Genomic DNA, 55330 nt, shown 5'->3' on the forward strand with positions numbered 1-55330 from the left:
TTGCGCGAGGCCGACCACGATCCGGCACCGCCGCCCGGCGCGGACGTCGATTCGGCGCTCGACCTGCGGGCCGCGCTGGACCGGCTGCCCGCACGCCAGCGGGCGACGGTCGTCCTTCGCTACTTCTGCGACCAATCCGTCGCCGACTCCGCCCGAGCCCTCGGGTGTTCCGAAGGCACCGTCAAGAGCCAGACCGCGAAGGCCGTCGACACGCTGCGCGAGCTGCTGCGCGAGCCGATTTGGGAGGGACGGGCATGACCGACACCGAGCTGTCCACGATGCTGAAGGACCTGGCCGACGCGCCCGCGCCGCCGCCCCGGATCGACGTCGACCGCGCGCGCCGGCTCGGCGGACGTCGTCGTCGCGCGCGGACCACGGCCCTCGTCCTGGGGTGCGCCGCCGTCGTGGCGGCCGGGGGCGTGACGGCGGCCGCCGTGTTCCGGCCCACGCCACCACCCGCGCCGGCGGCAGTCCTGCCCAAGCCCGCGCCCGTCGCCCCGGCGCCCACTGACGACCCGTTGGCGGCGAAGGCGAGCTTCGGCTGGCTGCCGGAGCCGATCAAGGGCATCGAGTACGGCGTCGGCGCCCACGGCGACTACGCGTTGGCCATCGGGCGTGGCGAGCTGGCGCCGATGATCTGGCTCGCGGTGTACGACCAGGAGCCCGCGCTGGACCGCAGGCACGACATGGGCGGGCGGGCGGTGCGCGTCCCGGTCCGGGTCGGCGACCGCGACGGCTACTGGGTCACGGCCGACGCCGGGGATCCGCTCAACCAGGGCAACAGCTACCTGCGCTGGCCGACCGCGGACGGCCGCTGGGCCGAGCTGAACGCCTACTACCTGGCGCTGCCCGATCTGCAGCAGGTCCTGCTGCGCGTCGCCGGGGAAGTGACGTTCGCGAACCGGCCGGTGCCGCTGCCGCTGCACGTCACCAGCCTGCCGGAGACGTTCCGCGTCGCCGACATCGCCTTGTGGCGCCGTCCCGACACCGACGGCGTCCCGTGGCGGGCGGTGCTGCAGTACTCGTCGAACGGCGCGCTCGCGACGATCACGGTCTCCCCGCCCGGCGGCCGGGCCGACGGTCTCGGCAAGCCGGTCTGCAAGACGAAGAACGGGCTCAAGGCGTGCGTCGCGATCGACCACCCGGCGGCCGCGGGCATCGAGAGCCAGGCCCTGCTCGACCGCGTCACGCTGCTCGGCCCGGACGAGTCGAAGTGGACCACGCACGTCATCGGATGAGGGGATGATCAGCCCTTCGGCACCGCCGGGTAGGGGACGAAGGTGCTGGTGTTCTCGTCCACGGTGAGCTGCTTGCCGATCGTCGGGAACGCGCGCTGCGAGCAGGCCGGCCGTTCGCAGACTTTGCAGCCCATCCCGATGGGCGTCGCCGCGGCCGGCTCGTCGAGGTCGAGACCCGTCGAATAGACGAGCCGGCCCGCGTGGCGCAGTTCGCAGCCCACCCCGACCGTGAACGTCTTCCCGGGGCTGCCGTACCCGCCGATGTTACGCGACACCGTCCGCGCGATCCAGAAGTAGCTCTTCCCGTCCGGGAGGGTCGCGATCTGGGTGAGGATCTTCCCCGGCTGGGTGAACGCCTCGTAGATGTTCCACAAGGGACAGGCGCCGCCCACCCGGGAGAAGTGGAAGCCCGCCGCGGACTGCCGCTTCGACATGTTCCCGGCGCGGTCGACCCGCACGAACGAGAACGGCACCCCGCGCTGCTTCGGACGTTGCAAAGTGGACAGCCGGTGGCACACGGTCTCGAAGCCGACGCCGTAGTGGTCGCACAGCCGCTCGATGTCGTAGCGGAACCGTTCGGCCGCGGCCAGGAACGGTCCATAGGGGAGGATCAGCGCCCCCGCGAAGTAGTTCGCCAGGCCGACGCGCGCCAGTGAGCGCGCGGCCGGTCCGGAAAACGCCCACGAGTCGGCCAGCTCGGTGATCAGGTCGTCGTACTCGAGCAGCGCGATCTGCGAAGCCATGCGAAACGCCTGCTGCCCGACCCGCAGGCTGGGCGCCAGCCGCAGCACCCGCGTCACCGGCTCGTAGCGGTGCTGCTCACCGGCGGATTCGTCGATCCCGTTGTTGGTCACTTCGACGCCGTAGCGCTGCCAAAGCCGTTCCTTCAGGGCGCCGAGCACCTGGCCGCGCTGCAGCGGGATGTCGGCCGCCATCTTCTCGGCGCGCTCGTCCAGCTCGGCGACGTAGTTCTCGCGCTCGTAGAAGAAGTCGCGGACCTCCTCGTGCGGCAGCGGCGCCGCCGCGCTGCCGTGCAGGCCCAGGCCGTTTTCCGTGGTGAGCGCGGCGGTGCTCTCGACGGCGTTGCGGTAGCTGCGGTGCAGCTTGACCAGCGCCTGGGCGATCGCCGGCAGGTTCGACGCCAGCTCGTTGAGCTCGCTGGTCGTGACGTCGACGCCGAGGACCTCGTCGAGCAGGGCTTCCTTGACGTCGGCGACCAGCCGGGACGTGTCGTTGTTCGCGAAGAACTCGGTGTCCACCCCGAACGCCTGCGTGATCCGCAGCAGCACCGGGACCGTCAGCGGACGCGAGTTGTGCTCGATCTGGTTGAGGTAGCTGGGTGAGATCTCCAGCACACGAGCGAGGTCGGCCTGGCTCATCGCCCGGCTTTCCCGCAGATGGCGCAACCTCGCTCCGGCGAAAGTCTTCTCCATTCGAGCCCATCTCTCCGGAAGGTTTCCGGTCCTGAACGGTTACGTGAACGGTCAAGAACGCGGATTTTCGGTGTGGTTGCGAAACGGCTATTCGCAACCTTTGCAAAGAGCGTACGTACCCTTCGCACAAATTGGCAACTTGGACAACTGGACCGGATTTTCCCAGCCGTGCGAGGGTCGGATCAGGCAAGGCGAGCAATCGCAAACTTCGCAACACCGGGAGATCCGATGACGGAACAGGCCAAGCAGGCGGCCGCGGAGCTGGCGGCGCAGTGGGCGAACGACTCCCGCTGGGCGGGCGTGCAGCGCTCCTACTCGGCTGAGGACGTCGTCAAGCTGCGCGGCAGCGTCGTCGAAGAGCACACCCTGGCCCGCCGCGGCGCCGAGAAGCTGTGGGACCTGCTGCACACCGAGGACTACGTCCACGCGCTCGGCGCCCTGACCGGCAACCAGGCCGTCCAGCAGGTCCGCGCGGGTCTGCAGGCCATCTACCTGTCGGGCTGGCAGGTCGCGGCCGACGCCAACCTGTCCGGCCAGACCTACCCGGACCAGAGCCTCTACCCGGCCAACTCCGTGCCGGCCGTGGTCCGCCGCATCAACAACGCGCTGGGCCGCGCCGACCAGATCAACTGGGCCGAGGGCAACACCGACATCGACTGGTACGCCCCGATCGTCGCCGACGCCGAGGCCGGCTTCGGTGGCCCGCTCAACGCGTTCGAGCTGATGAAGGGCATGATCGCGGCCGGCGCCGCGGGTGTGCACTGGGAAGACCAGCTCGCGTCGGAGAAGAAGTGTGGTCACCTCGGCGGCAAGGTCCTCATCCCGACCAAGCAGCACGAGCGCACGCTGAACGCCGCCCGCCTCGCCGCGGACGTGCTGAACGTGCCGTCGCTGATCGTCGCCCGCACCGACGCGCAGGCCGCGACGCTGCTGACCAGCGACGTCGACGAGCGTGACCAGCAGTTCCTCACCGGCGGCCGCACCGCCGAGGGCTTCTACGAGGTCACCAACGGCATCCAGCCGTGCATCGAGCGCGGCCTGGCCTACGCCCAGTACGCCGACCTGCTCTGGATGGAGACCTCGGAGCCGGACCTCGAGGTGGCGCGCAAGTACGCCGAGGCGATCAAGGCGAAGTTCCCGGACCAGATGCTGGCCTACAACTGCTCGCCGTCGTTCAACTGGAAGAAGCACCTGGACGACGCGACGATCGCGAAGTTCCAGCGCGAGCTCGGCCACATGGGCTACAAGTTCCAGTTCATCACGCTGGCCGGCTTCCACGCGCTCAACTACTCGATGTTCGACCTGGCGCACGGTTACGCCCGCGAGGGCATGACCGCCTACGTCGACCTGCAGGAGCGCGAGTTCGCTTCGGAGAGCCGCGGCTACACCGCGACCAAGCACCAGCGCGAGGTCGGCACCGGCTACTTCGACAACGTCGCGACGGCGCTGAACCCGGAGAGCTCGACCACCGCGCTCAAGGGCTCCACCGAAGAAGCCCAGTTCCACTGATCCCGGCCGCGGCCTGACGGCGACCCCCCTCCGTCGTCAGGCCGCGTCCCTCCCCTTCTTTCCTTCCCTGCACAGCTCTGCTCGCGGAGGCACCCCATGGTTGATCGGCTGAACTACCGCATCGAGGTCACCGGCGAGGTCGACGGCCGGTTCGCGGAGATCCTGACCCCGGCGGCACTCGACTTCCTGGCCAAGCTGGACAACACGTTCGCCGGCCGCCGTCGCGAGCTGCTCGACGCCCGCCGCGTGCGGCGCGAAGAACTGCAGTCCGGCGAGAAGCCGCTCGGCTTCCTGCCGGAGACGCGCCGGGTGCGCGAGGACCACTCGTGGCAGGTCGCCCCGACCGCGCCGGGCCTGGAGGACCGCCGCGTCGAGATCACCGGCCCGACCGACCGCAAGATGACGGTCAACGCGCTGAACTCCGGCGCGAAGGTCTGGCTGGCGGACTTCGAGGACGCGACGTCGCCGACGTGGCACAACGTCGTCGACGGCCAGGTCAACCTCTTCGACGCCATCCGCCGCAACATCGACTTCACCACCGAAGCCGGCAAGCAGTACACGATCGGCGACGAACCCGCGACGATCGTCGCGCGCCCCCGCGGCTGGCACCTGGTGGAGAAGCACATCCGCATCGACGGCCGTCCGGTCTCGGCGAGCCTGGTCGATTTCGGGCTGTTCTTCTTCCACAACGCCCGCCAGCTGGTCGCGCGCGGCGTCGGCCCGTACTTCTACCTGCCGAAGCTGGAGAACCACCTCGAAGCGCGGCTGTGGAACGACGTCTTCCTGCTGGCGCAGCGCGAGCTCGGCATCCCGCGCGGCACGATCCGGGCGACGGTGCTGATCGAGACGATCACCGCCGCGTTCGAGATGGACGAGATCCTCTACGAGCTGCGTGAGCACGCGGCCGGGCTGAACGCCGGCCGCTGGGACTACATCTTCAGCATGATCAAGAACTTCGCCGCGCACGGCGCCGACTTCGTGCTGCCGGACCGCGCGCAGGTCACGATGACCGTGCCGTTCATGCGCGCCTACACCGAGCTGCTGGTGAGCACCTGCCACAAGCGCGGCGCGCACGCCATCGGCGGCATGGCCGCGTTCATCCCGAGCAAGGACCCGGAGGTCAACGCGACCGCGGCCGAGAAGGTCCGCGCCGACAAGGAACGCGAGGCCGGCGACGGTTTCGACGGCTCCTGGGTCGCGCACCCGGGCCTGGTCCCGATCTGCCGCGAGGTCTTCGACGACGTGCTCGGCGGCTGGCCCAACCAGCTCGGCAAGCTGCGCGACGACGTCCACGTCACCGCCGAGGACCTGCTCGACGTGGCCAGCGCCGGCGGCGAGGTCACCGAAGCGGGCGTGCGCGCGAACATCAACGTCGCGCTGCGCTACGTCGACGCGTGGCTGCGCGGCACGGGCGCGGCGGCGATCCACAACCTGATGGAGGACGCGGCCACGGCGGAGATCGCGCGCTGCCAGGTCTGGCAGTGGATCCGCAACGGCACGAAGCTCGAGGACGGCACGGCGCTGACCCGCGAGCTGGCCGTCGAGTTCCTGGACGACGAACTCGCGTCGGTGCGCGCCGAGCTCGGGACCGGCAACCGCCTCGACGACGCGTACGAGATCTTCACGGAAACCGCGCTGGGCGAGAAGCTGCCGAGCTTCCTCACGACGGGTGCCTACGCGCGGTACCTCACAGACGCCCGGTAGCAGGGGCCCCGCCCGCCCCTACCTGACGAGGGGCGGGCGGATTCCACACCGTTTGGGATGGTGTGGGTCCGGACCGGTCCGGCGACGGTGGCTCCCCGTCGCCGGACCGGTTCGATTTCAGCCCACCGCGTACGCCCGGATCACCGTCTGCCGCACGGTGTTCCCGGCGTTGTCGGCCGCGCTCGCCCGCAGGGAGACGAACCCGCCCGCCGGGTTCCGCACGGCGACCGTCCAGTGGTCCCCGGTCCGGAGCACCGGCGCGGGCTGCCAGCTGCGTCCGTCATCCGTGGACGTCTCGACGGTCAGCTTCGTCCCGCTACCACCGCCTTGCCGCTCCACGAACGCCGGAAACGTGAAGACGCGGTTCGCCGGCGCGCTGTTGCGCAGGTCGACCGCCGGCGCGAACCGAGCCGTCAGCAGGGGCAGCGCCTGGCCGTCCGCGGCCGCCGAGGAGCGGAATCCCCACTCCGCGGAGACGTCCGTCCACAGTGGCCACCAGTCGGTGTGCCGGTGCGCCTCGGCGGTGAGCCGGTACGCGCCGTCGGCGTCCGGCACCGGGATCGTCGCGAGCGTCGGTTCCCCGGTCGGCTCCACGGGAATCGCGACGCCGTCCCTCGTCAGGGCCACCGAACCCGTGTCCCCGGCACCGGATTCGGGCCGGCGCGAGCGGCCGGCGGCATCGCCGAACAGCGGCAGCCACAGGTCGAAGACGCCGTCCTTGCGCCACGCCCACGGCCGCGGCTGCTCACCCGAGTGCGTCACGGTCAGCCCGCGCAGCGACGGCCCGGCCACCGCTTTGTTCCAGCTGAGCTGGTACTTCTTGCCCGCGGCGAGGTCGAGCTGCTCGGTCAGTTCGCCGCGGTAGCCTGCCGTCCACACCGAGTCCCACTTGCCGGGGGAGTAGTACTCGAGGCGTTCCTGTTGCGCGGCAACGGGTTCGGTGTAGCCGTACCCGACCAGCCGGCCGAAGAACTCGTGCCCGGCAACGTACCGGACCTGGCCGGGTGCGTTGTCGTGGTAGGCGGTGCGCACCTCGGCGAGGTCGCGGGTCTTCGGCCGCTGCACGCGCGGAGTCGTCACCTGCTTTTCGACGCCGTCCGCGAGTTCGTAGCGGAATCGCGGCGACGGACGGCTGACCACGGTGGCCGACCCCCGGCCCGTCTTCGCCAGCTCCGTGAACCGCTGCCCGGTGACGCTCAGCCCACTCCACACCACCGGCAGGTGCAGCGTGGGCAGCTCGCCGCCGAGGACCGTGGTCCCGGCCGGGCCGCCGTCGAGCGCGACGACGCCGAGTTTCGCGCCGGCGTTCTCGACGTTCACCAGCCGCTGGTACGCCTCGTCGATCCGGATGCCGAGCGGCAGCCGGACGACCACGAGCTTGCCGCGCGCGTCGATCCCGGCCAGGTCCTCGGGCGTGCCCCCGCCACCGAACACGACCGGGAGCGTGCTGGTTCCGGCCGGCGCGGCCGACTCCAGCCACATGCCCCGGACGGCGAACGGCTGCCCGTCGTCCGCGGTCAGCTCCAGGTCCGGCTCGGTGGCGCGGCGTTCCTGGCTGAAGGCAAAGGTCGCCGAGGACGTACCCGGGACCGTCGCGGCGAACGCCTCCTGGAAGCGCGGGTCGAGGTCGAAACCGTCGGCGAAGACGCACGAGCAGCTCGTGATCCGGCTCAGCCGCTCGACGCTCTGCATGCCACCGTGCGCCGCCGGGTTGTCCGGCTCCAGCGACACCGGCTTGCCGTCCCGCGCGTCCAAGGTCTGCGTGACGGCGTGGTCCAGGACCAGCTCGGGGTGACTGAGGAAGCTGTACGACGGTTCCTGCCCCGGCCGCGGCGTCTCGATGACGCCGTTGACGACGTAACGGCCGCGCGGCAGCCGGAAAGTGCCCGGTTCGCCCTGGGTGAGCGCGCCGGTGTCCAGGTCGAAGATCGACACCGGCGGGTAGCCCGTCGGCGCCCACGGCTTGCCGTCGCGGTCGACGAGGCCGACGGTCAGGTCGTAGGTCTCGTCTTCCTGCCGCATCGACAGCGCGGTCCGCGTGGTGACGCCGTCGCCGCTCGCGGTCAGGATGCCGGAGCGGGTGCCCGGGTGGCCGTCCTGCGCGGTGAAGGTCAGCTCGACGGGCGTGCTGCCCTCGGCGGGAACGGTGACGCTCGGCGGAAAGCTCACTCCCTCGACCGCTGCCCCGAGCGTCAGCGTGACCGGCGTGGCGCCGGAGTTGTACCAGGTGACGGTGGCTTTTTTGGTCGTCCCGTGGTTCGGCCACGGCAGGTACGCCGACGCGCTGCCGGTGGCGGTGACCGCCGAGGTCGTCGCGTGGGCGACGTCGACGCGGCCGGTGCCGACCGCGGCCGGTCCGGCGTCGACCTGCGTCGCGGTGCTGGTGAGAGCCGCTTTGAGGCGGTCCGCGGTCCAGTCCGGGTGCTGCTGGGCGAGGATCGCGGCGGAGCCCGCAACGTGCGGCGTCGCCATCGACGTCCCGCTCAGCGCCTGGTAGCCGCCACCGGGCCAGGCCGCGGTGATCGACTCGCCGGGTGCCGCGACGTCCGGCTTCGCGGCGCCGTCGCCGATCCGCGGGCCCCGGCTGGAGAACGGGCTGAGGACGTCCTTTTTGGACACACTGGCCACGGCGAGTGCCGCGTCCGCCGCGGCCGGGCTCGACACGGATTCGTCCGCGCCGAAGTTGCCCGCGGCGACGACGAAGAGCGTGCCGTACTGCCGGGACAGGGTGTTCACGGCTTCGGAGACCGGGTCGGTCCCGTCGGACGGACCGCCGCCGAGGCTCATGTTCACGACGCGGGCGTGCGCGTCGGCCGCCGCCCACTGCATGCCGGTCAGGACCATGTCCAGCGTGCCTTCGCCGGTGTCGTCGAGGACCTTGCCGACGGCGAGCGACGCGTCGGGTGCGACGCCCTTGTACTTGCCGGCGGAAGCGGCGCCGGAGCCCGCGATCGTCGAAGCGACGTGGGTGCCGTGCCCGTCGCCGTCCTCGACGGTGCCCTTGCCGGTGAAGTCCTTGCTCAGCGAAACGTGGCCGGCCAGATCCGGGTGGGCGGTGGCGATCCCGGTGTCGAGCACCGCGACGGGCACGCCGCGGCCGGTCAGGCCCGCCTGCCACGCCGTGGGCGCGCCGATCTGCGGCACGCTCTGGTCGAGGCTCGCGCGCACCTTCGCGTTCAGCCACACCTTCGCGCCGCCCGCCGCGAGCGTGGCGGGTTCGGTGGTGAGCCGGTTCCAGAACGCCGTCGCGCCGGACTTCGGCTCGTCGAGCGCGGTGTAGCCGAGAGCGGCGGCCTTGGCGGCGACGCCGGTCCGCGCGGCGAGCGCCGGCCCGGCCTGGCGGACCAGCAGGGGCACGTGTGGGGTGTGCGCGTCGTCGTAGCCCTGGCGCAGCAGGCCGGTGACGTTGAACAGCTGCTCGTCGAGCCGTCCGGCGCGGACCAGTTCGGCGGCGTCGCCGGGCAGGACGTACCGGTCGCCGTGGCGGACGTACTGCCGGAACGGCACCGGCCGGTCGCGGCGGGCCGGCAGCACGCGGACGTCCGCGCCTCCGGCCAACACCTGGTCGCCGGTGACCAGCGTGATCTTCGTCGGTGTGCCGGGTGGGCCGCCGGTCGGGGCGGCTGCAGCGCCGGGTGCGGTCAGGCCGCCCGCGGCCAGAGCCACCGCGACGAGCGCGGTGATCGATTTCCTCATGGGATGGTTCCTCACTGTCGGGGTCCCTCGGCTCGTGGAACGGCCCCGGCGCGCCCGCGGGTTGCCCGGATTTCGATCTCGGAGCAACCCCGGAGGTCGTGCACCCCGTTCGACAGGGTGTGGGGGCGACGAGGAGGAATCGGTGAAACGGTCCGAAGAAGCGGGGTACCGCGACTACGTGACGGCGCGGATGGAGGTCATGCGCCGCACGGCCTTTCTGCTGTGCCGGGACTGGCACCTCGCCGACGACCTGGTGTCGATCAGCATCGGCAAGCTGTACCGGCACTGGACGCGGGCCCGGCACGTCGAGCATCTCGACGCGTACGTGCGCCGCATCCTGGTGCGGACGTGGCTGGACGAGAAGGCCAGGTCGTGGCGGCGCGAGGAACCGGCGGACACGCTGCCGGAGCCGGCGGTGCTGCCGACCGACGACGTCGTCGAGCGGCTCGGCCTGCTGGAACTGCTCGACGCGCTGCCGCCGCGGCGCCGGGCCGCGGTGGTGCTGCGGTACTACTGCGACCTGTCCGTCGAGGAGACCGCCGAGGTCCTCGACTGTTCACCCGGAACCGTGAAGAGCCAGACCGCGCGCGGGCTCGACTCGCTGCGCGCGCTCGTCGCCGCGAGCCAGAGCTGAAGGAGGCGTTGTGAGCAAGGACCAGTTCGACGCGGCGATCGGCGTCGTGCCACCGTCCACAGTGGACGTCGAGGCGGTGCTGGACCGCGAACGCCGCCGGGCGCGGGTGCGCCGCGTGGAGAACCCGTGGACCGCCGCGGGCGCGGGGGTGACGGCGATCGCGGCCGGGGTGGCGGTGGCGTTCGTGCCCGGGGAGCCCGCGCCGGTACTCGCGCCGCCGGCGGCGAGCACGGCGCCGACGGACGATCCCTGCGCCGTCCGGCCCGGCCCGCCGCAGACCGGCGCACCGATCCCGGAGACGTCGGCGGCCGCGTCGAGCCGGCTCACGGCGGTGCTGACCGCCGCCGTCGAACAGCGGCTGGCCGCCGGCTCGACGCTCGGTCCCCACGAACACGGCGTCTACCCGAAGGGGGTCGCGCACGGTCCGCTGGAGTTCTTCCACGTGTTTTCGGCGCCGGTTCCCTTCGAAGGGGCGTGCAGCGGCGGCGAGGACTACTTCATGTCGTCGGCCACGACGGCGAAGGGGGAGCTCAAGGGCAACGTCATGGCGATCGTCACCCGGATCGGCGGCGTCGCGACGCCCAGCACCGAGTGCATGCCCCCGCCCGAGCGTGCGGAGGGGTCGTGCCAGCGCCGGACCGGGCCGCACGGCGAAACGATCCTCGAGTCCACGGTGCTCCAGCCCGGCGGCCCGACGATGTACCGATCGGACGTCACCAAACCCGACGGCACCGGCATCATCCTCGATGCGGAGAACGTGGCCGGGGACGCGAAGCGGGGTGGCGATCCCGACATGCCGTCGCCGCCGCTGAGCCTCGCGCAGTTGACGGAGATCGCGCTCGACCCGGGGCTGACGCTCTACCCCTGAGCCGTCAGCAGCACCTTCGCGGCTTCGCGGGCCGTGCTCGCCTCGCCCGGGTCACCGGTGATCGCGGCGAGCACGGTCGCGCCTTCGACCAGCGAGAACAGCTGGTCGGCGAGCTTCTGGTCCGGAACGAGACCACGCAGGTACGTGCGGACTTCGTCCTTGTGCAGCCGGATCGCGGCGGCGATGCCCGGCGCCGGTTCGCCGAACTCGCCGAAGGAGTTGATGAACGCGCAGCCGCGGAACCCGGGTTCGGCGAACCAGTTCGCCAGCCAGCCGAAGACGGCCAGCGGGTCGTCGCCTCGGGCGTGGACGAATTCGCGCAACGACCTCCGCCAGCGCTCGTCGCGGCGCCGGAGATAGGCCTCGACCAGGTCGTTCTTCGCCGGGAAGGACTGGTAGAGCCGTTTGAGCGAGACGCCCGAGCGCGCGCGGACGGCGTCCATCCCGACCGCCTGGACGCCGTGGGCGTAGAAGAGCTCCTCGGCGGCTTCCAGGAGCCGGTCGGTCGCCTCCGTGGGAGTCATGTCACCTGCCTCTGGTGCGGAGAATGAGCGTTCTCTAGTCTAGCGGGGAGACTGGAGAACGCGCGTTCTCCGTATGGCTAAGGAGCTCACATGACCCCGCGCCCGCCGTTCCCGCCGTTCGACGAGGACACCGCCCGCCAGAAGGTCCAGGCCGCCGAGGACGCGTGGAACACGCGCGACCCGGAGCGGGTCTCGCTGGCCTACACCGAGGATTCCGTGTGGCGCAATCGCGACCGGCACGTCGTGGGGCGAGCGGAGATCGTCAGGTTCCTGACGGCGAAGTGGGAGCGCGAGCTGGAGTACGCGCTGCGCAAGGAGCTGTGGGGCTTCCGCGGCAACCGCATCGGCGTCCGGTTCCAGTACGAGTCCCGCACCGCCGACGGCCAGTGGTTCCGCAGCTACGGCAACGAGCTGTGGGAGTTCAGCGACGAAGGCCTGATGCGCCGCCGGGAGGCGAGCATCAACGACGTGCCGATCGAGTCCTCGGACCGTCGGATCTTCGGCGCGCGCCCGGAGTCCGAGCACGGCCTCCTGCTGCAGGTCTTCTGAGTCCGCTTCACGCGTAATCGTCCCTGGCCGGGCGTCGTCGTGGGCATGCTCGGGCACATGACGGCACCGGCGTTCGGCGGCGAAGTGAGCGAGTTCTACCAGCGGTTCCGCCGCGGCTACCCGCCCGCGGTGAGGGAGGCGCTGACGGCGGCGTTCACGCTGACGCGCGACGACGTCGTGCTCGACCTCGGCTGCGGCACCGGCCAGCTCACCCGGGTCCTGGCGCCCCGGGTGGGCGCGCTGCTGGGCATGGACCCGGAACCGGCGATGCTCGACCAGGCCCGCCGGGCGGGTTCGCCGCCGAACGTGAGCTGGCTCCTGGGCGCGGACTCCGACGTCGGCGCGCTGAGACCGGCTCTCGGCCCGGGCCGGCTGGGCGCGGTGACGGTCGCGCAGGCGTTGCACTGGATGGACCACGCGACGCTGTTCGCGGCGGCGCGCCCGCTGCTGCGCGAAGGTGGCGGTGTCGCGGTGGTGACCAACGGCGAGCCGCTGTGGCTGCAGGACGCGGCGTGGTCGACGGCGCTGCGCGAGGTGGTCTCGTCGTATCTGGGGACACCGCTGCACCGGACGTGCGGCACGGACGAGACGAGCCAGTCGCGCTACGCGGACGCCCTCTCGGCGGCGGGGTACGCGGTCGATTCCCAGGTCGTCGCGTACTACGCGCCGCTGAGCGTCGAGGAGATCGTCGGTGGCGTGTTTTCGGCCATGAGCCCGGCGCAGCTGCCGGCGGCCGAGGCGCGGCCGGCGTTCACCGAGCGCGTCCGGTCGGCGTTGTCGCCGCACGGACCGCTGCGGGAGCAGGTCCGGGTGCGCCTCCTGACCGGGACCCGCTGACCGGTCACGCAAGGCGAATGGGTACCGGCCCCTAGTGTTCCGCTGATTGTTTACCCGGGGGCCGGCGCGGATGCTCGCTGCGAGGCGCGAGCCTGCGCCGATCCTCCGAGGAGCACCCATGACCAGCAGGTTGAGATCTGTCGTCGCCGCCGTCTTCGTCGTGTTGTCGTTCTCGTTCGGCGCCACGGTGACGTTGCCCGCGCCGACGTCGGCGCACACCGACTGCTTCCGGCCCTGCCGCTTCTGAGCGGGCCGCTACCTACAGTTCGGCTCGCACGTCGGCGACCTCAGGCGCTCCGAAGGCCGGCCGCGGCGTCGCGCATTCGACGTCTTGTCGGCATCGCGACCACTACCTACAGTTCCGGCAGCCCGGCCGCGACCGGCTCGAACGCGTTGCCGGTGGCGATCTTCGGCCGCGGCAGCTCGACCGGCTCGCCCGGCTTGGTCCGCTTGTAGACCGCGGCGGTCGCCTCGGCGATCCGGCCCCAGTCGAAGTCCGCGGCCAACCGCGACTGCGCGGCCTTCGCCCGCTTCGCCGCTGCCGGCGCGTCGTCGAGCACCGCCGTCACCGCGTTGGCCAGTTCCGCGACATCGCCGGGGCTGAACGCGAGCCCGGTCTCGCCGTGCACCACGACCTCGCCGAGCCCGCCGGCCGTCGACGCCACCAGCGGCGCCTTCGCGGCCGCGGCCTCCAGCGCGACGATCCCGAACGGCTCGTACCGGCTGGGCAGCACCACGGCGTCGGCCGCGGCCAGCGCCGCCCGCAGGTCACGGTCCGACAAGTGCCCGACGAAGTCGACCGCGCGCCGCACCCGCAGCTTCCGCGACTGCTCGACCAGCTCGTCGAAGTGTCGTCCTTTTCCGGCGACGACCACCCGCGTGCCAGGGTGGCGGCGCCGGATGCGGGGGAGCGCGGCCAGCAGGTCCTGGACGCCCTTCTCCCACTCGAGCCGTCCGAAATACAGCAACAGCGGCGCCCCGGCCGGACTGTAGACCTCGCGAGCGCGGGCGATCTCCTTCGCCGGCACCTGCCAGCCGCGTTCCTCGATGCCGTTGTGGATCACCGTGACATCGTCGGCCTCGACCTCGAAGAGGTGCGCGACCTCGCGGCGCATGGCCTGCGAGCAGGTGATGAGCGCGTCGGCGCGGTTCGCCAGCCACCACTCCACCGAGTGAACCTGCTGGTTCAGCGGGTGCGACAGCCAGCCGGAGTGCCGCCCGGCCTCGGTCGCGTGGATCGTGCCGACCAGCGGCACCCGCGCGGCCTCGGCGATCGCGATGGCCGGATGCGCGACCAGCCAGTCGTGCGCGTGCACGACGTCCGGCTGCCAGCTCCGCAGCAGATCCTGCGCCGCGCGGATCATGGCGTGCCCCATTGCCAGCGTCCAGGCGACGAGGTCGCGTTCGAACGTCACGTGCATCGGGTCCTCGGCGACCCGGATGATCCGCACACCCTCGACGACGCGGTCGGTCCGCGGGTGCGTCCCGGCGTCGGTGCCCGCGGCGTGCCGGCAGAGGACGACGACCTCGTGCCCCTGGCCGGCCAGGTGGCAGGCGAGTGCGTGCACGTGCCGCGCCAGGCCACCGATGGCCACTGGCGGGTACTCCCAGGACAGCATCAGCACACGCATGCGCAGAGGTTACTCGCGAGTCGGAAGGGCTTGGCGGCGCCCGTGCCAGCCGACCGGCCAGATCCGTCGCCGAATGTGGTCCGACTCACTGGCGAGCCCGGCGATCTCTGCCACCATCGGCCGGGATGACATCACCAGAGGACACCGCCTGGCGCCGGCTCGACCCGCCACTGTCCACCCCGTGGACCGGAGAGGTCGGCCCGGACAACGCCCTGCCCGAGTACCCACGACCCCAGCTGACCCGGCCCCGCTGGCTGAACCTCAACGGCGTCTGGGAGTACGCGGGCTGGCCGTCGTCGCCGGACGAACCGCGGCCGTCCGGGTACGCCGAGCGGATCCTGGTCCCGTTCCCGCCGGAGTCGGCGTTGTCCGGAATCGGCCGGCGCGACGAGGTCCTCTGGTACCGGCGCCTGGTCGAGATCCCGCCCGACTGGCACGGCCAGCGGGTCCTGCTGCACTTCGGCGCGGTCGACCAGACGGCGAAGGTCTGGGTCAACAACCAGCTCGTCGCGACGCACGAAGGCGGCTACACGGCGTTCAGCGCGGACATCACCGATGTCCTGCGCGCGTCGGGGCCGCAGGAGCTGACCGTGCGGGCCGAGGACCGCACCGACATCGAGCCCTTCCCGGTCGGCAAGCAGCGCAACGCGCCGGGCGGCATCTGCTACACGGCGTCGTCCGGAATCTGGCAGACGGTGTGGCTCGAGCCGGTGCCCGAGACCCGCGTCGAACGCCTGGACCTGACTCCAGACCTCACCGGCGTGACGGTGTTCCCGCAGGTCACCGGAGGTGCCGAAGTCGTGGTCGTCGTTTCGACCACGGACGGCGAAGTAGCGCGCGGCTCAGGCTCGGCGGGGACGTCGGTCCGTGTGGACGTTCCCGAACCACGCCTCTGGACACCCGACGACCCACACCTCTACTCGGTGCGCGTCCGCCTGCTCGACAAGCATGGCGCGGTTCTGGACGAAGTCGGCAGCTACGCCGGTCTCCGGACGATCAGCCTGCTCCCGGATTCCGAAGGCCGTCCGCGGATCGCGCTCAACGACCGGCCCACGTTCCTTCACGGCCCGCTCGACCAGGGCTACTGGCCGGACGGCATCTCGACCGCGCCCACCGACGACGCCCTGCGCTTTGACCTCGAGAAGACGAAGGAGCTGGGCTTCAACCTCGTCCGCAAACACGTCAAGGTCGAGCCGGCGCGCTGGTACTTCTGGGCCGACACGCTGGGCCTGGTCGTCTGGCAGGACATGCCGTCGCTGACGGTGTCGTTCGACGGCCCGCCCGGCATCGCCCCGGACCCGGTCCCGCGGGCGCGCGAGCGGTTCGAAGCGGAATTGATCACAATGATCACACAGCTGCGGGCCGTCCCCTCGATCGTCGGCTGGGTGCCGTTCAACGAGGGCTGGGGCGAGTTCGACACGGCCCGTGTCGCGGAACTGGTCAAAGCCCTCGACCCGACCCGGCTGGTGATCGCGAACAGCGGCGTCAACTGCTGCTTCTCCCGCCCGGACACGGGCGCGGGCGACATCTACGACGACCACACGTACGTGGGCCCGGGCACGCCGACGGTCACCGATGGCCGGGCGATCGTCGACGGCGAGTACGGCGGCCTCGGTCTGGTGCTGGACGACCACCGCTGGCCGGGCCCGCCGAACGCGTACGAAATGACGTCCACGCGGGAGCGGCTGACCGAGCGCTACGCGGAGGTGAGCGCCGCGCTGGAGCGAGTGGTCGTCGAGCGGGGCCTGTCCGGCGCGATCTACACCCAGACGACGGATGTCGAGAACGAGGTCAACGGCCTGCTGACGTACGACCGCCGAGTGGTCAAGGCCGACCCGGGGGTGGTCGCGAAGTGCGTCCGAGCGGTGATCGACGCCGGCTCGGCCTGAGCTGCCCTGGTCGATTCCCGACAACCGTCCAGGGCGACGATCTCGCCCTGGACGGTTCCGTGGTCAGCTTTCGGCGACGGTCTTGACCAGGCCGTCCCGCCCGTGGTCGAGCGCCGACAACAACGCGCCGCGCAGGGCCGCCGAGTCCGTCACCGCCCCCGTCTCCACCCGGACCGGTCCCGGCGCCGCCGCGCGGACCGTTCGCCGGATTTCGGCCACGAGCCCGGGGCGGCTCCCCGCCGGGCCGCCCAGCAGCACCAGGTCCGGATCGACGATCGTGCAGATCGCGGCGACGGCTCGTCCGAGCGTCGCGCCGAGCAGCCGTAGCCGTTCGGCGGCCACGGCGTCGACGGCGGCCTGGTCGAGCGTGGTCAAGATCGCGTCGACGTCCAGAGAGGGCGCGTCGGACCTGCCGAAACCCTGGTCGGCGAGCGCCGACGCGAGCGTCGACCCCGAACTGTCCAGGTACCCGATCTCGCCCGCCAGTCCGTGCGAGCCCCGCACGAGCTGATCGCCGACGTAGAGACTGACACCGAGCCCGGCGCCGACGTAGACGTACGCAAAGCTCTTCGCCTCCCGCCCGGCGCCCTCCCGTCGTTCGGCGAGTGCGGAGAAGTTGACGTCGTTGTCGAGCAGAACGTCACGCCCGATCTCCTCGGCCCGCAGCGCCCCCTCGGGAAAAGGTGACCCCGGCAGCGCGACGACCTCGTGCGTGACCGGGTCGACCGGGTTGGCCACCGAGATCGCGATCGCCCGCACCGGACCCGAGCCCACTCCGCTCGCGGCTGCGACGGCGTCCCGGACCGCGGCCGTCACCGGCCGGTCGCTGGGCAGGTGCCGCTCGGTGGCCAGGACCGTCCCGGTGAGGTCGGTCGTGATCGTGCGGACGCCCTGCTGGTTGACCTCGGCGGCGACGACGCGACCGGCGTCGGCGGCCAGCTCGTAGAACGTGGCGATCCGGCCGCGGCGGCCGGTCTGATCGGTGCCGGTGGCCCGCAGCGCGCCGGCCATCTCCAGCCGCCGGACCGACTCGGAAATCGTCGGCTTCGAGATCCCGGTGGTCGAGGCGAGCTCGGCGCGCGTGGTCCGGCCGTGGACGAAGACGTGGTCGAGCACCGCGCGGTCGGTCATGGCCCGCAGCATCGCCAGGCGCGGAAGCGGCCGGTCGGGGTCGGACATCGCACCTCTTGTGGCGGGAGACGGACAGGGGTTACCGTAGCCGGGACATTCTAGTAAGGAGTCCTAACCAAAGATCAAGGAGACCGATGACGACCACAGAGCTGCCCACGAACATGTCCGAGGCCATCTCGCGGACCAAGCACGAGCTGCGCGCCCGGATCGGCGACGTCGCCGGTGTGTTCGCCGAGGTGCGCGACGCGATGCGGCGGGAGGTCGATGCCGTCGCCGCCGACCCGGACGCCTTCCCCGTGGTCCGCTACCGCGACATCGCCGACGGGACCGTGCCGCAGCGCACGCTCGACGCCGTCCGACGCCGTGGCTGTGCCGTCGTCAAGGGCACCTTCGCGCGCGAAACGGCCGAAGCCTGGGACGCCGAACTGGCCGCGTACCTCGCCGACAACGACTTCGCCGGGACCTACCAGGGTCTGGCCGACGACGTCTTCGCCGGCCTCGCGTCGAGCCAGCCGCAGATCTACCCGGTCTACTGGTCGAAGCCGCAGATCCAGGCCCGGCAGCACGAGCACATGGTCGCCGTCCGGCGGTTCCTCAACTCCTTCTGGCGGCACGAGTCCGAGGGCCGCGTGTGGTTCGACCCCGATCGCGACACGGCCTACCCCGACCGCATCCGCCGGCGCCCGCCCGGCTCGGCATCGCTCGGCCTGTCCGCCCACACCGACTCGGGCTCGGTCGAACGCTGGCTGCTGCCCGCCTACCAGCAGGTCTTCCGTCACGTCTTCGCCGGAAACTGGCACCAGTACGACCCGTGGGACGGCGCTTACCGCACCGAAGTCGATGAGTACCCCTCGACGGTCATGTGCTCGGCCTTCCGCACCTTCCAGGGCTGGACGGCGTTGTCGGAAATGCACCAGGGCGACGGCGTGCTGCACGTGGTGCCGATTCCGTCGGCGATGGCGTACGTGCTGCTCCGAGCGCTGCAGGACGACATCCCCGACGACGACCTCTGCGGCGCCGCCAACGGCCAGGCCCTGCCGGTGAGCGACAAGTACCACGACGACCTGTTGCCCGCCCTGACCTCGATCCCCGCGATCGAACCGGGCGACACGGTCTGGTGGCACGGCGACGTCGTCCACGCGGTCGCCGACGGAACCAATCCGGAGCGCTGGGGAAACGTCATGTACATCCCGGCGAGCCCGCATTGCGCGAAGAACGCCGCCTATGCCGAAAAATGCGGACGCGCATTCCTGGCCGGCGCGAGCCCGGGCGATTTCGCACCCGAAGACTACGAAGTGAACTGGACCGGCCGCGCCACGATCGACGACCTCAACGCGGTCGGACGCGAGCAGTTGGGCCTCTGAACGGCGCCGTGCCGGGGCGGCCGCACTCCGCCCCGGCGCGACCGGGATCTACAGCCAGAGTCCGAGGTGCAGACCCAGCAGGTGGATGTGCCCGTGGTGGTGATGGTGGTGGTCCACGCACAGGATGCAGTGGCGGGCCTGGCCGGCGTCGGACGACGGCGCGGCCGACGCGGTGCCCACCGCGGGTCCGGCCAGCAGCAGCCCGAGTGCCACAGGGAGCGCGGCCAGCGTGGCCCGTCGTCTGGAGGTACTCATCCCATGATCTCTTCTCCGCACGATGGCGCCGGAATGGCGTCCACAGAAGTATTCGGCGTGCGGATGGGAAAAGGGCAGGCTGATCACCCCTGATTCGAGCCAAAGGCTCATGGGAATCATTTCCGGATCGGTTTCCGTGATACCCGGATGGCCGCAGCGGTCAGTCGATCCGGTGAATTCCGGGGGAGGCGGGGGACAGCCGTCCCCCGCCTTCGTCACGCCGGAAGCGCAGCCTCGATGGCCTTGACGACCGCGTCGTCCTCCGGCTCGGTCCGCGGCCGGAACCGCGCCAGGACCTCGCCGTCGGCACCGACCAGGAACTTCTCGAAGTTCCACTGGACGTCGCCGGCGCCACCGTCGGCGTCGGCCGTCTTGGTCAGCTCCGTGTACAACGGGTGCCGGTCGTCGCCGTTGACGTCGATCTTCTCGAACAGCGGGAAGGTGACGCCGTAGGTCGTCGAGCAGAACGTCTGGATCTCCTCCGCGCTGCCCGGCTCCTGCCCCGCGAACTGGTTGCACGGAAAACCGACGACGGAGAAGCCCTGACCGCCGAACCGCTCCTGCAGCCGCTCGAGGCCGGAGTACTGCGGGGTCAGGCCGCACTTCGACGCGACGTTGACCACGAGCAGCGCCTTGCCCGCGAGCGAGGCCAGCGAGCTGTCCTGCCCGTCGAGCGTCTTGACCGGAATTTCGTGGATCCCCATGGAGTCCCTTTCAGTCGTGCTTCAGCGCCCGGGCGTCGAGGTGCCCGAACGGTCCGTCGTCGGCGCGGTAGGCGGCCGCCAGCTCCTCGGCCCGTGCGCGGTCGCCGCGTCGCAGCGATCCGGCCAAGGCGTCGAAGCGCTCGGTGTGCACCGCCGCGCGGCGGCGTGCGTAGTCCGCGGCGGAGTCCTTGGTGACCATGAACGCCCAGTCGCTCTCCAGCGCCAGCATCGCCTCGGCCACGGCCTGGTCGGCGACGGTGTCCCGCGCCGTGGTCGGCAAACCGGCAACGAGCGAGAGGAGCCGCTCCTGCAGCGCCGTGTTGGCGTCGACCATGTCCTTGACCTGCTCGCCGTCCCAGACGCGCCAGTCCTTGCCCGACCCCCACGACGACGCGGGCAGCGCGATCGGCTCCCCGACGAGCCCGGCGTCGAGCGCGCCCTTCAGCGTCGTCACGCGGACGCCCGCCTCGGGCAGCGCGCGCAGCACGCCCTCCAGCCAGGCCGGCCCTTCGTGCCACCAGTGCCCGAACAGCTCCGTGTCGTACGCGGCGACCACGAGCGCCTCGCGTCCGTGTTGCTTTTTCAGCGAACGCAGCCGCGTGACCACGGTGTCGACGAAATCCTTGACGTGCAGCCCCAGCACGTCCGCGGCCAGCGACGGGTCGTACGGCGCCTTGTCCGGCGGTTCGACCGTCTTCCCGGTGACGCGCGACGCCTTGAGTCCGACCTCGTGCGCCCAGGTGTGGAAGTCGCGGTACGCGGCGTGACCGGGGTAGCCGGCCTTCGGCGACCACACGCGGTAGGTGACCTCGAGGTCTCGTCCGAAAGCGACCACGTCGCTGTCGCCGACCGGTCGCGCGGCCCAGGTGTCGCCGCGCAGCGACGGCCCGTCGACCATGAAGCGCCGCACGCCGGCGGCCGCGTAGTCCTTTTCCATACCAGGCGCGTAGCCGCACTCCGGCGCCCAAATCCCTTCGGGCCGCGACCCGATCCGCAACGCCGTGTCGTCCAGGCCGGCGTTCAGCGCGAACTCGCGCACCCGCGGGTCCAGCAGCGGCTGGAACGGGTGGGCCAAAGGACCGCCGAGCAGCTCGATCGTCGAGTTGTCGACCAGCGAACGAAGGATGGGGGAGAAGCCGTGGCGCCAGCGGGTGCCCAGCTCCTCGGCCGCGCGGACCGCGGTCCGGTGTTCGGCCGCCGCCAGCTCGCGCAGGACCGGGTCGCCCCGCCACAACGTCGACGCGTGCTGGGCCCGCAGCTGCCAATGGCCGAGCCAGTCGTGGAACGCGCGGATGCTGTACGGGTCGTCGAGCTGCGCGGCGAGCACCGGCGTGACACCCAGCGTCAGCACGTCTCGTCGGCCTTCGGCGGTCAATCGCTCGAGCAGGTCGACCATCGGCAGGTACGAATGCGCCCACGCCTGGTAGAGCCATTCCTCGCCGACCGGCCAGCTCCCGTGGTGCGGCAGCCACGGCAGGTGGCTGTGCACGACGAGGCAAAAGGTGCCTTCGTTCATCGGCGCACCGCCACGGCGACCAGGTCGAGACTGGCGTCGAGGTCGTCGCCGTGGACGTCGAAGCCGGTGGCCTCGATCGCGGCGACGTCGGCGAGCAGCGCCTGCGGCCAGACGGCCTGGCCGGGCAGCGAGCCCATGACCACGTCGAGCTGGGCGTCGATGATCGACCCGCCGTAGCGCTCGTCGAGCGTGCGGACGGCCTCGCCGTGGTGCAGGCCGTGGAGCGCTTCGACGTCGAAACCGGCGTCGACGAGCAGTCCCTCGAGCTCGGCCGGCGCCAGCTCCCGGGTGTGGAACGGGTTCAGCGGCGTGTCGCTGTCCGGGGTGAATGTCAGCCGGTTCGGCGTCGTGACCAGCAGTTTGCCGCCCGGCGACAACACCCGCCGGCACTCGGCGAGGAACCCGGCCTGATCCCACAGGTGCTCGATGACCTGAAAATTGGCCACGACGTCGACAGCACCGTCGCGCACCGGCAGGAACGCCAGGTTCGCCCGCGCGACGGCGACCTCGGGGTAGCGGCGAGTGACGTGCTCGGTCGTCGGCACGTCGTAGTCGAGCGCGAGCACCCGGCGGGCCGTGGTCGCGAGGAGGCTCGCGCCGTAGCCCTCGCCGCAGCCGGCTTCGAGCACTGTCGCGTTCGCGCAGTGGGGGAGCAGGGCGAGGTAGGCGGCCTCGTGGCGGCGGAACCAGTAGTTCTCCTCGGCGATGCCGGGGACGGTCCGTTCGCCGGTCAGGTGCAGCGCCTCGGCCCGGGTGGCTGGGGTGGTCACCTCCGCGACCCTAGCGGGTGTCACGTCCGGCCCGGCCGTCTCGTTCCGTGGTCATGCAACGGACAATCACCCGCGTTCTGCTCGTCCTCTTCGGCCTGATCGAGGTCCCGATCGGACTGTGGCCACTGATCACACCAACCGGCTTCTACCAGGACTTTCCCGGCGTCCGCACGGGCTGGGTTTCGATGGACGGCCCCTTCAACGAGCACCTGCTGCGCGACTTCGGCGGGCTCAACCTGGCGCTCGCGGCGACGCTGATCGGCGCCGCCGTGATCGGCACCACAGCCGCGGCCCGGCTGGCTTCGGTGGCGGCGCTGCTCTACAGCGTTCCGCACTTCGTGTACCACCTCGGGCACGTTTCGCATTTCGAGACGATCGACCAGGTGCTCATCATCGCGCTGACGGGGCTCACCGTGCTGGTGCCGCTCGTGCTGCTGGTGATTCCGGGTCGCCGGGTCAGTACACCGGTGACACCGTGATGCCGAGCGCGCCCGGGCCGAGGTGCGCGCCGATGACCGTGCTCGCTTCGACGACCATGCTCTCGGCCATCGCCGGCACCCGGCGTTCGATCTGCCGGCCGATCTCGAGTTCGTGGTCGCTCGCGCCGAACCGGGTGACGGCGATGTCGGCGCGGAAGCCACCGGACTTCTTGACCGCGAGATCGACCATCTTGGCCAGCGCCCGCCGCGTGCCGGGGACGCGGGCCAGCGGCGCGACCTCGCCGTCCTTGACTGTGAGCAGCGGTTTGATCGAAAACGCGGTGCCGACCATCGCCTGGGCGGCGCCGATCCGCCCGCCTCGGCGGAGGTACTCCAGCGTGTCGACGTAGATGAACTCGGTGCTGGTGAAGCACCGGCGTTCGGCGGCCTCGATGACCCGGTCGGCGTCCGCGCCCGCCGCGGCCGCGCGGGCCGCCGACACCGCGGCGAAGCCCAGGCTCATCCCGGTCGTGCGGCTGTCGAGGATGTGCACCGGGATGCGGACCTGCTGGGCGGCCTCCCGGGCCGCGCGGACGGTGTCGGACATGCGGCCGGAGATGTGGATGCTGACGATCGCGGTCGCGCCGGAGGCGGCCGCTTCCTGGTAGGTCCAGAAGAACGCCCCCGGATCCGGGGGCGAAGTGGTGATCACGTGCCCCTCTCTCATGGCGTCGATCACCTCGCCGCGGTCGAAGCGGTTTTCGTCGTCGAAGTGACCACCCAGGTTCAGCTGGATCTGGACGACTCCGATGGCCCAGCGGGAGGCGACGACGTCGGGCAGGCAGGAGCTCGAGTCGGTGATGACGGCGATGCGCGAGGGCATGGTGGGGGAGGTTAATGCCTTACACCCACTGCGAGTAGGCCGTGGTTGGTCCGATCGGACGAACGGCAGTTCGGGTGGGGTAACCGGTCGACTACCGGGACGATGGTCCCATTAGGTTGCGCATCCAGGTGAATGGCGTCACCTCGGCGGGTCCTGAGCGCCGATTGGCCCTAATCTACCGGCCAGTAGAGCACTGACCCGTGGTGCGTCCGCGGGCCACAACCGGGAGGTCGAAGAAGACCCATGACCAACATCGTCGTCCTGGTCAAGCAGGTACCGGACACCTACTCGGAGCGCAAGCTCAACGGGTCCGACCACACCCTTGACCGCGAATCCGCCGACGCCGTGCTCGATGAGATCAACGAGAAGGCCGTCGAAGAGGCGCTTAAGATCAAGGAAGCCGGCGAGGGCGAGGTCACCGTGATCTCGGTGGGCCCCGACCGTGCGACCGACGCCATCCGCAAGGCGCTGTCCATGGGCGCCGACAAGGCCATCCACGTCTCCGACGAGGCGCTGCACGGCTCCGACGCGATCGCCACCGCCAAGGTGCTCGCCGCCGCGATCGCGAAGGTCGAAGGCTACGACCTGATCATCGCCGGCAACGAGTCCTCCGACGGCCGCGGTGGCGCCATCCCCGCGATCCTCGCCGAGCTCCTCGGCCTGCCGCAGGTCACCTACGCCCGTGAGGTCACGGTCGAGGGCACGACCATCAAGGCCGTCCGCGAGACGGAGGACGGTCTCACCCGCCTCGAGGCGACCCTGCCCGCGGTGGTGAGCGTCGGCGAGAAGATCAACGAGCCGCGCTACCCGTCCTTCAAGGGCATCATGGCCGCGAAGAAGAAGCCGGTCGAGACGTTCACCATCGCCGACCTGGGTGTCGACGCGGGTGAGGTCGGCCTCGGCAACGCGTGGTCCACCGTGACCGAATCCTCGCCGAAGCCGCCGCGCACCGCCGGCGAGAAGGTCGAGGACGAGGGTGACGGCGGTACCAAGGTCGCCGAGTACCTGGTCGGCCAGAAGCTCATCTGACAACGGCTCTTCGAGGAGGAATCAAGAACATGGCTGAAGTACTCGTCCTCGTCGACCACGTCGACGGTGAGGTCAAGAAGGTCACACTCGAGCTGCTGACCGCGGCCCGCGCGCTCGGTGAGCCGTCGGCCGTCGTCGTCGGCCCGACCGGGACCGCCGCCAAGGCGAAGCAGGCGCTTGCGTCCCACGGTGCCGCCAAGGTGTATGTCGCCGAAGGTGACGACGCCGCGAACTACCTGGTCACGCCGAAGGTGGACGTGCTCGCCGCGCTGGCGCAGCAGGCGTCCCCGGCCGCCGTGCTCGTCACCGCCAGCGGTGAGGGCAAGGAGGTCGCCGCCCGCCTGGCCGTGCGCCTGGGCTCCGGCCTGATCTACGACGCCGTGGGCGTCAACGGCGACGGCGTCATCGACCAGTCCATCTTCGGTGGCGCGTTCTCGGTGAAGTCGAAGTCCGCGAAGGGCGCGCCGATCGTCTCCATCCGCCCGGGTGCGGTCGAGGCCGAGCCGGCCGAGGGTGCGGCGGCCGAGGAGGCCGTCGAGCTCCCCGCCACCGACGCGGCGAAGTCGACCAAGATCACCGGCGTCGAGCCGGTGACCGGCGGTGACCGCCCCGAACTGACCGAGGCCTCGATCGTGGTCTCGGGTGGCCGTGGTGTCGGCTCGGCGGAGAAGTTCGACGTCGTCGAGAAGCTGGCCGACTCGCTCGGTGCGGCTGTCGGCGCGTCGCGTGCCGCCGTCGACTCCGGCTACTACCCGGCGCAGTTCCAGGTGGGCCAGACCGGCAAGACCGTGTCGCCGCAGCTGTACATCGCGCTCGGCATCTCCGGCGCGATCCAGCACCGGGCCGGCATGCAGACGTCGAAGACGATCATCGCCGTCAACAAGGACGCGGAGGCGCCGATCTTCGAGATCGCCGACTTCGGCATCGTCGGCGACCTGTTCAACGTCGCGCCGCAGCTGACCGAAGCGGTCGAGAAGCGCAAGGGCTGATCGATCGCTCCGAAGGGCCTTCCGGGACCACCCCGGAAGGCCCTTCGCGCGTTTCCGGGACCTGAGAGAAGCCTGAGAACCCGCCATTAACTGAACGTGCACTAATCGGTCATCGGATGGCACTCTCCGCGGTTTCCTCCGCGCGGGTAAACCTTGACCATGACGACGTCACAGCTCCTCGTCAGCACTGATCAGGCGGGTGCCGACCTTCCCTCGGACGCTCCCCGGTACTCCCTTCTCGTCGCCCACGCGAACGAAGAAGTGGTCGCCGCGCAGAAGCTGCGTCACCGAGTTTTCGCCGAAGAGATGGGCGCGCGGCTGCACTCGCCGATCGCCGGCCTCGACGCCGACGAGTTCGACGAGTTCTGCGACCACCTCGTGGTCCGCGACGACAACACGGGCGAGATCGTCGGCACCTATCGGATGCTGCCGCCGGACCGCGCCGTGCAGGCCGGGAAGCTCTACGCCGACAGCGAGTTCGACCTGAGCGCGCTCGACGCTCTTCGTCCGTCCCTGGTCGAAACCGGCCGGTCGTGCGTGCACCCGGACCATCGCAGCGGCGCCGTCGTCAGCCTGGTCTGGGCCGGCATCGCCCGGTACATGCTGCTCTCCGGCCACCGCTACCTCGCCGGCTGCGCGTCGGTCCCGCTGGTGGACGGCGGTTCGTTCGCCGCCGGCGTCTGGGACGTCCTGCGCACCAAGCACTACTCGAACGAGGCCACGCGCGTCTCGCCGCTGATCCCGTGGGACGCGTCGGGGATCGAACGTCCCGCGCGTTCCATCCTGCCGCCGCTGATCAAGGGCTACGTCCGGCTCGGCGCCAAGACCTACGGACCGCCCGCGCTCGACGCCGACTTCGGCGTCGCGGACTTCTTCGTCGTGCTGGACCTGCACAACGTCGACGAGCGGTACCTGAAGTTCTTCCTCGGAGTCCAGGTATGAGGCACGCCTGGATGCCGGCCTCGCCGTGCGGCGACGGATGTCTGACCGACGGCGAGCCGGTGGTCGGTTTCCCGCGGCGCGTGCTGCGCTTCACCGCGGCGATCTTCGTCGTTCTTTCGGCGCTGCTGTCGGCGCCCCTGTTGCTGGTGTCGTGGGGGCGCGAGCGCCGGATCCGGCTGATCTTCCGCGGCGTGCTGCGGGCGTTCGGCGTCCGGCTTGACGTTCACGGCGGCGAGGACTTCCTGACCGCGCCCGCCGGCCGTGGCGCGCTGGTGGTCAACAACCACATCTCGTGGCTGGACATCGTCGCGATCAACGCGTTGCGGCCGATGCGCGCGCTGGCCAAGAAGGAGATCGCGGGCTGGCCGGTACTGGGCGGCCTGGTCCGCCGCGGCGGCAGCATCTTCCTCGACCGCGAGCGGCTGACGACGCTGCCGGCCACGATGGCGTCGCTGGCCGACGCGCTGCGGACGGGCTCGCTGGTGAGCGTGACCCCCGAAGGAACCACGTGGTGCGGCCTGGCGTCCGGCCGCTTCACGACGGCGACGTTTCAGGCGGCCATCGACGGCGGCGTCCCGGTCCGCCCGCTCGCGCTGAGGTACCGCCTCGCGGACGGCCGCGAGACGAGCCGCCCGGCGTTCATCGGCCCGGAGTCGCTGATCGCGTCCCTGCGTCGGGTCGCGGCGCTGCGCGGGCTGGTGCTCGAGATCCACATCTGCCCGGAGATCGCCCCTGGGCGCGCGGAGAACCGTCGTGAACTGGCGGCGCTCGCCGAGGCGTCGGTGCATTCGGCGCTGGGGACGGTGAAGATCCCGGCCCAGCAGCGGCGCCGGACCCCGCGTCCCCAGCCGGTCCCCCTGGCTTCGCCTCCCGCGAAGTGATCCGGGCCCTGTCGCCGCGATCCGGCGACAGGCCCGGGTTGTGAGGCGTTCGCGGTCTTGTGAGCGCGGGCCTGTCGTCGTGATCCGATGACAGGCCCGTTCGCCGTACTCGGGCGGTTCGGCCCTGGCCTTCGTCGGCCGGACGGAGACGCCGGCTCGTTCAGCTGACAGCGAGCGTGAGCTTTCCGCCGGGATGCCCGTCTTCGCTCTCGACCTGTGCGGCGGCGGCTTCCGCGAGCGGATAGCTCTTGCCCTGGGCGATGCGGACCCCGTGGTCGGTCACCCAGCTCGCGATGCCGGTCAGGACCTCACGCGACTGCTCGCCTCCGCTCGAGAACGGAATGCCGAGCTCGAAAGCGGCACCGTCGGCGATGGTGACGATCCGGTCTTTCGTGCCCCGCAGCTCGACCGACCCGGGCAGCACCCCGTGTCCGGTCGTGTCGAACACGGCGTCCACCGGCGCGGGCGCGGCCTCACGAACCCGGTCCGCCCAGCCGTCGCCGTAGAGCACGGGCACGACGCCCAGCGACTTCAGGTCATCGAGGTTCCGGCTGCCGGCGGTGCCGATGACGGTCAGTCCCTTGGCGACGGCCACCTGCGCGGCGAACCGCCCGACCGTGCCGCTAGCTCCGTGGACCAGCAGCGTCTCGCCTTCGCGGACCTCGAGCAGCCCGAGGACGCGAAGCGCCGTCTCGCCGGCGACCGGCAACGCCGCCGCGTCCGCCCACGAAATGCCGGCAGGCTTCGGCGCAAGCGTTTTCGCCAGCGCGTACTCGGCGTACGCGCCGGTCTCGGACCAGCCGAACACCTCGTCCCCGACGGCGAATTCCGCGCCCTCGCCGACGGCGTCGACGACACCGGCCACTTCGACACCGGGAGTGTGCGGGAAGGAGACCTGGAAATTCTGCTGCATGTAGCCGTTGCGGATCTTCCAGTCGATCGGGTTGATCCCGGCGGCCCGGATGGCCAGCCGTACCTGCCCCGGGCCGGGCTCGGGCACCGGCACCTCGGACAGCTGCAGGACGTCCGGCCCGCCGTAGGCGGAGAAGGTGATCGCTCGCATGGTGTTCTCGCGCTCCTCGGATTTGTGACTTCGAATGTCCTCCCCAAGGAGTCAACCCGCCCGGCTATTCCGCCGAACCACTCGGACGAGCAGTGTTCACTAGCCGGACGAGCAGGCCGTCGCAGCGCGGACGCGCCTACCTTGGGTCGCATGGACGCTTCCTGGTCGGATCCGCGACACGTGCTCGCCGTCGTCGAACGGCTGCTGTCGGCGCCGCGGACCCACCTGCTGCTCCAGTTCTCGACCGAGCTGGGGAAGCTGATCCCGCATCGCGCGGTGGCCATGCAGACCGGTGACTGTCCGCGCAGCCCGCTCAAGGTCGTCGGTGACCAGGCGATCGCCGACGCCGTGACGAGCGTCGAGCTGCAACGGCTGGTCGACCGCAGCGAGCCGGGCAAGGCCCTGGTGGTCGACGGCGTGCTGGGCGGCGTCGAGCGCCGTCTCGTCCTGCTTTCGTCGATGCCGGCGGTCGGCCAGGGGGCTGTGCTCGCCATCGTGCCCGAGGACACCGAGCTGCCGACGGCCGAGCTGGAGCTGGCCGCGCAGCTGTGGCACATCCTCAGCACCGACGCGGGCCAACGCGCGGCCGACCCGGGCCCGGACGTCCTGGCCAGCAACCTCGCGGCGGCCACCGCACGGGCCCAGGCGATCACGGACCTCGGCCAGACCCATGCGGCGACCTTGACCACGCTTCTGGCGGTGCTGCGCTCGGGACGTCTCTCCGACGCCGTCGCCCGCCGCACGGCGGTCGACTTGGCGACCGACGCGCTGCTCGATCTGAAGGGTGTGATCGACCGCGACCAGGCCCTTTCCGAGGAGCGAGCGGGCACGGCCTTCGCCTTGCTCAGGACTCAGCTCGCCGACCTGGTCCGCCACACCGAGGTCGACGTCGACCTGGTCGACCCGGCTAGCGACGCGTCGCTTCCGCAGGACATCGCCCACACGGCGCGGACGATGACCCGCGGGCTGGTGCTGGCGGCTTTGGACCGTCCGGCGACCACGCGCCTGCGGGCGTCGTGGCGGCTCGACGGCCCGGTGCTGCGGATCACGGTCCGCGACGACAGCCCCGAGGTCGCCGACGCGATCCCGGCCCGCGGCCTGACCGAGCGGCTCACCGCGCTCGGCGGCCACTGGGAGGTCGACGCGGTGCCGGGCTGGGGCACGACGGTCACCGCGGTCCTCCCACTCGGCGTCGCTGAACCGCCGGAGCTGCGTCCGCTCGACCGGCTCAACCCGCGCGAGGTCGAGGTCCTGACGGGAATCTCGCAGGGCCTGCGCAACCGGCAAATCGCCGAACAGCTGCAGCTCAGCGAGCACACGGTGAAGTTCCACGTCCGCAACATCCTCGACAAGCTGGACGTGAGCTCCCGCGGCGAGGCCGCCGCACTGGCCCGCGACCTGCGGTTGGAGCCGGTGGCACACCGCACGGCCTGAACCGGCTTGACCTCCAGCGGACTGGAGGTTGCACGCTGCTGATCATGGCATCGACGCTCGACTCCGTACCCCGTCGCCGCAGCGTGCTCTGGACCGCGGAGCACCGCCTGACCACGATCGCGCTGCTGCTCGTGGTCACCTTGGTCGCGTTCGAGAACATGGGCGTCGCAACGGCGATGCCGACCCTGGTCGCCGACCTCCACGGGTTGTCGCTGTACTCGTGGCCGTTCACGACCTTCCTCATTTCGAGCGTGGTCGCGACGGTGCTGTCAGGCCGGATCGGCGACCGCCGCGGCCCGGCGCCGGCCCTGCTGGCGGGCCCGGCGTTGTTCGCGGTGGGCCTGGTGGTCGCGGGGACGGCGAGCGGGATGCCTACGTTCCTCCTCGGCCGCGCGCTGCAGGGCTTCGGCTCGGGGCTGCTCCTGGTTTCGGTCTCGCTCCTGATCGCGTTGACGTTCACCGACCAGGAACGCCCGGTGATCTACGCGGCGAATGCCGCGGCCTGGGTCCTGCCGGCCGTGATCGGGCCGTCCGTGGCCGGTGTGGTGACGGTCAGCATCGGCTGGCGCTGGGTCTTTCTCGGTCTCGTTCCGCTGGTGGCCATCGGTGTGACGATGCTGGTGGTGGTAGTGCGCCGCCTCCCTGCGCACTCGCCATCCGCCAGCGGGCGCCGCGCGGGCGTGGTCCAAGCGATCGTCGCGGCCCTCGGCGTCGCAGCGCTGACGTGGGCAGCCCAGCACCAGTCGCTCCTGGCCCTCGTCTACGGCGCGGCCGGGCTCGTCGCGCTGGGCTATGCCCTCCGGACGCTGCTCCCGACCGGAACGCTGTCATCCCGCCCCGGCCTACCGACGGTCGTCGCCTCCCGCGCCCTGATCGCCGGCGCGTACGCCGGGATGGAGGCGTATCTGCCCCTGACGATGAGCGCGGTCCACGGCTACAGCCCGGCCCTTGCCGGCCTGCCGTTGACCATCACGGCGTTGGGCTGGTCAGCGGCCTCGGCGGCGCAAGGCCGGTTCCTCAACTGGTCAAGGGAGGCATCGCTCCGCACAGGGTTCTGGCTGGTCGCGGCTGGTTTGGTTTGCTTCGGCCTCGTCTCCCAGCCCTGGTTCCCCGCCTGGACGGCGTTCATTGCCTGTGCGGTCGGCGGCGCCGGCATGGGGATCGCGATGCCTGCGATCTCCGTCCTCCTGCTCCGCTATTCACCTGAGGGTGAGCGCGGCTTCAACACCTCGGCGGTGCAGCTTGCCGACTGGGTGGGTTCCGCGCTGCTCATCGGCCTGGGCGGCGTTCTGTTCGGCGTGGTGGGCTCGGTGCTCGATCCTTCACCGGCGATGGCCCTGCTCACGGTGGCCTTGGTGACCCTCGCTCTGCTGGGGGTCCGGCTGACCGGACGTTGGCCGTCGAAGGTGTGACAGGCCACTTCGAGGCCCAGGGTGGACTTCGTCACGCGGTGGAGCGGACTACCCTGATGGAGCGATGACCTATCTCGACCACGCGGCGACTACTCCGATGTTGCCCGAAGCCGTAGCGGCGATGACCGAGGCGCTGTCCAACGTGGGCAACGCCTCCGCACTGCACTCTTCGGGCCGCCGAGCTCGGCGAATGGTCGAGGAAGCCCGCGAAACCATCGCCGATGCCCTGGGCGCCCGCCCCTCCGAGGTGATCTTTACCGGCGGCGGCACCGAGAGCGACAACCTCGCGCTCAAGGGCATCTTCTGGGCCCGCCACGACGAGCAGGAGCAGCGTCGCCGCATCCTGGTCGGAGCCGCGGAGCATCACGCCGTCCTCGACACGGTCGAATGGCTCGAATCCCACTGCGGCGCCGCGATCACGCTGCTGGAAGTCGACAGCCAGGGCCGCGTCTCACCCGATACCCTTCGTGCCGCCATCGCCTCGGATCCCGAAACCGTGGCGCTGGTGACGGTGATGTGGGCCAACAACGAGGTCGGGACGATCAATCCGATCGCCGAACTGGCCGCGGTCTGTGCCGAGTTCGACATCCCGCTCCACACCGACGCGGTACAGGCCGTCGGCGCTGTCCCGGTCGACTTCGCGGCCAGCGGTGCCGCCGCACTCACCATGACCGGGCACAAGCTCGGTGGCCCCTTCGGCGTGGGCGCCCTCCTGCTCGGCCGCGACGTGACGTGCGTACCCCTTCTGCACGGTGGAGGCCAGGAACGCAGCGTTCGCTCCGGCACACTCGACGTCCCGGCAATAGTCGGTTTCGCGGCTGCGGTCCGGGCAAGCGTCGCGACCCGAGCCGATTACGCGAAGCGCGTCGAGGAACTCCGCGACGGACTTGTCGAAGTTATCCAGCGCGAAGTACCCGACGCCATCCTCAACGGGGAAGACGGCGAGCGGCTGCCCAGCCACGCTCATTTCACATTTCCCGGTTGCGCCGGCGACAGCCTGTTGATGCTGCTCGACGCCAAGGGCATCGAATGCTCGACGGGGTCCGCGTGCACGGCAGGCGTTGCGCAGCCGAGCCACGTGCTGCTCGCCATGGGTGCCGACCCTGCGGCGGCTCGGGGTTCTCTCCGTTTCTCCCTCGGTCACACATCCACTGCCGCGGACGTCGAGGCGGTCGCCGCCGAGATCGGCGGAGTCGTCACGCGCGCCCGGCAGGCCGGCCTGGCCGGAATGCGCAAGCAGAACCAGAAGCAAGAGGTGTAAGGCAATGCGGGTTTTGGCCGCTATGAGCGGAGGAGTGGACTCGGCGGTGGCTGCCGCGCGTGCGGTCGATGCCGGGCATGACGTCGTCGGCGTGCACCTGGCGCTGTCGGCCAAACCCGGCACCTTGCGGACCGGGTCACGCGGGTGTTGCACGATCGAAGACTCACACGACGCCCGGCGCGCCGCCGACATCCTCGGGATTCCCTTCTATATTTGGGATTTCGCAGAGCGCTTCACCGAAGAGGTTGTTGAGACCTTCGTCGGCGAATACGCCGCCGGACGCACGCCGAACCCGTGTGTCACCTGTAACGAGAAGATCAAGTTCGAAGCTCTCCTCGAGAAGGCGATGGCGCTCGGCTTCGACGCGGTCGCGACGGGCCACTACGCGCGCCTCTGCGTGGTGGACGGCGTGCCTGAGCTGCGTCGCAGTGCTGACAGTGGCAAGGACCAGTCCTACGTGCTCGCCTCCCTAACTGCCGAGCAGCTCAGCCATGCCATGTTCCCTCTGGGCGACTCGTGGAAGACCGATGTGCGTGCCGAGGCGGAGCGGCGCGGTCTGTCTGTCGCCAACAAGCCGGACAGTCACGACATCTGCTTCATCCCGGACGGTGACACCAAGAAGTTCTTGGAGAACCGGCTGGGCCAGCGTCCCGGCGAACTTGTGGACGCGGAGACCGGCGCAGTGCTCGGCCGGCACACCGGGGTGCACGGATTCACCGTTGGACAGCGCAAGGGGCTCGGCATCGAGGCCCCGGCGCCTGACGGCCGTCCTCGATATGTCCTGTCGCTCGAACCGGTTTCCGGCTCCGTCAAGGTCGGTTCCGCGGCGGAGCTCGGGATCAAGACGATCGAGGCCGACCGCGCGGTCTGGCCCAGCGGTGAGCCGCTGACCGAACCGACCGAATGCGTGGTGCAGGTCAGGGCCCATGGAGGCATCGCCGACGCGGTCGCCGACGTGGATTCCGACACCATGACGGTGCATCTGCGCGAGCCGCTGCGCGGCGTCGCCCCGGGCCAGGTCGTCGTGCTCTACCGGCCGGATGCCGAGGGCGGCGACATCGTTCTGGGCAGCGCGAAGATCTCGGGCACGCGCTGACCGTCGGTCATAGCCGTGGCTTCTTGCGGCTTCGGTGCGCTCGTCGGCCGGAGTGCATTGACGGCGGTTTCGTCGAGTGAGTCCGGCCGGCGGGTGTCGCGACGTTCACCGTGCCATCAGACGTGACTTCGTAGTCCCAGCCGGGCTGGCTCTTCAGCCTGCGGTGTCGAGGGCAGTACGTGATCGGCTGATCCGCGGTTTCCTTGGCCTCGCCTTGCGCACGGGTCGGTTCGATTGCGCAGTTCTGCGCGGGGCGTGTGCATCCGGGCTGCCGGCACTCACGGTCCCGGACCCGGATGAACTCGTCGTGCGCCGGATCCAGCGGGTACCGCGTCGGCGACAGCTCGATCGCTTGGCCGGTACGCGGATCGGTGAGGACTCGTCGGAGCGTTGTGTCGGAGCCGCTGATGATGCGACGGGCCACTGATGCCGCGATGGGGCCGCGTCCAGCCAGGGCCGCCGGGAAGTCGTTCACGCCGAGGTACGTGGCCAGGTCGACGTGTAGGAACACTTCGGTGCGCTCGCTCGCGCCACTTGTTCCGCTGAGCAGCAGATCCATGGCGACGTCCGCTCGGAGCTGGTCCAGTGTTCGAGACTCCTCAGGAGTCTTCAATGCTCGAGCTGCTCGGTCGATACGTGCGTACGCCGCAGTCGCCTTTTCCGTGGGCGCGTTGTTGATCGAAAGACTGGTCACGCCGGTGTCCTGGTGGTGCAGAGCCAGCCGTCGTTCGACCAGACTTCGTTCGGTGCGCTGCGCCGCTCCCTCCGGATCCGCTTTCGCGGCTGCGTAGGCCGCGGCCCGGCGGACCTGAGTGGCATTGCGTCCGGGGACGCGATCCTCGAGCGTCGCGTCGACGAGGAGTACGTGGTCTCTGGACAGCCATGCCGTCGCATCCGTGACTTTCATGGCGCGGTAGAGGTCGAGCCGGCCGTCGTCCATGAGGTTGAGCATGCGGGGAAGCCGGGCGATCAGCGCGTTCGCCGCCGAGACCATGGCACCGGCCCGGTGTTCCGTGATGGACAAGGCCAACGCTACTTCGGAAGCGGTGCCGGGCGCCCGTCTCCGGCGCACGCTGAGGTCCGAGATCGCCCGTAGCTGCAGGGCTTGCAGCTTGGAGATCTCGGCATCGGTGACGCGGATCAGGTCGACGACCTGTTCGTCTTTCATGCGTTGCAACACATCCGGGTCAGCGCGGACCGTTGTCAGCACGAACGGGAGCTTGTCGTAGATGTTCGAGGAGTCAGTGGGAGGGGTGAGTTTGCGGAGCGGCTGGGAAGGTGACATGAGTCCGACGGTACGAGGACTCGCGGGAAATGTCACCGAGATTCAGAAGAATGGGTGGTAAAAGGGAGCGAACGGTCCGTTCGCGCCCTTCGCGGCTTGACGTTCTCGAATTGATTCGGAATGGTTCGCGTGTGCGGGCGTGCGCGTCCCTGATTTCGGGAGGAGGATCGATCGATCTTAGGTCCTATATGGACGGATGAGAAACTTTATGTGCCAACGCCTTCGACGCTCAGAGCTTGAGCTTGAACCCGGTGTGGCTTGGGACAAAGCCCAGTCGCTCGTAGAACCGGTGTGCATCGGTCCTCGAGACATCCGACGTGAGCTGCACGAGCGCGCATCCGCGTCGTCTCGACTCGTCGATCGCCCAGCGCATGAGGTCGGCGCCGAGCCCGGAGCCGCGATGGTCGGCATGGATCCGGACAGCCTCGACCTGGCCGCGAAGAGCACCGCGCCGGGCGAGACCGGGGATGATCGTTAGCTGCAAGGTTCCGACCAGTTCATCGGCGGAGGTCACGACGACCAGAAGCTGGTTCGGATCCGTGTCGATTTGCTCGAAAGCGTGCAGGTAGGGCTCGAGGTCATGCGGATCGTCGCGAGCCGCACCGAGCTGGTCGTCCGCCAGCATGCGCACTATCGCACCGATGTCCTCGCGCCGTGCCCTGCGGATGGTGTAGTCGCTCACGGCGCCAGTATCACAGAACTCGGGTGAACCCTTGATAGCTCTGCTCGAACCCGAAGCGCGCGTAGAAGTCTCGCAGGTCGGCGCGCGCGAGACCGGAATCGAGGTGAAGACGGCTACAGCCTCGTCGACGGGCTTCGTCGATACCCCAGGTTAGAAGTGCGCTGGTCACTCCGCGCCGAGCGGCTCGGATGCCTTCGAGCAATCCGCGAGTCGCGCCTTCCCAGGCGAGACCTCGCAGCACCGTCAGTTGCGCGGTACCAGCGACGCCGTTGTCGTCCTCAGCGACGACCAAGGTGACGTACGGGGTGGTCATGAGTTCGCGAAGTGCGGCTGCCAGCGGCTCGCCCGGTGCGCCGAACAGGCGCACGAGCGCCTCGATGTCCGTCGCTCTGGCACGTCTGATGACATCCATTTCACCCAGTATGCAGGACGCCTGGTCGAGCGCCGTAACTGCGACAGCGTGGCTACCCGCGGTGCTGGCTGAGGTGCCGCTCAGGGTGTCGTGTAGTGGCGGACGCCATCGACGGCCTGGGCGGTCAGTTTGCCCTGGGATACCAGCAGGTCGAGGTGTGCCGCAGTCTCCAGGACTGCGAGCGTCTGGTTGAACGAGTCCATTTCGGACAGCTTGCGGTTGCGGCGGGTCCAGCCGATCCGGTGCGCGGCCTCGAATGCGGTGCTCGCGCCGGCCGCTATCTGGGAGCCGATCGTCTCGAGGCGTTGCCGATGGTGTTCCAGCAGTTCGTCGACCCGCGTGTGCACGCTTTCGGAGACGGGACCGTGCGCGGGAAGCATGCGGCGGTCGGGCATCGCGCGCACCAGGCGCAGTGAGTCGATGAAGTCGTTGAGCGGCAACTCGGCCGGCACGGGCTGGAATCCGATCGAAGGTGTGATGTGCGGCAGCACGTGATCGCCGGAGAACAGCAGGTCGGCGGTGTCGTCGACGAACACGACATGGCCGGCCGTGTGGCCGGGCGTGGCGATGACGTCGAACGCGCGGCCGGGCAGGATCGAACGTCGTCCCGGAGTCAGCCACTCATCGGGCGCTTCCCAAAGATCGGCTTCCGTGTGCCGCCGGTCCGTGCCGAAATCGCGGGCCAGGGCTTCGACGACTTCGCGGGCGCCGGCCTGGAACAGCAGGTCGATCTGAGCTTCCATCGGCAGCCGGTCAGGGTTGCCGGAAGCCTTCAGCGATGGCTCTTCGTCCTGTCCCAGAGCGATCTTCGAGCCGAATTCTCGACGAAGGACGACAGCCTGCGAATAGTGGTCGCGGTGCACGTGGGTCACGAGGAACTCGCTGACATCGGCGAGCTCCGCGCCGATTCCGCTGAGCGCGTCGGCGAGCTGTTGCCGCGCCACGGTCAACGCCCAGCCGGAGTCGACCAAGACCAGCTTCTCACCATCGGTGACCGCGTAGACGTTGACCGCGCGCAGAGCATCGTTGGGCAGGGGCAACGGGATCCGATAGACACCGGCCGAGACCTCGTAGATCCCGGGCTCGGTCCAGTTCCTGTCGACGCTTTCCGGCAACGGTTCCACGGTGACCTCCGGCCCGGCGAGACTGCGGTGTCCCGGCCTTCAATCACCCTGAGCCGTGCCGGGCGCGCTGTCCACCTGGAGCAGCTGAGACGCCGGTCACTCGCTCAGTTGGTGTCCTGTTTCAGGGCGGTGTCGATCGTGAGCGCCGCGGCGACCACCATGCTGGCGAGCGGATCGGGCAGCGGGTGGGGGACCTCGACGACGTAGTTGTCGGCGGTCGTGAAGGCGGCCTTGAGGAAGCCGCCCCACGTCTTGGTCACCCGGGCGACCTCGGTGTCGGTGTGGTCGCGGATCGAGAAGTTCCAGGCACGCCAGTTCTCGGCGAAGATCCCGCCCACCGTGTGGCCGTCGACGACGAAGCCGAAGCGGATCTTCCCGAAGACGTTCTCCTGGACGATCTCGCCGATCGGGGTCTCGTCGGCCCGCGTGACGAGGAACCGCGACTTGAAGACCTTGGCGGGCCGGGTCACCTTGAGCACGGTGCTGTGGTTGGCGTCCCGGACCTCGAACTTGTGGGTCAGGAACTGGTCGTAGTTGGTCAGGAGGCGGATCGCCTTCTTCAACGTGCTTTGCCCGACCTGGACGACTCCGCCGATCCGATTGCCGTGCTGGTCGAAGACGCCGAACTCGTTGGCCATCTCGATCAGCTTCGCGCGCTGGTTGACCACCAGGACCGGCTCGGTGAACAGCGTCCCACCGCCGGCGCGTGCGGCGCCTCGGCCGCGCGTCGCGCGATTGACCTGGTCTTGGACACGAGCCGGGTCGTGGGCCCGCTCGATGTCCAGCTCGATCCGCTCGGAGTCGCTCGTTGGTGGTGTCTGCTGGGCGGGCCTGGTGTTGGCGGTCCAGGCCTGGCCGTCCCACCAACGGTGCAGACGGGGGTCCCGCGCGTCGGGATACCAGCCCGGTTGCGGTGGCGAACTCGTCATGGCGGGTGAGCCTATCCGCGCGGACCCCGCCGCGGTGCCGGTAACGGCAAATGCGGCGTATGTCTGTCTCCGGGCGGCCTGGTGCGGCAGCCCGGTCGGCGTCACCGGCGGGTGGTCGACCAGAATCGGTGGTCGTGAGTGAGCGAGTTTGGCCCAGCGGTGCCGCGACGGCGATCGGATCGATGCCGGGCACGGACCCCGCGGAAGCGGCGGCGATCGTGTTCGGCGAGCTGCCGGACTTCCCACACCTGCCGGAGTTGCCGGCCCGCGGCGTCGGTGCCGACATGCTCGGTCGGACCGCCGCGCTGCTGGTCGACCTGGCCGTCGAGGTCGTCCCGAGCGGCTACCGCGTCGCGGCGCGGCCGGGGCACGAGCACCGACGAGCCGTCGACCTGCTGCGGTGGGATCTCGACGCCCTTCAGGAGGCGCGGGAGAAGGCCGGAGCCACCCCACCGGTCTTCAAGGTCCAACTGGCCGGCCCGTGGACGCTGGGTGCCGGGATCGAGCTGCCCCGAGGCCATCGGGTCCTCACCGACCACGGTGCCTTGCGGGACTTCACGTCCTCCCTGCTGGACGGCCTCGCCGGGCACGTCGCGGAGGTCCAGGCCAGGACCGGGGCGCCCGTGGTCGTCCAGTTCGACGAGCCGTCGTTGCCCGCGGTACTGGCCGGTGGCCTGTCGACGCCGTCCGGTTACGGGAACGTTGCTGCCGTGCCGGAGCCCGAGGCACGTGACCTGCTCTCGACGGTGATCGACGGCGCGAAGGCGATCACCGGCCGGCCGGTGATCCTGCACTGCTGCGCCGCGAAGCCGCCGCTCAGCCTGCTGCGCGAAGCCGGTGCCGACGCCCTGGCTTTCGACCTCGCCGCGCTCGACGGCGCATCCGCCGCGTTCCTCGATGAGATCGGCGAAGTCTGGGACGGCGGGGCGACGCTGTTCATGGGCGCTGTCCCGACAACGGAGCCCGCGTCTCCGTTGACCTTGAAAGACGTCGGCGAGCCGGCGTTCCGGCTGGCCGACCGGCTCGGCTTCAACCGGAGCGTCCTCGCCGAACGCGCGGTGCCGACGCCCGCCTGTGGCCTCGCCGGTGCCACGCCCGATTGGATGCGTCGCGTCCTCTCTCTGACGCGTGATCTCGGCAAGGCCTTCGTGGAGCCCCCTGAAGGCTGGTGACGGAATCCGGCAACTCGCCGACGTCCACTCCGCCCGGCCAGTAGCGTGGCGGGGTAGCCGACCGAACGAGGACCACCCGTAACCATGCGCCTGTTCCGCCGCAAGAGCACCGTCGCCGATCCGCCCGACCCGCGCACCGCGTGGCCCGAGCAACACGTGCCGGAGGACCCGGCGGCCGCCGGGGAGGCGTTCTGGCACGGCTGGTACGACCTGCTCCCGATGGTCAGCGCGGCGCTCGGCGAGGGTGAACCGCACCGGGTCGAGCACGAACTCTGTCAGCTGGTCGAGGCACTGCACCCGCGGCTGCACTTTTCGCTCGAACGTGGTCGTCGGTCGATCTACGCCCTGGTCGTGACCGGTCAGGAGGACCCGGAGCTGCGGCCGTTCACCGACGCGTGGCGGGCCGCCGCACCTCCGGACGACGCGATCTGGGAGTACCACGACTCCGTCCCGCCCGTGCCCGATCCGACGGAGGTCACCGTCAACCTCGGCGAGCACCGGATCGCGCTGGCCGACGTCCGGGTCGTCGCCCAGGTCGACGAAGACGAGCACGTGGTCGACGTCGCCGTCTTCCACCCCGGCTTCGGTGACCTCGACGAGGCCGCCCGTCAGACCATGACGTTCCTGCCGCTCGACGCCACATTGGGTGAACGGCTCGCCGCCGAGCGGCTACGGCGCGTGGAGACCGCGGCGGTCGAACCGGCCGGCGCGATCACCCTTCTGGAGTTCCGTGAACTGGTCCGCGGACTGGGCGACGGCACCGCCGAAAATGTCGGTCCTGCCGACTAGAGTTACTGCCCGTGAGCAGCACCGAACTTCCCCAGGACCAGGTCGCGGCGGTTGACGCCCCAGTGGCCGCCGAGGACGTCACCGACGTCCCGGCCGAGGTCCGCGAGCGGCACGCCGCCCTCGCGGAGGAACTGCGTAACCACCAGTTCCGCTACTACGTCCTGGATTCGCCGATCATCTCCGACGGGCAGTTCGACGAGCTGCTCGGCGAGCTTCAGGGGATCGAGGATGCGCACCCGGCGCTGGTCACGCCGGAGTCGCCGACCCAGCGCGTCGGCGGCACGTTCTCGACCGAGTTCACCGCGCACGACCACCTCGAACGCATGCTCAGCCTGGACAACGTGTTCGACCGGGACGAGTTCCTGGCCTGGGTGGAGCGCGTCGAGAAGGAGGTCGGGCGCACCGAGTTCCTCGCCGAGCTGAAGATCGACGGCCTGGCCATCAACCTCTTGTACGAAAACGGCCACCTCACCCGTGCGCTCACTCGCGGTGACGGGCGGACCGGCGAAGACGTCACGCTGAACATGCGCACGCTGGACCAGGTGCCCGAGACGCTCACCGCCACCGAGCAGTTCCCGGTGCCTGCCCTGGTCGAGGTGCGCGGCGAGGTCTACTTCCGCGTCGAGGACTTCCTCGAGCTGAACGCGAAGATGGTCGAGGCGGGCAAGCCTCCCTACGCGAACCCGCGCAACACCGCGGCCGGTTCATTGCGGCAGAAGGACCCGAAGATCACCCGCGAACGCCGGTTGCGGCTGATCTGCCACGGCCTCGGCAAGCGCCAGGGCTTCGAACCGCAGCGTCAGTCGGAGGCGTACGACGCGCTGGCCGCGTGGGGGCTGCCGGTGTCGCCGCACAGCAAGGTCCTGACCACGGCCGAGGAGCTCACCGACCACATCACGTACTGGGGAGAGCACCGGCACGACGCCGAGCACGAGATCGACGGCGTCGTCATCAAGGTCGACGAGGTCGCGCTGCAGCGTCGGCTGGGTACGACGTCGCGCGCGCCGCGGTGGGCGATCGCCTACAAGTACGCGCCGGAAGAAGCGATCACCACGCTGCTGGACATCCAGGTCGGCGTCGGGCGGACCGGGCGGGTGACCCCGTTCGCGGTCACCGAGCCGGTCACGGTCGCGGGGTCGACCGTCGCGCGCGCCACCCTCCACAACCAGGAGGAAGTGAAGCGCAAGGGCGTGCTGATCGGTGACCGGATCGTCATCCGCAAGGCCGGCGACGTCATCCCCGAGGTGCTGGGGCCGGTCGTGGACGCGCGCACGGGCGACGAGCGCGAGTTCGTCATGCCCACCCACTGCCCGGAATGCGGTACTGAGCTCGCCTACCAGAAGGAAGGCGACAAGGACATCCGCTGTCCGAACACGCGGTTCTGTCCCGCGCAGCTGCGGGAGCGGCTCTTCCACCTGGCCGGGCGCGGCGCCTTCGACATCGAGGTCCTCGGGTACGAGGCCGCGGTCGCGCTGCTCGACGCGCGGGTCGTCGCCGACGAGGGTGACGTTTTCGACCTGAACGAGGACAGCCTTGCCGAGGTCGAGCTGTTCCGCACGAAAGCCGGCGAGCTGTCGGCGAACGCGCGAAAGCTGCTCGCGAACCTCGACGTGGCCAAAGATCGACCCTTGTGGAAGGTGCTGGTCGCTTTGTCGATCCGGCACGTCGGGCCGACCGCGGCGCAGGCGCTGGCCCGCGAGTTCGGCTCGGTCGAGCGGATCGAGCAGGCCACCGAAGAGGAACTCGCGGACGTCGACGGCGTCGGCCCGACCATCGCGCACGCGACGCAGGAGTGGTTCGAGGTCGGCTGGCATCGCGAGATCGTCGAAAAGTGGCGACGCGCCGGGGTGCGGATGGAGGAGGAGCGCGACGAGTCGATCCCGCGCAACCTCGAGGGCCTGTCGATCGTGGTGACGGGCTCGCTCGACGGGTTCTCCCGCGACGAGGCCAAGGAGGTCATCATGGCCCGCGGCGGCAAGGCCGCCGGGTCGGTCTCGAAGAAGACCTCGTTCGTCGTCGTAGGGGATTCGCCTGGTTCGAAATACGACAAGGCCGTGCAGCTCAAGGTGCCGGTGCTCGACGAAGCCGGCTTCCGGGTCCTGCTGGAGCGGGGGGCCGAGGCGGCGCAAGAGGTCGCGCTGCCGACAGGCGAGGAGACCGCCTCAGAGGAGACAGCCGAAGACGAGGCCGGGGAGTCGGATGGGTGATGTCGAGATCCGGCCACCGCGGCCCGAGGAGTACGCCGCGGCGGGCGAGGTCACGGTTCAGGCCTACGACGTCGATGGTCACTTGGCCGACGACGTCGGGTACGACGCGAAGCTGCGTGACGTCGCGAGCCGGGCCAGGCTGGCGGACGTGCTCGTCGCCGTCGATGCGACGGGGGAGGTGCTCGGCAGCGTGACCGTCGTGCGGCCCGGGTCGCCGTACGCCGAGATCTCGCGTCCCGGGGAGTTGGAGTTCAGGATGCTCGCGGTGGCGCCGTCGGCACGTGGTCGTGGTGTCGGCGAGGCGTTGACGCGGGCCGTGCTCGACCGTGCGCGGGCGATGGGCGTCCCGAAGGTGGTGCTGAGCAGCCTCGACCGGATGCATGCCGCGCACCGGCTCTACGAGCGTCTCGGGTTCGCGCGGCTGGCCGAACGGGACTGGCGACCGTTCCCGGGCATCAGCTTGATCGCCTACGAAATCGACGTCTGACCTGGCGTTCGGCGAAAGGGGACGCGACCTCGTCCCCTTTCGGCAACGCGCGGGCTAGCCGTCGAGGACGACCGCGACGATCCCCGCGAGGTGGGCGAGCCGGGCGACCTCGGCCGCTCGGAAAGCCGGGCCGCCCGGGCGGGCGACGAGCAGCGCCTTGCCCGGTTTGCCCAGCGGCGTCGCCGCTAGCTCGGTGCCCAGCTCCTGCCACGTCTCCGGGATCCAGGCTTCTTCGCCGTCGAGCACCGTCGCGCGCTCGAGCGGCAGCCAGGGCAGATCGGTGATCGGAGTTTCCGGGGCGGCGCTCGACGACGCCAGCCGGAGGGCGCCGGTCTCGGAGTGTTCGACGATCATCGCCCAGCCGGCCCGCACGATGCGGGGCACGCCTTCGGCCAGGATGTCGAGGCCGGACTTCGGCTGCGCGGCGATTTCTTCGACGAGTTCGAGCTCGCGATGCGTGTCCAGCACGCCCGCGTAGGGGCGGACCGCGTCCACTTCGACGCCTTCGACACTCTCCGCCGCCGTGATGAGCGCGTCGGGCAGCCTGCCGGACGGGAGCTCGACCACCAGGTCGTCCACCGCCACGCCGGTACCGCGCTCGACGACGTCAACGCTGAGTATGTCGGCGCCTACCGTGCCGAGCGCCGTGGCGACCGCGCCGAGGGTCCCCGGGCTGTCCGGAAGGAGGACCCGGATCAGGAACGACACCACGCGCCCCTCTCGCCTCTGGCGTCCCAGCCTTGCCGTGGGACGCTTGATGCCGGTCGCCGATTGTGACAGACCCACCCGGCCCGCGGGACCCACTGTCCGCCGGGCGGGATGCCAGCGTCGCCGGACGGCACCCGGCCTGCGCCGGGCGTAACCCAGTCGAGTCCGCCGACGTCGTCACCATAGACTTGCAGCTTCCGAGACAACCCGCACAGCACAACCCGGGAGTCACCCGCGTGCCCAACATTTCCCGAGACGAGGTCGCGCACCTCGCGAAGCTGGCCAGGCTGGCCGTGACCGACGACGAGCTCGACGTCTTCGCCGGCCAGCTCGACCAGATCCTGGACTCGGTGGCCAAGGTGAGCGAGGTCGCCGCCGCCGATGTGCCGCCGACGTCGCACGCCGTGCCGCTGACGAACGTCTTCCGGCAGGACGTCGTCGTCCCCGGGCTCACGCAGCAGCAGGCGCTGTCCGGTGCGCCGGCCGCCGAGGACGGGCGTTTCCGGGTGCCGCGGATTCTGGGGGAAGAGCAGTGACCGAGCTCATCAAGCTGACCGCCGCGGAACTGGCGGAGAAGATCCACGCGCGCGAGGTGTCCGCGGTCGAGGTCACGCAGGCCCACCTGGACCGGATCGCCGAGGTCGACGACCACATCCACGCGTTCCTGCACGTCGACACCGAGGGCGCGCTGGCCGCGGCCAAGGCCGTCGACGAGGGCATCGCCGGGGGCAACGCGCCCGCGTCGGCACTGGCCGGCGTGCCGCTCGCGCTGAAGGACGTCCTCACCACCGAGGGCATCCCGACCACCTGTGGTTCGAAAACGCTCGAAGGCTGGATCCCGCCGTACGACGCGACCGTGACGCGCAAGCTGCGCGAGGCCGGCGTCGTGATTCTCGGCAAGACGAACATGGACGAGTTCGCCATGGGCTCGTCGACCGAGAACTCGGCGTACGGCCCGACGCACAACCCGTGGGACCACGCCCGCATCCCGGGCGGGTCGGGCGGCGGCTCGTCGGCGTCGATCGCGGCCTTCGAAGCCGCCATCGCCATCGGCACCGACACCGGTGGGTCGATCCGGCAGCCCGGGTCCGTCACCGGCACCGTCGGGGTGAAGCCGACCTACGGCGGGGTGTCGCGGTACGGCCTCGTCGCTTTTTCGTCGTCGCTCGACCAGGCCGGGCCCTGCGCGCGGACGGTGCTCGACGCCGCCCTGCTGCACGAGGTCATCGCCGGGCACGACCCGCTGGACTCGACCTCCATCGACGCGCCGGTGCCGCCGGTGGTCGCCGCCGCCCGGCAGGGCATGACGGGTGACCTCAAGGGCGTCAAGGTCGGCGTCGTGAAGGAGTTCGGCGGCGACGGCTACCAGCCGGGCGTCGAGCGGTCGTTCCAGGCCGCGGTCGAGCAGCTGCGTGCGCTCGGTGCCGAGGTCGTCGAAGTGTCGTGTCCGAACTTCGTCTACGCGCTGCCCGCGTACTACCTGATCGCGCCGAGCGAGTGCTCGTCGAACCTCGCCCGGTTCGACGCCATGCGCTACGGCCTGCGCGTCGCCGACGACGGCACGCACAGCGCCGAAGAGGTCATGTCGCTCACCCGCGAGAAGGGCTTCGGCGCCGAGGTCAAGCGGCGGATCATGCTGGGCACCTACGCGTTGTCGTCCGGCTACTACGACGCCTACTACGGCTCGGCGCAGAAGGTGCGCACGCTGATCACGCGTGACTTCGCGGCGGCCTTCGAAAAGGTCGATGTCCTCGTTTCGCCCACGACGCCGACCACGGCGTTCAAGATCGGCGAGCGCGTGGACGACCCGATGGCGATGTACCTCGCCGACCTGTGCACGATCCCGTCGAACCTGGCCGGCAACGCCGCGATGAGCGTGCCGAGCGGGCTGTCCGACGAGGACGGCCTGCCGGTCGGCCTGCAGATCATGGCCCCGGCGCTGGCCGACGACCGGCTCTACCGGGTCGGCGCCGCCTACGAGGCCGCGCGCGACGCCGCCGCCGGCGGGGCGCTCATCCACAAGGTCCCGGAGCTGGGAGGAACGAAGTGACTGCCGTGGCCGAGTTGATGGACTACGCCGACGTCATCGAGCGGTTCGACCCCGTGCTGGGGCTCGAGGTGCACGTCGAGCTGAACACGAACACGAAGATGTTCTGCGGCTGCGCGAACGAGTTCGGCGGCGAGCCGAACACGAAGGTGTGCCCGACCTGCCTCGGCATGCCGGGTGCGCTGCCGGCTCTCAACGGCAAGGCCGTCGAGGGCGCGATCCGGATCGGCCTCGCGCTGAACTGCGAGATCGCCGAGTGGTGCCGGTTCGCGCGGAAGAACTACTTCTACCCGGACATGCCGAAGAACTTCCAGACGTCGCAGTACGACGAGCCGATCGCCTTCAACGGCTACCTCGACGTCACGCTCGACGACGGCGAGGTCGTGCGCGTGGAGATCGAGCGCGCGCACATGGAGGAGGACACCGGCAAGTCGCTGCACGTCGGTGGCGCCACCGGCCGGATCCACGGTGCCGAGCACTCGCTGCTCGACTACAACCGCGCCGGCGTGCCGTTGATCGAAATCGTCACGAAGACGATCGAGGGCACCGGCGAGCGGGCCCCCGAGGTCGCGCGGGCGTACGTGTCCGCGTTGCGTGACCTGCTGCGCGCGCTCGACGTGTCGGACGTCCGCATGGACCAGGGCTCGCTGCGCTGTGACGCGAACGTCTCGCTGATGGCGAAGGACGCGACCGAGTTCGGCACCCGCACGGAGACGAAAAACGTCAACTCGCTGCGCAGCGTCGAGCGCGCGGTGCGGTACGAGATGACCCGGCAGGCGGCGATCCTCGCCGGCGGCGGCTCGATCAAGCAGGAGACCCGGCACTTCCAGGAGGCCGACGGCTCCACGTCGCCCGGCCGGACCAAGGAGACCGCCGAGGACTACCGGTACTTCCCGGAGCCCGACCTGGTCCCGATCGCGCCGTCGCGCGAGTGGGTCGAGGAACTGCGCGGCACGCTTCCCGAGATGCCGTCGGAACGGCGGAAGCGGATCCAGCAGGAGTGGTCGCTTTCCGACGAAGCCCTGCGTGACCTGCTGAACGTCGGCGCTGTCGACCTTGTGGCGGCCACGGTCGAGGCCGGCGCGTCGCCGGACGAGGCCCGCGGATGGTGGGTCAACACGCTGGCGCAGGAGGCGAACGCCCGCGAGGTCGAGCTGGCTGACCTGCCGATCACGCCGAAGCAGGTGGCCGAGGTCATCGGGCTGGTTTCGTCCGGCGAGCTGACGAACAAGCTGGCCAAGGAGGTCGTCCAGGGCGTGCTCGCCGGTGAGGGCGAGCCGCGCGAGGTCGTCGAAAAGCGCGGGCTGAAGGTCGTCTCGGACGACTCGGCGCTGCTCGCGGCGATCGACGAGGCCCTGGCGGGACAGCCGGACGTCGCGGACAAGATCCGCGGCGGCAAGGTGGCCGCGGCGGGGGCGATCGTCGGCGCGGTCATGAAGGCGACCAAGGGACAAGCGGACGCCAAGCGGGTCCGCGAGCTGATCATCGAGCGCGTCGGTTCCTGACCGTTTCATGACACAGCCGTTTTCCGTCAAGAGCGTCACCTGGCGCGAGTGGCTCGGCCTGGCGGCCGGGCTGCTCGCGCTGGGCTCGATGTTCCTGCCGTGGACCACACTCAGCACCAACAAACCGGACATCGAAGACATCCTCTCGCAGTTGGACCACAGCGACGTCGTCCGCGACGCGTGGCACTCGACCTTCTTCGCGTGGTGCCCGCCGCTGCCCTTGCTGCTGGCCGGGCTGGTCGTGGTCTTCTTCGGGCGAATCCGGAAAGCGCGCGTCAGCGGCCTGCCGCACCTGTGGCTGGCGGTCGCGTTGGCGTCGTTGCTGCTGATGGTGATCGGCTGGTTCACGCTGGACTGGGAGTTCGACGAGGACCAGCGTGGCATCTTCGAGGCCGCCGGCATCGCCATCGGCCCCGGCTTCGGCCGGTTCCTCGGGTTCCTGGCCGCGCTCGTGTCGGGTGTAGCCGCTTTCTTGGACATGCGAGCGGCGCGGGCCGAGAGCCGGCAGCCGCGGAAGCGTGAGCCTCGTAGCAAGAGCCGCTGACCGGTTTCCGGCAACCTGCGCCCGTTGAGGTGATCGCGGGGCACCGCCGGGGTTTGTGCGGCGGCGGCCGCACTGTCGGGGAGTCGTCGGTCGTTGGCGCATTTCGTGGTCGGCTGGGGCGGGCTGAGTCGTCCGTTCCGGTCCATGGCCTCTGGTGACAACGTTGACATTCTTGGCGGCCGTTGCGTGAGAAAGCGCTTTCTGACACGGTCGAGGGGCGAGCCGCCAGAGGGAGCGGGCGAACGGTGGGAGGTGCCGGTGACGTCGCCGGGGGTCCGTGCGGCGATCGAAATGCGGCGGCGAAGGAGCTGCCCGAGGGAGGCGCGCGGGGGACTGAGGCGGGCGTCCGCGGAGGACATGTCGACGTTCCGCGGGGGCGAAGCTGATGTGGAGGGAGTCCGGGTTGGCTCAGGGAAAGCTGCGGGTCGCCGTCGTCGGGACTGGGGCCATTGCCGACAGCCACCGTGCCGCCTATCGAGCCCACCGCGACGATGTCGATCTCGTGGCCGCCGCCGATGTCGATGAGGGTCGGGCTCTTGCCTTCTGTTCGACCACCGAGCACGCCAAGCCCTACCCGGACCTCGGCTCACTGCTCGCCGAGCAGGGACCTGACCTCGTCTCGATCTGCACTCCGCCCGGGCTGCACGTCGAACAGACCAAAGAGGTCCTCGCGAGCGGAGCCTGGGTCTGGTGCGAGAAGCCGCCTTGTCGTTCGCTTGCCGAATACGACGAGATGACCTCCGTCGAAGTTGACGGTGGGCCGTACGTCTCCTTCGTCTACCAGCAGCGGTCCGGCTCCGCCGTTGCCCACTTTCGGGAACTGCTCGCGAAAGGGGAACTCGGGCGTCCGCTCGTCGCGCATTGTCAGACCACCTGGTACCGCGATGCCGCTTACTACGCCGTCCCGTGGCGTGGGCGTTGGGCGACCGAAGGTGGTGGACCCGCCATGGGCCATGGCATCCACCAGATGGATTTGCTGCTCCACCTGCTCGTCGACGACGACGATGGCGACGGGGACGGGGACGGGGACGGCGAGTGGGCCGAAGTCCAGGCGATGACCGCGCGGCTCGTGCACGACGTCGAGACCGAGGACGTCTCCACCGCGCTCGTCCGGTTCGGGTCCGGGGCGCTCGCCACCGTCGTCAACAGTGTCCTTTCACCCGATGAGGTGAGCCGGATCCGGATCGACTGTGAGCGGGCCACCGTCGAGCTCACGCACCTCTACGGTCACGTTGCCGAAAACTGGCGGTACACCCCCGCGCCGGACGTCGCCGGAATAGTGACGACACCGGCCGAGGACGTCGGCAGTTCGCACGCCGCCGCCTTCAAGCCCGTGCTGGAGGCCTTCCGGGCCGGAAAGCGACCACCGTGCAGTGGCGCGGACGGGCGGCGGGTGCTGGAGTTCGTCGCCGCTCTCTACAAGGCCGCCTTCACCGGGCAGGTCGTGCGCCGCGGTGAGATCGGGCCAGGGGATCCCTTCTACCTGGGAATGGCCGGGGTGAGTGCGGGATGAGCGCCGCGATCACCGTCACGCACCGGCACGGTGACCGCGTGACCGTCGACGCCGGCGGGGTCCCGCTCATGTCCTATGTGTACAAGCCCGACCCCGTCGCCTACGAGTCGCGCAAGCCCTACACCCACCCGCTGCGCACGCTGCGCGGCCGGCGCGTCAGCGGGTACCGGCCCGCCGACCACCGGTGGCACAAAGGCCTGCAGATGACGTCGAGCCACCTGTCCGGCCAGAACTTCTGGGGCGGCCACACCTACGTCCCCGGCCGCTGGTACCAGGACCTGCCCGACCGCATCGGCTCGATGCGCCACGACGGGTTCGCCGGCTTCACCGTCGGCGGCGACCGGCTGACCTTCACCGAACGGCTCACCTGGGTGGCTCACCGCGGCGACGAGTGGGCGCGCGAGCGGCGGGACATCGTCGTCCACTCCGTCGAACCCGGCGAAGGCGCCTGGGCGATCGACTGGGGCATCGAACTGACCAACGTCCGGGACACGCCGCTTGTGTTCGGCAGCCCGACCACCGCCGGCCGCGAGCAGGCCGGGTACACCGGGCTGCACTGGCGGGGCCCGCGTGACTTCAGCGGTGGCCGCGTCTTCGGGCCCGGTGGTCTCGGCGGCGACGACATGATGGGCGCGCAGGCGCCGTGGCTGGCCTTCGTCGGCGAGCACGACGACGTCGACGCGCATTCGACGCTCGTCTTCGCGCACTCGCCGGAAAACGACGACGCGATCCACGAGTCGCACTGGTTCGTCCGAAGCAAGGAGACGCCCATGGTGGCGTTCTCGTGGGCGTTCTTCGAAGAATTCGTCCTCCCGCCGGGAGAAAGCTTCACGTACCGCTACCGGGTCGTTGTCGCGGACGGCGCGTGGGACTGCGATCAGGTGACCGAATACCTCGACGGGCACGGATGGTCATGAACGAATTCCCGCTACCGGGTGGCATCGGCGTATCGCACTTGCGGGCCTACGACTGGGAAGCCGAGGATGGCGTGTGCGGCGGCAGCCCACACCTGCACCTCGCTTGCACCGAGGCCTATGTCGTCACGGCCGGACGAGGCGCCGTCCAGACGTTGAGCCCCGGCGGGTACGCCGAAACGCCGCTCGAAGCCGGCGTGATCGCGTGGTTCGCGCCGGGGACCGTCCACCGGATGGTGCAGGGCGGCGGCCTGCGCGTCACCGTCCTCATGCAGAACAGCGGCCTGCCCGAGGCGGGCGACGCCGTGTTCACTTTTCCACCAGACGTTCTCGCGGACGCGGAGACCTACGCCGAGGCCGCCGCGTTGCCGAAAACCGACGAGGCCGCCAAAAGGCGTCGCGACCTGGCGATTCGCGGTTACCTGCCGCTGCGCGAAGCGCTGCTGGACGGCGATCCGGAGCCGTTGCGGACTTTTCACCGGGCGGCCGTCGCGCTGGTGTCGCCGAAAATCGGAGACTGGGTACCGCGCTGGCAGGCCGGGGCGCTCAAGGCCGCCGAACTGACCGGCGCGCACCTCAAGGCACTCGCCGACGGCGACGGGAGCCATCTCGACCAGTCGGGCGTCCGGGTCGCGACGCCGTCGAACCCCGACGGCTACGGCATGTGCGGGCGTCGCGCGGAATACGACATCCCGGGTGTCACCTCGCCGTACGGCGAGGAAGCCCTCGATCAGGAAGGCCGTCAGCGATGAACCAGACCGCCATCGGAGTGCTGCTCAACGGCGTCACGGGCCGGATGGGCTACCGGCAGCACCTGCTCCGGTCGGTGCTGGCCATCCGCGAGCAGGGCGGGGTCGAGCTGCCCGACGGCACCCGCGTGCAGCTCGAACCGATCCTCGCCGGGCGCAACGCGGCGAAGCTGAAGGAACTCGCCGATCGGCACGGCCTGACCGCGTGGACGACCGACGTCGATTCGGCGCTGGACGACGTCCGGATCTACTTCGACGCGCAGCTGACGTCGGCGCGCGAACCGTCGGTGCGGGCGGCGATCGCTGCGGGCAAGCACGTCTACGCCGAGAAGCCGCTGGCCGACACGCTGCCGGCGGCGCTGGAGCTGGCCGGGCTCGCGCGGGACGCCGGGATTTGTCACGGCGTCGTCCACGACAAGCTGTTCCTGCCCGGGCTGCGGAAGCTGCGGCGGCTGGTCGACGGCGGGTTCTTCGGCCGGATCCTGTCGGTGCGCGGCGAGTTCGGCTACTGGGTCTTCGAGGGCGACTGGCAGGAGGCACAGCGGCCGAGCTGGAACTACCGCGCCGAGGACGGCGGCGGGATCGTGCTCGACATGTTCTGCCACTGGAACTACGTGCTGGAGAACCTCTTCGGCCGCGTTGAGGCCGTGACCGCGAAAGCGACAACGCACATCCCGCGCCGCTGGGACGAACACGGCGAGGCGTACGCGGCGACGGCCGACGACGCCGCGTACGGCATCTTCGAGCTCGAGTCGGGGGCCATCGCGCAGATCAATTCGTCGTGGTCGACGCGGGTGTTCCGCGACGAGCTCGTCGAGTTCCAGGTCGACGGCACCGAGGGCAGCGCCGTCGCCGGCCTGCGACGCTGCCGCGTCCAGCACCGCTCGGCGACGCCGAAGCCCGTGTGGAACCCGGACCTGCCGGCCACTGAGCCCTTCCGTGACCAGTGGCAGGAGGTACCGGACAACGCCGAGTTCGACAACGGCTTCAAGGCGCAGTGGGAGGAGTTCGTCCGGGACGTCGTCGCCGGGCGGCAGCACCGCTACGACTTCTTCTCGGCCGCCCGCGGGTTGCAGCTCGCGGAGGCCGGGCTGACGTCGTCGGCCGAGGGACGGCGGGTGGAGCTGAAGCCGCTGACGTAGGTCAGTCGACGGGGGTCCGAGGCGCTTCGAGAACGCGGTGGAGGTGGGAAGTGCTTCCCTCGTGGTCGATCCGCGTCCGGAACCCGGCTTTCGCCAGAACGTCCAGCAAGGCCTCGGCGACCACCTTCCGCGCGTCGAGAACGTACCTGAGCAGCGGGCTGCTCGCATCCTGGGCCCGCAGTGCCGCGCGGTAGTTTTCCGTTTCCGTGACCGGGGCCCGCCAGCTGATCTCCACGCCGAACGGATGGGACTCGTGCACCCTGATGTGCGCGCCGGTGGGATAAGGATGGAAATCGGCTTCGCGGAGAACCGAGGCGGCGAATCCCATTCGGGTCAATTCGACTTCGACCGCCCGGGCGAGCTCGAGCCAGGAATCGACCGCTTCGGCCGGTGCGCGATAGTTCGGGTCGTTCTCCGAACGGGATCTCTCGTGGAACTGGAAAGGGTCGGTCACGTCGCGAGGTTAGCGCGGGCAATGTCGCCGAGGTCAGTCCTTGCCGTTGCCGCCGCCGGACGTCGCCGGCGTGATCAGCACGACGCGGTCGTCGCTCGAAACCGGTGTGCCGCCGTCCTTGTTGACCGTGCCCGCCACCGCGAGCTGCGGGTTGATCATGCTCATCCCGGCGAGCCGCCCGAACGTCTCCGGCGGCTTGCCGGTCTTCCCGTCGAGGCTCACCGTCGGCTTGCCGCTGATCGCGCCTTCCGCGGTCACCGGAAGGTTCTGCAGGTTTCCGGCCAGCGACATCCCGACCGAGACCGAGCCGTTCGCGTCGACGAAGTCGGCGCAGCCCGCGACCCCCGGCTTGTCCGGCCACGTCCACGCCGGCGTCGTCATCGGCTGCCCGGCCTGGACCCGGTAGATAGCGTCCTTGTCGGCCAGCCGGTCGGTGACCCACACGCGGCCGCCGTCGGCGGAGGCGCACAGCCCGCCCGGCGCGTGCAGCCCGGCCGCCACGGTCAGCGAGCCCTGCGGGTTGCCCGCCGCGGCCTTGCCGGACGTGTCGATCCGCAGCACCTTCCCGGCGAGGGAGTTCGGGTCGGCGGCGGCGTTCGGGTTGCCCGCGTCGCCGGTGGCGACGAGCAGCGCGCCCCGGTTGTCGGCGCTGATCGTGCCGCGGTTGCCGGTCGAGCCCTTGGGGATGCCGGTGAGCACCGGCTTCGCCGCCTGCCCCTTGGCGAAGCGCACGACGCGGTTGTCCGTCGCTGTCGTCACGTAGGCGAACACGAGCTGGTCTTCGACGTACGACGGCGAAAGCGCGAGGCCCGTCAGGCCGCCGTCCCCAGCCGCCTCGACGTCGAGCTTCGCGAAGTCCGTGGCGTCCTTGCCCGCCGTCGCCAGCAGCACGCGGCCGCTCTTGCGCTCGCCGGCCAGCGCGCTCGGCGTCGAGCCGTCACCAGGCAGGCCGGCCACCGCGGCGACGGTGTCCAGGCAGGTCGCGATCACCGACGGGTCGAAGTCCTTGCAGCCCTGCGGCGGCGGCACGGGCGTGGCCGACTGGCCGGGCCGCGCCTGCCGGCCGTCACCGCCGGAGTCCGCGCCGGGGCCCTGGACCTCGGGCGGCGACTCGGGGCTGGGCACGGGCGCGGGGCTGAAGGTCTGGCCGGCCGCGGTGTCGTCGAACCGCGCGCACCCGGCGGGCAGCAGGACGCCGCAGGCCAGGATCGCCAGCAGGGTCGAGCGGTAGCGGGTGCGCATGATCGCCCAGCCTAAGGGCCGGTGCGTGAACCATGGGTGAGTACTCCTCGATTACGGTGAGGATCATGACGCTGACCGTGCTGGTGCCCGACGACGAGGGCCTGACCGTGCTCGCCGAGGTGCCGCGGGTCCTGCCCGTCCGCCACCAGTGGGGCGAGCAGGTGCCGCCCGAGGCCGCGAAAGCCGCGGTGCTCATCCCCGGCAAGCATCCGCCGGGCGAGGAGCTGTGGCGCGCGCTGCCGAACCTGAGGCTGATCCAGCTGCTTTCCGCCGGCGCCGAAGACTGGGTGGGCAAGGTGCCCGACGGGGTCCTGCTCTCCACCTGCCGGGGCGCGCACGGCGGGAGCAGTGCCGAGTGGGTCGTCGCGGCGCTGCTGTCGATGTACCGGAAGCTGGACGTCTTCGGCGCGGCGCAGCGCGAAGGCCGGTGGGAGCGGCAAAGCACCGACACGCTGCAGGGCAAGCGCGTGCTCGTCATCGGCGCCGGTGACCTGGGGCAGCACCTGCGGCGGCGGCTCGAGCCGTTCGACGCGCGCTGCACCATGGTCGGGATGACCGCGCGGGACGGCGTGCACGGCGTGCGGGAGCTGCCCGCGCTGCTCGGCCTGCACGACGTCGTCGTGCTGATGGTGCCGCTGACCTCGCGGACGCGGGGGATGGTCGACGCGGAGTTCCTCGCCGAGATGCGAGACGGCGCGGTGCTGGTCAACGTCGCCCGCGGCGCCGTCGTGGACACCGACGCCCTGGTCGCCGAACTGGCCACGGGCCGGCTGCGCGCCGCGCTCGACGTCACCGATCCCGAACCGCCGCCGCCCGGGCACCCGCTCTGGACGGTGCCGGGGCTGCTGCTCACCCCGCACGTCGGCGGGGCCGTGCGCGGGGTGCGGGGCCGGTCGTACGCCGTCGCCGCGGCCGAGATCGCGCGGTACGCCGGCGGCGAGCTGCCGGACAACCTGGTGCACGGGGAGTACTGACGCGCGGCGCGGTCTCTCGCCAGGTCAGCCCGCATCCCCTACTCTTCGCGCGTGAGCAGTGGAGACGACTTTTCGCAGCAGCCCACCAGCCTCCTTTCGGACGTCCAGGACGACGGGCCCGACGACACCCCCCGCCAGGGCGGGCTGGGCCTCGGCCTGCTGATCCTGCGGGTGGCGCTCGGCGCGACCATGGGCGCGCACGGCCTGCAGCACCTGTTCGGCCTGTTCGGCGGGCCGGGCATCGGCGGGTTCGCGCGGGCGCTGGAGACGTTCGGGTACCACAAGCAGACGACGCTGCTGTCGTGGATCACCGGCATCACCGAGCTCGGCGGCGGCGTACTGGTGATCGTCGGGCTGTTCACGCCGCTGGCCGCGGCGGGACTGCTGGGGGTGGCGGCGAACGCCGTTTACGCGAAGTTCCACGGCGGGTTCTTCGAGGGACAGGGGCAGGGGTTCGAGTTCGAACTGCTGGTGGCGGCTTCGGCGCTGAGCCTGCTGTTCACCGGGTCCGGGCCGATTTCGCTGGAGCGGAACACGCCTTGGCGGAAGCGGCCGTTGCCGTTGGCGCTGGTGTCGTTGTTGCTGGCGGCCGCGGCTGCCGTGGTGGTCATTGTTTTGACGCGGTAGCGGTTGTGGTGGCGAGGGCTGTGGACAAACTCGCTTCGCGGGGCGGGGCTGTGGACAACTCGGCTTCGCGGGGGCGGAAGTGTCGGTGCTCGCCGGTAACGTTGAAACCGGGGGTCCCCCTCATGGCCCGAGGGGTCCGGACGCCGAAAGGCCGCCCCGGAAG

53 protein-coding genes (1 of these 53 running past the window's edge) are annotated in these 55330 nt (G+C 70.4%); 34 read left to right on the top strand and 19 right to left on the bottom strand.

All coding sequences use genetic code 11. The annotated features are described in order from the left end of the window. Positions 1-258: the 3' portion of a SigE family RNA polymerase sigma factor gene (locus tag ACZ7OU_RS43875; RefSeq protein WP_470259814.1), read on the top strand. It extends 234 nt beyond the left edge of the window; the window shows 258 of its 492 coding nt (coding positions 235-492); its start codon lies off the left edge, out of view; its stop codon occupies positions 256-258. Next, positions 255-1238 (top strand): hypothetical protein, encoded by a 984-nt coding sequence (locus ACZ7OU_RS43880; RefSeq protein WP_470259815.1) that lies wholly within the window; start codon positions 255-257, stop codon positions 1236-1238. The genes ACZ7OU_RS43875 and ACZ7OU_RS43880 overlap by 4 nt, the downstream gene beginning before the upstream one ends. Before the next feature lie 8 nt (positions 1239-1246). Here the strand turns inward: ACZ7OU_RS43880 and ACZ7OU_RS43885 are convergent, their stop codons facing one another. Beyond that, positions 1247-2671 carry a short-chain fatty acyl-CoA regulator family protein gene (locus ACZ7OU_RS43885; protein ID WP_470245237.1) on the bottom strand — a complete coding sequence of 475 codons (1425 nt, stop codon included), beginning with the start codon at positions 2669-2671 and terminating at the stop codon, positions 1247-1249. Positions 2672-2899: 228 nt separating this feature from the next. Here ACZ7OU_RS43885 and aceA point away from each other — a divergent pair, with 228 nt between their 5' ends. Together aceA and aceB are read left to right on the top strand one after the other, a co-directional pair. Further along, positions 2900-4180 carry an isocitrate lyase gene (aceA, locus tag ACZ7OU_RS43890; RefSeq protein WP_470245236.1) on the top strand — a complete coding sequence of 427 codons (1281 nt, stop codon included), beginning with the start codon at positions 2900-2902 and terminating at the stop codon, positions 4178-4180. Positions 4181-4276: 96 nt separating this feature from the next. After that, on the top strand, positions 4277-5884 hold the full coding sequence (aceB, locus tag ACZ7OU_RS43895) for a malate synthase A (RefSeq protein ID WP_470245235.1): 1608 nt from the start codon (positions 4277-4279) through the stop codon (positions 5882-5884). A 117-nt stretch (positions 5885-6001) separates the two neighbouring features. Here aceB and ACZ7OU_RS43900 read toward each other — a convergent pair whose 3' ends face one another. Next, complete coding sequence (locus tag ACZ7OU_RS43900) at positions 6002-9580, bottom strand: S8 family peptidase (protein WP_470245234.1); 3579 nt, start codon at positions 9578-9580, stop codon at positions 6002-6004. 142 nt (positions 9581-9722) lie between these two features. Between ACZ7OU_RS43900 and ACZ7OU_RS43905 the strand changes: the two genes are divergently transcribed. Then, entirely contained in the window at positions 9723-10214 is a 492-nt protein-coding gene (locus ACZ7OU_RS43905) for a SigE family RNA polymerase sigma factor (RefSeq protein WP_470259816.1), read from the top strand. A 10-nt stretch (positions 10215-10224) separates the two neighbouring features. After that, the gene (locus tag ACZ7OU_RS43910; RefSeq protein WP_470259817.1) at positions 10225-11082 is read left to right on the top strand and encodes a hypothetical protein; all 858 of its coding nucleotides are present in this window, start codon (positions 10225-10227) and stop codon (positions 11080-11082) included. On the opposite strand, the gene ACZ7OU_RS43915 is transcribed toward ACZ7OU_RS43910, so the two are convergent. Then, a complete protein-coding gene (locus tag ACZ7OU_RS43915; protein WP_470259818.1) occupies positions 11073-11606 on the bottom strand; it encodes a TetR/AcrR family transcriptional regulator in 534 nt (177 codons plus the stop codon). The two genes, ACZ7OU_RS43910 and ACZ7OU_RS43915, sit on opposite strands and share 10 nt — an antisense overlap. Positions 11607-11696: 90 nt before the next feature. Between ACZ7OU_RS43915 and ACZ7OU_RS43920 the strand changes: the two genes are divergently transcribed. The 3 genes from ACZ7OU_RS43920 to ACZ7OU_RS43930 all read left to right on the top strand — a co-directional run bounded on the left by ACZ7OU_RS43920 (position 11697) and on the right by ACZ7OU_RS43930 (position 13239). Then, positions 11697-12155 (top strand): nuclear transport factor 2 family protein, encoded by a 459-nt coding sequence (locus tag ACZ7OU_RS43920; protein ID WP_470259819.1) that lies wholly within the window; start codon positions 11697-11699, stop codon positions 12153-12155. A 57-nt stretch (positions 12156-12212) separates the two neighbouring features. Continuing rightward, on the top strand, positions 12213-12992 hold the full coding sequence (locus tag ACZ7OU_RS43925) for a methyltransferase domain-containing protein (protein ID WP_470259820.1): 780 nt from the start codon (positions 12213-12215) through the stop codon (positions 12990-12992). Positions 12993-13110: 118 nt separating this feature from the next. Continuing rightward, positions 13111-13239 carry a hypothetical protein gene (locus ACZ7OU_RS43930; protein WP_470245228.1) on the top strand — a complete coding sequence of 43 codons (129 nt, stop codon included), beginning with the start codon at positions 13111-13113 and terminating at the stop codon, positions 13237-13239. Positions 13240-13345: 106 nt separating this feature from the next. On the opposite strand, the gene ACZ7OU_RS43935 is transcribed toward ACZ7OU_RS43930, so the two are convergent. Beyond that, complete coding sequence (locus tag ACZ7OU_RS43935; RefSeq protein ID WP_470259821.1) at positions 13346-14623, bottom strand: glycosyltransferase family 4 protein; 1278 nt, start codon at positions 14621-14623, stop codon at positions 13346-13348. Positions 14624-14748: 125 nt separating this feature from the next. On the opposite strand from ACZ7OU_RS43935, the gene ACZ7OU_RS43940 reads away from it, so the two are divergent. Further along, a complete protein-coding gene (locus ACZ7OU_RS43940) occupies positions 14749-16512 on the top strand; it encodes a glycoside hydrolase family 2 protein (RefSeq protein ID WP_470259822.1) in 1764 nt (587 codons plus the stop codon). 63 nt (positions 16513-16575) lie between these two features. On the opposite strand, the gene ACZ7OU_RS43945 is transcribed toward ACZ7OU_RS43940, so the two are convergent. Then, positions 16576-17691: an ROK family transcriptional regulator gene (locus tag ACZ7OU_RS43945; protein WP_470259823.1), complete on the bottom strand. Its 1116-nt coding sequence runs from the start codon at positions 17689-17691 to the stop codon at positions 16576-16578. Between the two features lie 86 nt (positions 17692-17777). On the opposite strand from ACZ7OU_RS43945, the gene ACZ7OU_RS43950 reads away from it, so the two are divergent. After that, positions 17778-19007, top strand: coding sequence for a YbiU family protein (locus tag ACZ7OU_RS43950; protein ID WP_470259824.1), 1230 nt, complete (start codon positions 17778-17780; stop codon positions 19005-19007). 48 nt (positions 19008-19055) lie between these two features. Here the strand turns inward: ACZ7OU_RS43950 and ACZ7OU_RS43955 are convergent, their stop codons facing one another. The 4 genes from ACZ7OU_RS43955 to ACZ7OU_RS43970 all read right to left on the bottom strand — a co-directional run bounded on the left by ACZ7OU_RS43955 (position 19056) and on the right by ACZ7OU_RS43970 (position 22252). Beyond that, complete coding sequence (locus tag ACZ7OU_RS43955) at positions 19056-19262, bottom strand: hypothetical protein (protein WP_470259825.1); 207 nt, start codon at positions 19260-19262, stop codon at positions 19056-19058. A 215-nt stretch (positions 19263-19477) separates the two neighbouring features. After that, positions 19478-19966, bottom strand: coding sequence for a glutathione peroxidase (locus tag ACZ7OU_RS43960; protein WP_470259826.1), 489 nt, complete (start codon positions 19964-19966; stop codon positions 19478-19480). Between the two features lie 10 nt (positions 19967-19976). Further along, positions 19977-21482, bottom strand: a complete 1506-nt coding sequence (locus tag ACZ7OU_RS43965; protein WP_470259827.1) for a 1,4-alpha-glucan branching protein domain-containing protein — start codon at positions 21480-21482, stop codon at positions 19977-19979. Beyond that, positions 21479-22252 (bottom strand): class I SAM-dependent methyltransferase, encoded by a 774-nt coding sequence (locus tag ACZ7OU_RS43970; RefSeq protein WP_470259828.1) that lies wholly within the window; start codon positions 22250-22252, stop codon positions 21479-21481. Before ACZ7OU_RS43970 ends, ACZ7OU_RS43965 begins: the two co-directional genes overlap by 4 nt. A 53-nt stretch (positions 22253-22305) precedes the next feature. Here ACZ7OU_RS43970 and ACZ7OU_RS43975 point away from each other — a divergent pair, with 53 nt between their 5' ends. Beyond that, a complete protein-coding gene (locus ACZ7OU_RS43975) occupies positions 22306-22731 on the top strand; it encodes a hypothetical protein (protein WP_470259829.1) in 426 nt (141 codons plus the stop codon). Here ACZ7OU_RS43975 and ACZ7OU_RS43980 read toward each other — a convergent pair. After that, the gene (locus ACZ7OU_RS43980) at positions 22709-23554 is read right to left on the bottom strand and encodes a DegV family protein (protein WP_470259830.1); all 846 of its coding nucleotides are present in this window, start codon (positions 23552-23554) and stop codon (positions 22709-22711) included. The genes ACZ7OU_RS43975 and ACZ7OU_RS43980 overlap by 23 nt on opposite strands. A gap of 243 nt (positions 23555-23797) precedes the next feature. Between ACZ7OU_RS43980 and ACZ7OU_RS43985 the strand changes: the two genes are divergently transcribed. The 4 genes from ACZ7OU_RS43985 (at position 23798) to ACZ7OU_RS44000 (ending at position 27395) form a co-directional block, all read left to right on the top strand. After that, positions 23798-24583, top strand: a complete 786-nt coding sequence (locus tag ACZ7OU_RS43985; RefSeq protein WP_470259831.1) for an electron transfer flavoprotein subunit beta/FixA family protein — start codon at positions 23798-23800, stop codon at positions 24581-24583. Between the two features lie 29 nt (positions 24584-24612). After that, on the top strand, positions 24613-25572 hold the full coding sequence (locus tag ACZ7OU_RS43990) for an electron transfer flavoprotein subunit alpha/FixB family protein (RefSeq protein ID WP_470259832.1): 960 nt from the start codon (positions 24613-24615) through the stop codon (positions 25570-25572). Positions 25573-25731: 159 nt separating this feature from the next. Next, entirely contained in the window at positions 25732-26514 is a 783-nt protein-coding gene (locus tag ACZ7OU_RS43995; protein ID WP_470259833.1) for a GNAT family N-acetyltransferase, read from the top strand. Beyond that, positions 26511-27395, top strand: a complete 885-nt coding sequence (locus ACZ7OU_RS44000) for a lysophospholipid acyltransferase family protein (RefSeq protein WP_470259834.1) — start codon at positions 26511-26513, stop codon at positions 27393-27395. The genes ACZ7OU_RS43995 and ACZ7OU_RS44000 overlap by 4 nt, the downstream gene beginning before the upstream one ends. A 160-nt stretch (positions 27396-27555) precedes the next feature. Here the strand turns inward: ACZ7OU_RS44000 and ACZ7OU_RS44005 are convergent, their stop codons facing one another. Then, positions 27556-28458 carry an NADP-dependent oxidoreductase gene (locus ACZ7OU_RS44005; protein ID WP_470259835.1) on the bottom strand — a complete coding sequence of 301 codons (903 nt, stop codon included), beginning with the start codon at positions 28456-28458 and terminating at the stop codon, positions 27556-27558. A 150-nt stretch (positions 28459-28608) separates the two neighbouring features. On the opposite strand from ACZ7OU_RS44005, the gene ACZ7OU_RS44010 reads away from it, so the two are divergent. From ACZ7OU_RS44010 to mnmA, 4 genes are all read left to right on the top strand, one after another. Beyond that, on the top strand, positions 28609-29892 hold the full coding sequence (locus tag ACZ7OU_RS44010; RefSeq protein WP_470259836.1) for a helix-turn-helix transcriptional regulator: 1284 nt from the start codon (positions 28609-28611) through the stop codon (positions 29890-29892). A 44-nt stretch (positions 29893-29936) separates the two neighbouring features. Then, positions 29937-31304, top strand: a complete 1368-nt coding sequence (locus ACZ7OU_RS44015; protein ID WP_470259837.1) for an MFS transporter — start codon at positions 29937-29939, stop codon at positions 31302-31304. A 64-nt stretch (positions 31305-31368) separates the two neighbouring features. Then, positions 31369-32565: a cysteine desulfurase family protein gene (locus ACZ7OU_RS44020; protein WP_470259838.1), complete on the top strand. Its 1197-nt coding sequence runs from the start codon at positions 31369-31371 to the stop codon at positions 32563-32565. Positions 32566-32569: 4 nt separating this feature from the next. Next, the gene (mnmA, locus tag ACZ7OU_RS44025) at positions 32570-33661 is read left to right on the top strand and encodes a tRNA 2-thiouridine(34) synthase MnmA (RefSeq protein ID WP_470259839.1); all 1092 of its coding nucleotides are present in this window, start codon (positions 32570-32572) and stop codon (positions 33659-33661) included. A gap of 7 nt (positions 33662-33668) precedes the next feature. Here mnmA and ACZ7OU_RS44030 read toward each other — a convergent pair whose 3' ends face one another. From ACZ7OU_RS44030 to ACZ7OU_RS44050, 5 genes are all read right to left on the bottom strand, one after another. Next, positions 33669-34946: a DUF222 domain-containing protein gene (locus tag ACZ7OU_RS44030; RefSeq protein ID WP_470259840.1), complete on the bottom strand. Its 1278-nt coding sequence runs from the start codon at positions 34944-34946 to the stop codon at positions 33669-33671. Positions 34947-35175: 229 nt separating this feature from the next. After that, positions 35176-35628, bottom strand: a complete 453-nt coding sequence (locus tag ACZ7OU_RS44035; protein ID WP_470259841.1) for a GNAT family N-acetyltransferase — start codon at positions 35626-35628, stop codon at positions 35176-35178. Positions 35629-35638: 10 nt separating this feature from the next. Beyond that, a complete protein-coding gene (locus ACZ7OU_RS44040) occupies positions 35639-36040 on the bottom strand; it encodes a GNAT family N-acetyltransferase (RefSeq protein WP_470245206.1) in 402 nt (133 codons plus the stop codon). A gap of 80 nt (positions 36041-36120) precedes the next feature. Then, on the bottom strand, positions 36121-37164 hold the full coding sequence (locus ACZ7OU_RS44045) for an MBL fold metallo-hydrolase (RefSeq protein ID WP_470259842.1): 1044 nt from the start codon (positions 37162-37164) through the stop codon (positions 36121-36123). Positions 37165-37268: 104 nt separating this feature from the next. After that, positions 37269-38093, bottom strand: a complete 825-nt coding sequence (locus ACZ7OU_RS44050; protein ID WP_470259843.1) for an LURP-one-related family protein — start codon at positions 38091-38093, stop codon at positions 37269-37271. Positions 38094-38227: 134 nt separating this feature from the next. Between ACZ7OU_RS44050 and ACZ7OU_RS44055 the strand changes: the two genes are divergently transcribed. From ACZ7OU_RS44055 to ACZ7OU_RS44070, 4 genes are all read left to right on the top strand, one after another. Next, entirely contained in the window at positions 38228-39265 is a 1038-nt protein-coding gene (locus ACZ7OU_RS44055; RefSeq protein WP_470259844.1) for a uroporphyrinogen decarboxylase/cobalamine-independent methonine synthase family protein, read from the top strand. Between the two features lie 84 nt (positions 39266-39349). Next, positions 39350-40054 (top strand): hypothetical protein, encoded by a 705-nt coding sequence (locus ACZ7OU_RS44060; protein ID WP_470259845.1) that lies wholly within the window; start codon positions 39350-39352, stop codon positions 40052-40054. Positions 40055-40065: 11 nt separating this feature from the next. Continuing rightward, on the top strand, positions 40066-42261 hold the full coding sequence (ligA, locus tag ACZ7OU_RS44065; RefSeq protein ID WP_470259846.1) for an NAD-dependent DNA ligase LigA: 2196 nt from the start codon (positions 40066-40068) through the stop codon (positions 42259-42261). Further along, a complete protein-coding gene (locus tag ACZ7OU_RS44070) occupies positions 42254-42748 on the top strand; it encodes a GNAT family N-acetyltransferase (RefSeq protein WP_470259847.1) in 495 nt (164 codons plus the stop codon). Before ligA ends, ACZ7OU_RS44070 begins: the two co-directional genes overlap by 8 nt. A gap of 54 nt (positions 42749-42802) precedes the next feature. Here ACZ7OU_RS44070 and ACZ7OU_RS44075 read toward each other — a convergent pair whose 3' ends face one another. Continuing rightward, positions 42803-43456 carry an ACT domain-containing protein gene (locus ACZ7OU_RS44075; RefSeq protein WP_470259848.1) on the bottom strand — a complete coding sequence of 218 codons (654 nt, stop codon included), beginning with the start codon at positions 43454-43456 and terminating at the stop codon, positions 42803-42805. 236 nt (positions 43457-43692) lie between these two features. Here ACZ7OU_RS44075 and gatC point away from each other — a divergent pair, with 236 nt between their 5' ends. The 8 genes from gatC (at position 43693) to ACZ7OU_RS44115 (ending at position 51870) form a co-directional block, all read left to right on the top strand. Next, entirely contained in the window at positions 43693-43992 is a 300-nt protein-coding gene (gatC, locus tag ACZ7OU_RS44080) for an Asp-tRNA(Asn)/Glu-tRNA(Gln) amidotransferase subunit GatC (protein ID WP_470245198.1), read from the top strand. After that, a complete protein-coding gene (gatA, locus tag ACZ7OU_RS44085; RefSeq protein WP_470259849.1) occupies positions 43989-45506 on the top strand; it encodes an Asp-tRNA(Asn)/Glu-tRNA(Gln) amidotransferase subunit GatA in 1518 nt (505 codons plus the stop codon). Before gatC ends, gatA begins: the two co-directional genes overlap by 4 nt. Continuing rightward, positions 45503-47008 carry an Asp-tRNA(Asn)/Glu-tRNA(Gln) amidotransferase subunit GatB gene (gatB, locus tag ACZ7OU_RS44090; protein WP_470259850.1) on the top strand — a complete coding sequence of 502 codons (1506 nt, stop codon included), beginning with the start codon at positions 45503-45505 and terminating at the stop codon, positions 47006-47008. The genes gatA and gatB overlap by 4 nt, the downstream gene beginning before the upstream one ends. 7 nt (positions 47009-47015) lie before the next feature. Further along, complete coding sequence (locus ACZ7OU_RS44095; RefSeq protein ID WP_470245195.1) at positions 47016-47552, top strand: hypothetical protein; 537 nt, start codon at positions 47016-47018, stop codon at positions 47550-47552. Between the two features lie 403 nt (positions 47553-47955). Continuing rightward, positions 47956-49065, top strand: coding sequence for a Gfo/Idh/MocA family protein (locus tag ACZ7OU_RS44100; RefSeq protein WP_470259851.1), 1110 nt, complete (start codon positions 47956-47958; stop codon positions 49063-49065). Then, positions 49062-49982: a DUF6807 domain-containing protein gene (locus tag ACZ7OU_RS44105; protein ID WP_470259852.1), complete on the top strand. Its 921-nt coding sequence runs from the start codon at positions 49062-49064 to the stop codon at positions 49980-49982. The genes ACZ7OU_RS44100 and ACZ7OU_RS44105 overlap by 4 nt, the downstream gene beginning before the upstream one ends. After that, positions 49979-50731, top strand: a complete 753-nt coding sequence (locus tag ACZ7OU_RS44110) for a cupin domain-containing protein (protein WP_470259853.1) — start codon at positions 49979-49981, stop codon at positions 50729-50731. Before ACZ7OU_RS44105 ends, ACZ7OU_RS44110 begins: the two co-directional genes overlap by 4 nt. Next, positions 50728-51870, top strand: coding sequence for a Gfo/Idh/MocA family protein (locus ACZ7OU_RS44115; protein ID WP_470259854.1), 1143 nt, complete (start codon positions 50728-50730; stop codon positions 51868-51870). The genes ACZ7OU_RS44110 and ACZ7OU_RS44115 overlap by 4 nt, the downstream gene beginning before the upstream one ends. Position 51871: 1 nt before the next feature. Here ACZ7OU_RS44115 and ACZ7OU_RS44120 read toward each other — a convergent pair whose 3' ends face one another. Further along, positions 51872-52324 (bottom strand): hypothetical protein, encoded by a 453-nt coding sequence (locus ACZ7OU_RS44120; protein WP_470259855.1) that lies wholly within the window; start codon positions 52322-52324, stop codon positions 51872-51874. Between the two features lie 33 nt (positions 52325-52357). Continuing rightward, positions 52358-53566, bottom strand: coding sequence for a PQQ-dependent sugar dehydrogenase (locus tag ACZ7OU_RS44125; protein WP_470259856.1), 1209 nt, complete (start codon positions 53564-53566; stop codon positions 52358-52360). Positions 53567-53631: 65 nt separating this feature from the next. Between ACZ7OU_RS44125 and ACZ7OU_RS44130 the strand changes: the two genes are divergently transcribed. Both ACZ7OU_RS44130 and ACZ7OU_RS44135 read left to right on the top strand, forming a co-directional pair. After that, positions 53632-54540: an NAD(P)-dependent oxidoreductase gene (locus tag ACZ7OU_RS44130; protein ID WP_470259857.1), complete on the top strand. Its 909-nt coding sequence runs from the start codon at positions 53632-53634 to the stop codon at positions 54538-54540. Between the two features lie 51 nt (positions 54541-54591). Further along, the gene (locus ACZ7OU_RS44135; RefSeq protein WP_470245187.1) at positions 54592-55167 is read left to right on the top strand and encodes a DoxX family protein; all 576 of its coding nucleotides are present in this window, start codon (positions 54592-54594) and stop codon (positions 55165-55167) included. The last annotated feature ends 163 nt before the right edge of the window (positions 55168-55330 follow it).

It is taken from the genome of Amycolatopsis sp. NPDC114505 (genome assembly GCF_055633615.1).

Excerpts from the sequence above, each read along its gene's own strand:
- ACZ7OU_RS43885 (WP_470245237.1), bottom strand. The coding sequence starts at position 2,671 with ATGGAGAAGACTTTCGCCGGAGCGAGGTTGCGCCATCTGCGGGAAAGC.
- ACZ7OU_RS43950 (WP_470259824.1), top strand. The coding sequence starts at position 17,778 with ATGACGACCACAGAGCTGCCCACGAACATGTCCGAGGCCATCTCGCGG.
- aceA (WP_470245236.1), top strand. The coding sequence starts at position 2,900 with ATGACGGAACAGGCCAAGCAGGCGGCCGCGGAGCTGGCGGCGCAGTGG.
- ACZ7OU_RS43945 (WP_470259823.1), bottom strand. The coding sequence starts at position 17,691 with ATGTCCGACCCCGACCGGCCGCTTCCGCGCCTGGCGATGCTGCGGGCC.
- ACZ7OU_RS44005 (WP_470259835.1), bottom strand. The coding sequence starts at position 28,458 with ATGCGAGCGATCACCTTCTCCGCCTACGGCGGGCCGGACGTCCTGCAG.
- aceB (WP_470245235.1), top strand. The coding sequence starts at position 4,277 with ATGGTTGATCGGCTGAACTACCGCATCGAGGTCACCGGCGAGGTCGAC.
- ACZ7OU_RS43975 (WP_470259829.1), top strand. The coding sequence starts at position 22,306 with ATGCAACGGACAATCACCCGCGTTCTGCTCGTCCTCTTCGGCCTGATC.
- ACZ7OU_RS43880 (WP_470259815.1), top strand. The coding sequence starts at position 255 with ATGACCGACACCGAGCTGTCCACGATGCTGAAGGACCTGGCCGACGCG.
- ACZ7OU_RS43925 (WP_470259820.1), top strand. The coding sequence starts at position 12,213 with ATGACGGCACCGGCGTTCGGCGGCGAAGTGAGCGAGTTCTACCAGCGG.
- ACZ7OU_RS44070 (WP_470259847.1), top strand. The coding sequence starts at position 42,254 with ATGGGTGATGTCGAGATCCGGCCACCGCGGCCCGAGGAGTACGCCGCG.
- ACZ7OU_RS44095 (WP_470245195.1), top strand. The coding sequence starts at position 47,016 with ATGACACAGCCGTTTTCCGTCAAGAGCGTCACCTGGCGCGAGTGGCTC.
- ACZ7OU_RS43980 (WP_470259830.1), bottom strand. The coding sequence starts at position 23,554 with ATGCCCTCGCGCATCGCCGTCATCACCGACTCGAGCTCCTGCCTGCCC.
- ACZ7OU_RS44030 (WP_470259840.1), bottom strand. The coding sequence starts at position 34,946 with ATGTCACCTTCCCAGCCGCTCCGCAAACTCACCCCTCCCACTGACTCC.
- ACZ7OU_RS43990 (WP_470259832.1), top strand. The coding sequence starts at position 24,613 with ATGGCTGAAGTACTCGTCCTCGTCGACCACGTCGACGGTGAGGTCAAG.
- ACZ7OU_RS43930 (WP_470245228.1), top strand. The coding sequence starts at position 13,111 with ATGACCAGCAGGTTGAGATCTGTCGTCGCCGCCGTCTTCGTCGTGTTG.
- ACZ7OU_RS44020 (WP_470259838.1), top strand. The coding sequence starts at position 31,369 with ATGACCTATCTCGACCACGCGGCGACTACTCCGATGTTGCCCGAAGCC.
- ACZ7OU_RS44105 (WP_470259852.1), top strand. The coding sequence starts at position 49,062 with ATGAGCGCCGCGATCACCGTCACGCACCGGCACGGTGACCGCGTGACC.
- ACZ7OU_RS43940 (WP_470259822.1), top strand. The coding sequence starts at position 14,749 with ATGACATCACCAGAGGACACCGCCTGGCGCCGGCTCGACCCGCCACTG.
- ACZ7OU_RS43915 (WP_470259818.1), bottom strand. The coding sequence starts at position 11,606 with ATGACTCCCACGGAGGCGACCGACCGGCTCCTGGAAGCCGCCGAGGAG.
- ACZ7OU_RS43960 (WP_470259826.1), bottom strand. The coding sequence starts at position 19,966 with ATGGGGATCCACGAAATTCCGGTCAAGACGCTCGACGGGCAGGACAGC.
- ACZ7OU_RS43955 (WP_470259825.1), bottom strand. The coding sequence starts at position 19,262 with ATGAGTACCTCCAGACGACGGGCCACGCTGGCCGCGCTCCCTGTGGCA.
- ACZ7OU_RS44115 (WP_470259854.1), top strand. The coding sequence starts at position 50,728 with ATGAACCAGACCGCCATCGGAGTGCTGCTCAACGGCGTCACGGGCCGG.
- ACZ7OU_RS43920 (WP_470259819.1), top strand. The coding sequence starts at position 11,697 with ATGACCCCGCGCCCGCCGTTCCCGCCGTTCGACGAGGACACCGCCCGC.
- ACZ7OU_RS44060 (WP_470259845.1), top strand. The coding sequence starts at position 39,350 with ATGCGCCTGTTCCGCCGCAAGAGCACCGTCGCCGATCCGCCCGACCCG.
- ACZ7OU_RS43935 (WP_470259821.1), bottom strand. The coding sequence starts at position 14,623 with ATGCGTGTGCTGATGCTGTCCTGGGAGTACCCGCCAGTGGCCATCGGT.
- ACZ7OU_RS44110 (WP_470259853.1), top strand. The coding sequence starts at position 49,979 with ATGAACGAATTCCCGCTACCGGGTGGCATCGGCGTATCGCACTTGCGG.
- ACZ7OU_RS44130 (WP_470259857.1), top strand. The coding sequence starts at position 53,632 with ATGACGCTGACCGTGCTGGTGCCCGACGACGAGGGCCTGACCGTGCTC.
- ACZ7OU_RS44000 (WP_470259834.1), top strand. The coding sequence starts at position 26,511 with ATGAGGCACGCCTGGATGCCGGCCTCGCCGTGCGGCGACGGATGTCTG.
- ACZ7OU_RS43965 (WP_470259827.1), bottom strand. The coding sequence starts at position 21,482 with ATGAACGAAGGCACCTTTTGCCTCGTCGTGCACAGCCACCTGCCGTGG.
- mnmA (WP_470259839.1), top strand. The coding sequence starts at position 32,570 with ATGCGGGTTTTGGCCGCTATGAGCGGAGGAGTGGACTCGGCGGTGGCT.
- ACZ7OU_RS43985 (WP_470259831.1), top strand. The coding sequence starts at position 23,798 with ATGACCAACATCGTCGTCCTGGTCAAGCAGGTACCGGACACCTACTCG.
- ACZ7OU_RS44050 (WP_470259843.1), bottom strand. The coding sequence starts at position 38,093 with ATGACGAGTTCGCCACCGCAACCGGGCTGGTATCCCGACGCGCGGGAC.
- ACZ7OU_RS43900 (WP_470245234.1), bottom strand. The coding sequence starts at position 9,580 with ATGAGGAAATCGATCACCGCGCTCGTCGCGGTGGCTCTGGCCGCGGGC.
- ACZ7OU_RS43995 (WP_470259833.1), top strand. The coding sequence starts at position 25,732 with ATGACGACGTCACAGCTCCTCGTCAGCACTGATCAGGCGGGTGCCGAC.
- ACZ7OU_RS44125 (WP_470259856.1), bottom strand. The coding sequence starts at position 53,566 with ATGCGCACCCGCTACCGCTCGACCCTGCTGGCGATCCTGGCCTGCGGC.
- ACZ7OU_RS44010 (WP_470259836.1), top strand. The coding sequence starts at position 28,609 with ATGGACGCTTCCTGGTCGGATCCGCGACACGTGCTCGCCGTCGTCGAA.
- ACZ7OU_RS44015 (WP_470259837.1), top strand. The coding sequence starts at position 29,937 with ATGGCATCGACGCTCGACTCCGTACCCCGTCGCCGCAGCGTGCTCTGG.
- ACZ7OU_RS44040 (WP_470245206.1), bottom strand. The coding sequence starts at position 36,040 with ATGGATGTCATCAGACGTGCCAGAGCGACGGACATCGAGGCGCTCGTG.